At 35.0% G+C, this 57671-nt stretch carries 47 protein-coding genes, 2 tRNA genes and 3 rRNA genes; 20 read left to right on the top strand and 32 right to left on the bottom strand.

The genetic code is table 11. The annotated features are described in order from the left end of the window. Nucleotides 1-379: 379 nt before the first annotated feature. From G7A72_RS03890 to G7A72_RS03870, 5 genes are read left to right on the top strand one after another with little or no spacing between them, the layout of a single operon-like run. Nucleotides 380-3517 (top strand): PAS domain S-box protein, encoded by a 3138-nt coding sequence (locus G7A72_RS03890; protein ID WP_165151501.1) that lies wholly within the window; start codon nucleotides 380-382, stop codon nucleotides 3515-3517. A 1-nt stretch (nucleotide 3518) separates the two neighbouring features. Continuing rightward, on the top strand, nucleotides 3519-4247 hold the full coding sequence (locus G7A72_RS03885; RefSeq protein WP_165151500.1) for an ATP-binding protein: 729 nt from the start codon (nucleotides 3519-3521) through the stop codon (nucleotides 4245-4247). A 3-nt stretch (nucleotides 4248-4250) separates the two neighbouring features. Further along, nucleotides 4251-4661, top strand: a complete 411-nt coding sequence (locus G7A72_RS03880) for a response regulator (RefSeq protein ID WP_113666860.1) — start codon at nucleotides 4251-4253, stop codon at nucleotides 4659-4661. 23 nt (nucleotides 4662-4684) lie between these two features. Then, complete coding sequence (locus G7A72_RS03875; protein WP_165151499.1) at nucleotides 4685-5101, top strand: response regulator; 417 nt, start codon at nucleotides 4685-4687, stop codon at nucleotides 5099-5101. A gap of 13 nt (nucleotides 5102-5114) precedes the next feature. Beyond that, on the top strand, nucleotides 5115-7466 hold the full coding sequence (locus tag G7A72_RS03870; RefSeq protein WP_165151498.1) for a response regulator: 2352 nt from the start codon (nucleotides 5115-5117) through the stop codon (nucleotides 7464-7466). 80 nt (nucleotides 7467-7546) lie between these two features. On the opposite strand, the gene G7A72_RS03865 is transcribed toward G7A72_RS03870, so the two are convergent. The 13 genes from G7A72_RS03865 to truA all read right to left on the bottom strand — a co-directional run bounded on the left by G7A72_RS03865 (nucleotide 7547) and on the right by truA (nucleotide 19698). Next, a complete protein-coding gene (locus tag G7A72_RS03865; protein WP_165151497.1) occupies nucleotides 7547-7993 on the bottom strand; it encodes an endo-arabinase in 447 nt (148 codons plus the stop codon). Between the two features lie 170 nt (nucleotides 7994-8163). Then, on the bottom strand, nucleotides 8164-8838 hold the full coding sequence (locus tag G7A72_RS03860; protein WP_165151496.1) for a hypothetical protein: 675 nt from the start codon (nucleotides 8836-8838) through the stop codon (nucleotides 8164-8166). Nucleotides 8839-9089: 251 nt separating this feature from the next. Further along, entirely contained in the window at nucleotides 9090-9674 is a 585-nt protein-coding gene (locus G7A72_RS03855; protein WP_121364846.1) for a fasciclin domain-containing protein, read from the bottom strand. 414 nt (nucleotides 9675-10088) lie between these two features. Next, nucleotides 10089-10547 (bottom strand): SRPBCC domain-containing protein, encoded by a 459-nt coding sequence (locus tag G7A72_RS03850; RefSeq protein ID WP_165151495.1) that lies wholly within the window; start codon nucleotides 10545-10547, stop codon nucleotides 10089-10091. Nucleotides 10548-10740: 193 nt separating this feature from the next. Further along, nucleotides 10741-11076, bottom strand: coding sequence for a hypothetical protein (locus tag G7A72_RS03845; RefSeq protein ID WP_165151494.1), 336 nt, complete (start codon nucleotides 11074-11076; stop codon nucleotides 10741-10743). After that, nucleotides 11063-11383 carry a hypothetical protein gene (locus tag G7A72_RS03840; RefSeq protein WP_165151493.1) on the bottom strand — a complete coding sequence of 107 codons (321 nt, stop codon included), beginning with the start codon at nucleotides 11381-11383 and terminating at the stop codon, nucleotides 11063-11065. Before G7A72_RS03840 ends, G7A72_RS03845 begins: the two co-directional genes overlap by 14 nt. A gap of 4 nt (nucleotides 11384-11387) precedes the next feature. Further along, the gene (locus tag G7A72_RS03835) at nucleotides 11388-12131 is read right to left on the bottom strand and encodes a hypothetical protein (protein ID WP_165151492.1); all 744 of its coding nucleotides are present in this window, start codon (nucleotides 12129-12131) and stop codon (nucleotides 11388-11390) included. A 373-nt stretch (nucleotides 12132-12504) separates the two neighbouring features. Next, nucleotides 12505-13419: a cysteine synthase A gene (gene cysK, locus G7A72_RS03830; RefSeq protein WP_165151491.1), complete on the bottom strand. Its 915-nt coding sequence runs from the start codon at nucleotides 13417-13419 to the stop codon at nucleotides 12505-12507. 5 nt (nucleotides 13420-13424) lie between these two features. After that, nucleotides 13425-14261 (bottom strand): serine O-acetyltransferase, encoded by an 837-nt coding sequence (locus G7A72_RS03825; RefSeq protein ID WP_165151490.1) that lies wholly within the window; start codon nucleotides 14259-14261, stop codon nucleotides 13425-13427. A gap of 199 nt (nucleotides 14262-14460) precedes the next feature. Then, nucleotides 14461-15246 (bottom strand): hypothetical protein, encoded by a 786-nt coding sequence (locus G7A72_RS03820; RefSeq protein WP_165151489.1) that lies wholly within the window; start codon nucleotides 15244-15246, stop codon nucleotides 14461-14463. 248 nt (nucleotides 15247-15494) lie between these two features. Next, nucleotides 15495-16883 (bottom strand): dihydrolipoyl dehydrogenase, encoded by a 1389-nt coding sequence (gene lpdA / locus G7A72_RS03815; protein ID WP_113666877.1) that lies wholly within the window; start codon nucleotides 16881-16883, stop codon nucleotides 15495-15497. Between the two features lie 262 nt (nucleotides 16884-17145). Then, nucleotides 17146-18900 carry an ABC transporter ATP-binding protein gene (locus tag G7A72_RS03810; protein ID WP_113633287.1) on the bottom strand — a complete coding sequence of 585 codons (1755 nt, stop codon included), beginning with the start codon at nucleotides 18898-18900 and terminating at the stop codon, nucleotides 17146-17148. A 63-nt stretch (nucleotides 18901-18963) separates the two neighbouring features. Further along, nucleotides 18964-19698 (bottom strand): tRNA pseudouridine(38-40) synthase TruA, encoded by a 735-nt coding sequence (truA, locus tag G7A72_RS03805; protein WP_165151488.1) that lies wholly within the window; start codon nucleotides 19696-19698, stop codon nucleotides 18964-18966. Between the two features lie 246 nt (nucleotides 19699-19944). Here truA and G7A72_RS03800 point away from each other — a divergent pair, with 246 nt between their 5' ends. Beyond that, a complete protein-coding gene (locus tag G7A72_RS03800) occupies nucleotides 19945-20442 on the top strand; it encodes a metallophosphoesterase (RefSeq protein WP_165151487.1) in 498 nt (165 codons plus the stop codon). Here G7A72_RS03800 and G7A72_RS03795 read toward each other — a convergent pair. The 3 genes from G7A72_RS03795 to G7A72_RS03785 all read right to left on the bottom strand — a co-directional run bounded on the left by G7A72_RS03795 (nucleotide 20417) and on the right by G7A72_RS03785 (nucleotide 23464). Beyond that, on the bottom strand, nucleotides 20417-22144 hold the full coding sequence (locus G7A72_RS03795; RefSeq protein WP_165151486.1) for a tetratricopeptide repeat-containing sensor histidine kinase: 1728 nt from the start codon (nucleotides 22142-22144) through the stop codon (nucleotides 20417-20419). The two genes, G7A72_RS03800 and G7A72_RS03795, sit on opposite strands and share 26 nt — an antisense overlap. A 77-nt stretch (nucleotides 22145-22221) precedes the next feature. Further along, nucleotides 22222-22884: a response regulator transcription factor gene (locus tag G7A72_RS03790; RefSeq protein WP_165151485.1), complete on the bottom strand. Its 663-nt coding sequence runs from the start codon at nucleotides 22882-22884 to the stop codon at nucleotides 22222-22224. A 166-nt stretch (nucleotides 22885-23050) separates the two neighbouring features. Next, nucleotides 23051-23464 (bottom strand): DUF4293 family protein, encoded by a 414-nt coding sequence (locus tag G7A72_RS03785; RefSeq protein WP_113666882.1) that lies wholly within the window; start codon nucleotides 23462-23464, stop codon nucleotides 23051-23053. Between the two features lie 182 nt (nucleotides 23465-23646). Between G7A72_RS03785 and rho the strand changes: the two genes are divergently transcribed. Further along, the gene (gene rho / locus G7A72_RS03780; protein ID WP_165151484.1) at nucleotides 23647-25416 is read left to right on the top strand and encodes a transcription termination factor Rho; all 1770 of its coding nucleotides are present in this window, start codon (nucleotides 23647-23649) and stop codon (nucleotides 25414-25416) included. Between the two features lie 138 nt (nucleotides 25417-25554). On the opposite strand, the gene G7A72_RS03775 is transcribed toward rho, so the two are convergent. The 3 genes from G7A72_RS03775 to G7A72_RS03765 all read right to left on the bottom strand — a co-directional run bounded on the left by G7A72_RS03775 (nucleotide 25555) and on the right by G7A72_RS03765 (nucleotide 30374). Beyond that, complete coding sequence (locus tag G7A72_RS03775; protein ID WP_165151483.1) at nucleotides 25555-26811, bottom strand: RsmB/NOP family class I SAM-dependent RNA methyltransferase; 1257 nt, start codon at nucleotides 26809-26811, stop codon at nucleotides 25555-25557. A 140-nt stretch (nucleotides 26812-26951) separates the two neighbouring features. After that, nucleotides 26952-28913 (bottom strand): KUP/HAK/KT family potassium transporter, encoded by a 1962-nt coding sequence (locus G7A72_RS03770; protein ID WP_113666885.1) that lies wholly within the window; start codon nucleotides 28911-28913, stop codon nucleotides 26952-26954. 117 nt (nucleotides 28914-29030) lie between these two features. Beyond that, entirely contained in the window at nucleotides 29031-30374 is a 1344-nt protein-coding gene (locus tag G7A72_RS03765) for a hypothetical protein (RefSeq protein WP_165151482.1), read from the bottom strand. 116 nt (nucleotides 30375-30490) lie between these two features. On the opposite strand from G7A72_RS03765, the gene G7A72_RS03760 reads away from it, so the two are divergent. Both G7A72_RS03760 and G7A72_RS03755 read left to right on the top strand, forming a co-directional pair. Continuing rightward, nucleotides 30491-31555, top strand: coding sequence for an oxidoreductase (locus tag G7A72_RS03760; protein WP_165151481.1), 1065 nt, complete (start codon nucleotides 30491-30493; stop codon nucleotides 31553-31555). A gap of 180 nt (nucleotides 31556-31735) precedes the next feature. Continuing rightward, on the top strand, nucleotides 31736-33031 hold the full coding sequence (locus tag G7A72_RS03755) for a TIGR00341 family protein (RefSeq protein ID WP_165151480.1): 1296 nt from the start codon (nucleotides 31736-31738) through the stop codon (nucleotides 33029-33031). A 45-nt stretch (nucleotides 33032-33076) separates the two neighbouring features. Here G7A72_RS03755 and G7A72_RS03750 read toward each other — a convergent pair whose 3' ends face one another. From G7A72_RS03750 to G7A72_RS03715, 8 genes are all read right to left on the bottom strand, one after another. Continuing rightward, the gene (locus G7A72_RS03750; RefSeq protein WP_165151479.1) at nucleotides 33077-34135 is read right to left on the bottom strand and encodes an ArsO family NAD(P)H-dependent flavin-containing monooxygenase; all 1059 of its coding nucleotides are present in this window, start codon (nucleotides 34133-34135) and stop codon (nucleotides 33077-33079) included. A 12-nt stretch (nucleotides 34136-34147) separates the two neighbouring features. After that, nucleotides 34148-35194 carry an ACR3 family arsenite efflux transporter gene (arsB, locus tag G7A72_RS03745; RefSeq protein ID WP_165151478.1) on the bottom strand — a complete coding sequence of 349 codons (1047 nt, stop codon included), beginning with the start codon at nucleotides 35192-35194 and terminating at the stop codon, nucleotides 34148-34150. A gap of 2 nt (nucleotides 35195-35196) precedes the next feature. After that, nucleotides 35197-35829 carry a low molecular weight phosphatase family protein gene (locus tag G7A72_RS03740; RefSeq protein WP_206531532.1) on the bottom strand — a complete coding sequence of 211 codons (633 nt, stop codon included), beginning with the start codon at nucleotides 35827-35829 and terminating at the stop codon, nucleotides 35197-35199. Nucleotides 35830-35847: 18 nt separating this feature from the next. Further along, nucleotides 35848-36318, bottom strand: coding sequence for a DUF6428 family protein (locus tag G7A72_RS03735; RefSeq protein ID WP_113666891.1), 471 nt, complete (start codon nucleotides 36316-36318; stop codon nucleotides 35848-35850). Between the two features lie 18 nt (nucleotides 36319-36336). Beyond that, entirely contained in the window at nucleotides 36337-36669 is a 333-nt protein-coding gene (locus G7A72_RS03730; protein ID WP_165151477.1) for a helix-turn-helix transcriptional regulator, read from the bottom strand. A 185-nt stretch (nucleotides 36670-36854) separates the two neighbouring features. Then, nucleotides 36855-37889 (bottom strand): zinc-dependent alcohol dehydrogenase family protein, encoded by a 1035-nt coding sequence (locus G7A72_RS03725; protein ID WP_165151476.1) that lies wholly within the window; start codon nucleotides 37887-37889, stop codon nucleotides 36855-36857. A gap of 338 nt (nucleotides 37890-38227) precedes the next feature. Then, entirely contained in the window at nucleotides 38228-38611 is a 384-nt protein-coding gene (locus G7A72_RS03720; protein ID WP_113666893.1) for a hypothetical protein, read from the bottom strand. Nucleotides 38612-38846: 235 nt separating this feature from the next. Further along, a complete protein-coding gene (locus G7A72_RS03715; protein WP_165151475.1) occupies nucleotides 38847-40361 on the bottom strand; it encodes a succinate CoA transferase in 1515 nt (504 codons plus the stop codon). A gap of 157 nt (nucleotides 40362-40518) precedes the next feature. On the opposite strand from G7A72_RS03715, the gene G7A72_RS03710 reads away from it, so the two are divergent. From G7A72_RS03710 to G7A72_RS03685, 6 genes are all read left to right on the top strand, one after another. Beyond that, a complete protein-coding gene (locus G7A72_RS03710) occupies nucleotides 40519-41337 on the top strand; it encodes an AraC family transcriptional regulator (protein ID WP_165151474.1) in 819 nt (272 codons plus the stop codon). A gap of 134 nt (nucleotides 41338-41471) precedes the next feature. Then, a complete protein-coding gene (locus G7A72_RS03705) occupies nucleotides 41472-42839 on the top strand; it encodes a TolC family protein (protein WP_165151473.1) in 1368 nt (455 codons plus the stop codon). Nucleotides 42840-42879: 40 nt separating this feature from the next. After that, nucleotides 42880-43932, top strand: a complete 1053-nt coding sequence (locus G7A72_RS03700) for an HlyD family secretion protein (protein WP_165151472.1) — start codon at nucleotides 42880-42882, stop codon at nucleotides 43930-43932. A 4-nt stretch (nucleotides 43933-43936) separates the two neighbouring features. Then, nucleotides 43937-45520 carry an MFS transporter gene (locus G7A72_RS03695; protein ID WP_165151471.1) on the top strand — a complete coding sequence of 528 codons (1584 nt, stop codon included), beginning with the start codon at nucleotides 43937-43939 and terminating at the stop codon, nucleotides 45518-45520. A 206-nt stretch (nucleotides 45521-45726) separates the two neighbouring features. Next, nucleotides 45727-46086, top strand: a complete 360-nt coding sequence (locus G7A72_RS03690) for a hypothetical protein (protein WP_165151470.1) — start codon at nucleotides 45727-45729, stop codon at nucleotides 46084-46086. Nucleotides 46087-46111: 25 nt separating this feature from the next. Then, a complete protein-coding gene (locus tag G7A72_RS03685) occupies nucleotides 46112-46702 on the top strand; it encodes a DNA polymerase ligase N-terminal domain-containing protein (protein WP_241258571.1) in 591 nt (196 codons plus the stop codon). Between the two features lie 435 nt (nucleotides 46703-47137). Here the strand turns inward: G7A72_RS03685 and G7A72_RS03680 are convergent, their stop codons facing one another. Then, nucleotides 47138-47953 carry an IS3 family transposase gene (locus G7A72_RS03680; protein ID WP_241258541.1) on the bottom strand — a complete coding sequence of 272 codons (816 nt, stop codon included), beginning with the start codon at nucleotides 47951-47953 and terminating at the stop codon, nucleotides 47138-47140. A gap of 23 nt (nucleotides 47954-47976) precedes the next feature. Further along, complete coding sequence (locus G7A72_RS03675; protein ID WP_165151468.1) at nucleotides 47977-48255, bottom strand: transposase; 279 nt, start codon at nucleotides 48253-48255, stop codon at nucleotides 47977-47979. Nucleotides 48256-49092: 837 nt separating this feature from the next. Between G7A72_RS03675 and G7A72_RS03670 the strand changes: the two genes are divergently transcribed. The 5 genes from G7A72_RS03670 (at nucleotide 49093) to rrf (ending at nucleotide 54243) form a co-directional block, all read left to right on the top strand. Continuing rightward, a 16S ribosomal RNA gene (locus G7A72_RS03670) occupies nucleotides 49093-50606 on the top strand. Between the two features lie 124 nt (nucleotides 50607-50730). Next, nucleotides 50731-50804: transfer RNA gene (locus G7A72_RS03665), tRNA-Ile, on the top strand. Between the two features lie 91 nt (nucleotides 50805-50895). Continuing rightward, nucleotides 50896-50969: transfer RNA gene (locus G7A72_RS03660), tRNA-Ala, on the top strand. Between the two features lie 128 nt (nucleotides 50970-51097). Then, nucleotides 51098-53981: ribosomal RNA gene (locus tag G7A72_RS03655) — 23S ribosomal RNA — on the top strand. 152 nt (nucleotides 53982-54133) lie between these two features. Next, nucleotides 54134-54243 (top strand): 5S ribosomal RNA (gene rrf, locus G7A72_RS03650). The 16S, 23S and 5S rRNA genes sit together here with 2 tRNA genes alongside, the layout of an rRNA operon. An 817-nt stretch (nucleotides 54244-55060) precedes the next feature. Here the strand turns inward: rrf and G7A72_RS03640 are convergent. The 3 genes from G7A72_RS03640 to G7A72_RS16735 form a co-directional block, all read right to left on the bottom strand. Then, nucleotides 55061-55459: an RteC domain-containing protein gene (locus G7A72_RS03640; RefSeq protein ID WP_165151467.1), complete on the bottom strand. Its 399-nt coding sequence runs from the start codon at nucleotides 55457-55459 to the stop codon at nucleotides 55061-55063. Nucleotides 55460-55662: 203 nt separating this feature from the next. Further along, nucleotides 55663-55935, bottom strand: coding sequence for a tyrosine-type recombinase/integrase (locus G7A72_RS16740; RefSeq protein WP_371807557.1), 273 nt, complete (start codon nucleotides 55933-55935; stop codon nucleotides 55663-55665). A 305-nt stretch (nucleotides 55936-56240) separates the two neighbouring features. Then, a complete protein-coding gene (locus tag G7A72_RS16735; RefSeq protein ID WP_165151466.1) occupies nucleotides 56241-56726 on the bottom strand; it encodes a phage integrase SAM-like domain-containing protein in 486 nt (161 codons plus the stop codon). Nucleotides 56727-57671 lie beyond the last annotated feature (945 nt).

Below are 57671 nucleotides of genomic sequence, written 5' to 3'. Positions count from 1 at the left end.
TGTTAATCAGAATAATGTGTATTTTATCGAGTGTCTTTGAAATATTTTTATTTTTAGAAAAAGACAATGCTTCCGAGACGATTTTTTTAATAACAAGTTGGGTATTGTAAGTGCAATTTTTGTTTTTTAATAGTTTCTGTTTTGCTGGACAAGTAGTTGCCAGGCTTAATTATTTTGGCTTTTTTAAATGTAGATTAATCTTTCCGGAATGTCTTAATTTTAAGTTGTGAATTCCCGGTTTAATTCAAAATTAATTTTATTTTTGTAATGAAACATATTAGTATTTTAATAAAAGTACCGAAAGCTGCTTGAGGAAATTGAAATAAACAATCATTAAACTGCTAGAAATTATTAATTCTTTACCAGTACACCCATATTGATGAAAATAAATCCAAAACCGGAGAATGAATTCGACCGACTAAAAGCTCTGGAAGGTTATTCAATTATGGATACTTTGCCTGAAAAAGAGTATGACGCAATAACGCAATTAGCGTCCTATATCTGTGGTACTCCAATAGCGTTAGTCAGTTTGTTGGATAAGGATAGACAGTGGTTTAAATCATCTGTTGGACTAGGAGCGACCGAAACGCCCAGAGAGATTTCTTTTTGCCAATATTCCATTATGGGAGAGGAAGTCTATGAAGTTACAAACGCTTTAGAAAATACATTATTTGCGGATAACCCTTTGGTTACCGGAAATCCTGACATTCGCTTTTATGCCGGTGCACCTCTGAAAGATTCAGATGGTTTTAATTTAGGATCACTGTGTGTTATTGATACAGTTCCGAGGGCTTTGGATGTAAACCAAAAAAATGCTTTACAATTATTGGCAAATCAAGTTGTTTTATTATTGCAATTGCGAAAAAATAATGAAGATTTACATACTACTCAAAAAGAATTTCAGAATTTTATTGACCTATCAAAGGATTTAGTTTGTATTGCAAACGTAAATGGAATGTTTCATAAAGTGAATCCTGCTTTTACTAGGGTATTGGGATATTCAAAAGCAGAATTAGAAGGTACGCCATTTGTTAATTTTGTTCATCCGGATGATTTAGCCGCAACCTATCATGAAGTAGAAAAACTTGCAAAAGGGGAGTTGACAATTAGTTTTGAAAATAGGTACCGTTGTAAAAACGGAACATACATTCTGTTAAGCTGGAACACCTCTCCAGACCCTGTCACTGGTAATTTGTATTGTATTGCCCGAGACATGACTTTAGAAAATGATCAAAAAGAAGCGCTTGTGAAAACTAGCAGCGAATTATCGGCAATTCTAAATTCTACAGAATTTTCAGTAATTGCAACTGATCTTGAAGGAACAATTAAAGAATTTAATGATGGAGCTGAAAAAATGCTGGGATATACGGCAGCTGATGTAGTAGGGAAAACTTCTCCGGCTATTATACATGTTTTAGATGAAGTAATTAAAAGGGCAGAAGAGCTTACTTTTGAACTTGGGGAAGAAGTAGAGCCTGGATTTGATGTTTTTGTTGTTAAGGCACGAAAATTAGGGATAGCTGATTCTCGTCAGTGGACGTATGTACGAAAAGACGGCAGCACATTGCCCATACAATTATCAATAACTGCTATAAAAAATAGCCTAGATGAAATTACAGGTTATCTTGGTGTAGCAAAAGACATAACTAAAGAAAAAGAAGCAGAGTTAAATTTAATAAACAGTAATAAACTTTTAGACGAATCGCAAAGTATTGCTAAAACAGGAAGTTGGAAATTTGATTTAATTACAAAAGATTTAATCTGGTCAAAAGGACATTATAGAATTTTCGAGATTGATGAATTACCTCCAGATACCCTATATGAAGCGTATAGAAATATGCTTAAGCCACAAGACTTAATACTATTGGATAAAGAAATTGAAAAAAGCGTTGCCACAGGGCAGGATTTTGAGTTTTTCAACAGAATTGAATTTCCTGATAAAAGAGTAAAATACATTTTGACTTTAGGTAAAGTTATCAAAAATGAATCGGGGGAGATTATTGGCGCTCAGGGTAGTATTCAGGATATTACGGAAAAAACATTAGTAGAACAAAGTCTAATAAATAGTAATAAATTATTAGATGAATCGCAAAGTATCGCAAAAATTGGTAGTTGGAAATTTGATTTAGCTACAAATGATTTGGTCTGGTCTAAAGCACATTATAGTATTTTTGAACTGGAAGAGTTAAGTTCGGATAAGTTATTTGTTGCCTATAGAGAGAGGATATTTCCCGATGATTTAAAGATATTAGATAATTTAAACCTTGATAAATTAAATATCGATGAAGATTTTAAAATTAGTTATAGAATAGTTTTACCGGATAATAGCATAAAGCATATTTTAGAAATTGGGAAGCCCTTTAAAAATGACAAAGGACAAATGATTGGCTTGCAGGGTTCTATTATGGATGTTACCGAAAAAACACTTGCAGAGCAAAAAATTGCTGAAAAAGCAAAAGAAATCAATGATATCAGATCTGCATTAGATGAATCTTCAATTGTGTCTATTTCGGATAAAAATGGGGTGTTTTCATTTGTAAATGATAATTTCTGTACTATTTCTAAGTATACAAAAGAGGAGTTGGTAGGAAAAGACCAAAGAATAATTTCAGGTAACCTTTCATCGGATTTTACCAGTACGATATATAAAACAATTACCAACGGAAACATTTGGAAAGGAGAGATTAGAAATTTAGCTAAGGACGGAACGTATTATTGGGAAAAAACAACCATTGTACCATTCTTAAATGAAAAAGGAAATCCGTATCAATATATTGCTATCAGTGCGGATATTACCGACCAGAAAAGAGCCGAAGAAAACTTAAAAGTAGCATTGTTAAATCTTGGGAAAACAAATAAAGAACTAGATCAATTTGCCTATATCGTATCACATGATTTAAAGGCTCCCTTGCGAGCGATAAACAATCTTTCGGAATGGATTGTTGAAGATATGCCAGATATGCCCAAAGAGGTAAGCGCAAACTTTGATTTATTGCGAGGACGTGTGTTGCGAATGGAAAATTTAATTAATGGCGTACTGGAATATTCACGTATTGGTAGGACGAAAATAGAAAAACAAGATACCGACTTGAAAAAAATGTTATATCAGATTGTTGATTCAATTGTTCCAACGGAAGGATTTGAAATTTACATTGCTGAAAACATTCCTAAAATAAAAATTGCCAGTATATTGTTTCAACAGCTGTTCAGTAACCTGATAAGCAATAGTGTAAAGTATAATGATAAACCGATAGGAAAAATTGAATGTTTCTATGAATCGTTGCCTCATTTCCACCAGTTTACTATAAAAGATAATGGTCCCGGAATTGCAGAAGAATACCATAAAAAAGTATTCAAAGTGTTTCAGACTATTGAAGCACGTGACAAAAAAGAAAGTACCGGAATCGGTTTATCTATCGTTCAAAAAATAATTGAAGAGGCTGAAGGAACAATTCGTATCGTATCAGAAAATGATGAAGGAGCAAGTTTTATTTTTACCATTCCTAAAGAAGCCTAAAATGGAAGAATCAGTAAAAAGTTGTCAGGAAGAGTTGTCTGCACTAAAAAAAGAATATGAAGATTTTGTCTACATAGTTTCACATGACATAAAAACACCCATGAGAGCAATCTCTAATATAACTACGTGGATTGAAGATGATTTGGGTTCCGATGTAAATCCGGATATTTTAAATAATTTTGCATTATTAAAAAACAGGGTAGGACGTCTTGAAAAAATGTTGAATGCATTACTGGAACTATCAAGAATTAACAGAACCGAAATGGAACTGTATGAAGTAAATTTTCCTAAGCTGGTGGAGGAATGCATCGCAAGCTTGGATTATGAACAAAATGTTAAGTTTCAAGTGGAGTATCATTTGGACAATGAAAGCTGCATCACTGTAGGGAAAAAATTAAATAAAGTTATTTTTAATATATTAGACAATGCAGTTCGATTTCACGATAAAGAAATCAAAAATATTTATGTGGATGTCAGTGAAAATGAAAGCGAATATGAAATAAAAATAAGTGATGATGGTCCAGGTATAGCGGAAGAATTGAAAGATAAGATTTTCGCTATTTTTTACACTGTAAATTCAAAAGACGTTTTTGATTCGACAGGAGCTGGGTTAACAATTAGCAGTAAAATAGTAGAATATGTTGGTGGAAAAATTCAGTACACGCCAGGCAGAGATAAAGGTTCAATTTTTCAGATTAATTGGCCAAAAATAATAAGCTTAAAAAATTAAATTATGATACAAAAATTGGTCAATATCTTATTAGTGGAAGACGATGAGGTTGATGTGATGAATGTGAAAAGAGCCTTTTCAAAAAATAATATCAAGAACGAACTTTTTGTTGCTGGTAACGGGGTAGAGGCCCTTGATATGTTACGGACATCGATTGTTCCAGTCCCTAGGATCATTATTTTGGATATTAATATGCCAAAAATGAATGGGATTGAATTTCTTAAACACTTAAGAGATGATGAAACTCTAAAAAATATATCTGTATTTGTAATGACTACTTCTAATGAAGATAGCGATAAGATTAATGCATACAATCTTAATGTTGCCGGATATATTTTAAAACCATTATCCTTCGAAAAATTTATAACTTCAGTTGCAACACTTAAGAATTTTTGGTCTTTATGTGAGATGTGATTTTTTAACTTTATAAATAAACTATGGTAGGCGCAAACATATTATTAGTAGATAGTAATAGAGCTCATTTTGAAAATACATTAAATGTTTTTTCTCACATTGGCATACAATACAATTTATGTTTCGCTAAGGACGATATTCAAGCATGGTCGATGCTTACAGGTGATAAAAAATTATCCCCACTACCAAAAATCATGCTGATTGATATTAATGCTGAAGGAATTAATGGAATCGAATTAATAGAAAAAATTAGACTTGATATTGATTTAAAATCAACATTAATATTTGTGATCAGCGATATAAATAATGATAAAAATAAACGTGCCGCACTAAACTTGAATATTGCAGGGTATATCAATAGATCGTTTGAAATTGAAGAAATGATTAATTTTTTTTCCGTTTTGAATGATTATTGGAATAATATCGAATTCTCAAGCTAAAATAAAAATAAACATGAGTGTTACTTTAAAAATCTTAATTATTGATGATGATAAAGTCGATATGGTTACTATTCTCCGGTCAATTTCGCACTCTGGAATAATTGCTGATGTCGAAAGTGCTTTTTCAGCACGAGATGGAATAGAAAAGGTTAAAGCTGTCAATTATGATTTGATTTTTTTAGATTATATGATGCCCGATAGTGATGGGATTTCTTTTTTAAAAAAATTGAGAGACTTAGACATAGAAACGCCGGTTATTTTTGTAACCTCGCAAGGCGATGAAAAAATTGCAAGCCAAGCAATTTTAGGAGGCGCTTCAGATTATATTCCCAAAACGCTGCTGACGCCGGACGGTGTTTCACAAAGTATCAGAAACGCTCTAAAACTCAATGAGAGTTTAAAAGAGCGAAAAAAAACAGAATTAGCTTTAAAAATTAATGCCAATCGACTTTCAGAAGCACAAAAATTAGCCAAGATTGGAAGTTGGGAAATTAATTTAAGCACTAATGAGGCCTATTTCTCTGAAGGATTCTTTACTATTTTTGAAGTTGACAACGACGAGATTGTTTCCATTGATTTTTTTAAATCCTGTTTTACTGAAGCTCAAGATTTAGCTATTTTTGAAAGTAATCTGAACCATGTTATAAATACTAATGCAGAAGTCCAGTTTCAGCATAGTATCACCACTAAAAAAGGAACGGTAAAATACATCCATGAATTCATTAAATACTTGAATGACGAAAACGAAAAACCATATAAAATTCTGGGGACCATTCAAGATATCAGTGAGCAAAAACGTTCAGAAGCAGAGTTAATAAAGGCAAAAGAATTAGCAGAAAAAGCAGTTGTTATAAAAGAGCAGTTTCTTACTAATATGAGCCACGAAATTCGGACTCCTATGAATGGAATTATTGGATTTGCCAGAATTCTTGAAAGTACAAATCTTGATAGCGACCAGAAACAGAGTGTGGAAGCAATAAAAAAAGCCAGTCATAACTTAATGTTTATTATTAATGATATTCTCGACTTTTCTAAAATTGAAGCCGATAAAATGACTTTTGAAGAAGTACAATTTTCTCTATCTAAAACAGTAAGTTACGTGATTGAATTACTGTCACCCAATGCAAAAGAGAAAAAAATAAAACTGCTATACGATATTGAGCCTAAGATAAATGACGATCTAATTGGTGATCCTACAAAACTGTCTCAAATTTTAGTGAACTTGGTTGGTAATGCTCTAAAATTTACTGAAAAAGGATATGTTGAAGTGGTGATTACTGAAATGTTGGAAACTGAAACCGATTCGTTAATAAAATTTTCAGTAATCGATACCGGTATTGGTATTCCAAAAGATAAAATTGATTCTATATTTGAAAGTTTCAATCAGGCTTCTAATGAAACTACAAGGAAGTATGGGGGAACGGGCCTTGGTCTTACCATAACACGAAAATTGGTTGAGTTGCAGGGCGGAAATATTACTGTTGAAAGTGTAATTAGTGAAGGTAGTGAGTTCTCCTTTTCATTGCAGTATAAAAAGGCACAAAAAGAAATAGAGAGTAGCAATAAAATAAAAAATACGTCAATAAATCCTGATTTCCTTAAGGACTTGAAAATACTTTTGGTCGAAGATAACGAGTTGAATCAACTTCTTGCCATTAAAGTATTTGCAAAATGGGATAAAAAAATTGATATTGCTAATAACGGAAAAATAGCGATTGAAAAGATTACAAATACTGATTATGATATTATTTTGATGGACATCCAAATGCCGGAAATGGATGGAAATGAGCTTACGCATCACATTCGAACAAAAATGGGGGATAAATCTATGGTTCCTATTATCGCCTTGACAGCGCACGCTACATTAGAAGAAGAGAAAAGGTGTTTACAAAACGGAATGAACGATTATTTATCGAAACCATATGATTTCAATGTATTACTGGAAAAATTATATCAGAATTTGAATAAAAATAAAGGAAATACGATACCACCTCCTGAATTTCTAAAACAAGAAATGACAACGGAAAAACTCATTAATTTTAAATATTTAATGGATTTTGCAGAAGGAGATGATACTTTCATAAAAAACATGATTTCCGTTTTTTTAGAAAATACGCCGGAAACACTTACGAGTATTTTAAAATCTAACGAAAATAATGATATCAAAACATTGAAAGAAGAAATTCATAAGTTAAAATCTTCTTTAAGTTTATTAGGTATAAGCAAAGCGTCAGATAGCGTAGCGATTATCGAAAATGAAATCGAAACAAACCCTTTAGGACAAAAAATAAAAGATGAAGTTGTATATTTAAATGAAATTTGTCAGTTGGCTATTACTGAACTTGAGTTAGTGGAGGAATATTAAATTGTTCCTTCACCTAATTTTTTTTATAATTTAAGCTAAAAAAATCAAAATACATCTAAATTTATAATGGCTGCGGGTTGCTATTCTGGTTTGTAAATATGTATCGATTGACCCACTAATTTCCATTCCCCTTTAATTTTCTCTAAAAGTCGAATTTCATAAGAGTAACTTTTAGTTCCTTCTTTTGAGGTTGATAGTTCGTCGTGACTTACCCAAGCACTATTTTTTTGAATGCTCATTTTGTAATTTGTATTAACAGAGAAACCGCCATTTCCCATCGTTGCTGGATCCGTGTTTTTCATTGCCGCAGGTGGAATATCAAGCGCTGTTCCGTTTCCAGTTGAAATCAAAATCCGGCTGTAGTGTTGTATGTGCCAACAATCGGCATGGCCTTTTCCGTCTCCGGATCTCCATGTTGCCGATTCTTTTTCTAAAAGGCTTATTATTTTGGCAGCTTCGTCAGTTTGTTGGCTGTACGCAAAAAGTGTAAAACTGAAAAGAAGAAAAAAGGATAATTTCCATTTCATAGTATTGTTGCTGTTAATGGTTATGATTTAGGTTGATTTTTTAAATAAATGGATTTATAAAACATCACTAAATGTTTGTAAAACTTCCTGTAGCGTAAATATATTCTATTTTTGGGTACAATTTATATAATTCTAAGGTCTAAATACAACGGCCATTTTTGATTGTAGAATTATCTGAAATTACAACTAAGGCCACTCCATAAACTTGTAATTTTAGCTTCTTTATTTGATCCGTCAAAAATACCAAACAATCCGGAGGAAGTCGAAAACTCATATCCTAAACTGGTTTTGGAAACCGATAGTACATAAGCGCTTTCCATTTCGGCTCTTGTTGATCCTATCCCGATTCCAGCCATTGTTGAGATTTCTTTTGAGTTTTTGGAATTGCTTCCCACGAACCAACCCACAAATTGCCAATTGGTTTCTGGAGTTTTAGATTCCGACTCTTTTTTTTGAAATACCACTGTCAAGCCATTATTCCAAGATACCATTTTTAGAGGTCCGGCACCACATTCACTATTTATTCCAATAGTTTTTGGTTTGGATTGGAGAACATTAGTAATGATTTCAATCATTTGGTCTAATGGTTTGCCAAAAGGGATTTCTGAGGTGGAACCCGTATTTATATTTACGACTTGTAGCGCATTAGAAGTCAGAATAAGTCCGTGACTGCTTTTAGTTTCAACAGTTGCAACGCTATCTGAGATTTTTTTCGTAACATCTTCAGCATTGGCAACAGTGTCTTTTGAAGCATTATTTGTTGGAATCGGTACCGAATTATGGTCTTTCTTTTGGCAACCGATTAGGATTGCGGAAACAAGGAGTAAAAGAGTAAAGTGTTTCATAAGATGTATGTAGCTGAATTATTTTAAATGTTAGGAATTTCCGGTAATGTCAGTTAATTATTTTAGCCACAAAATACACTAATTTTCACGAATCTTTATTTAATTTCAAAAATACAGTTAAACCTTATTCTATTTCAAAGTTAATTAAAGCTGTTGTCTACGGCAAAAAATGAACTGTTATTTGTTCGTGACATCGTATAAAAAAACCGTTGTATTGCTGCAACGGTTTTTAAAATTTAAAAGTTAAAACCTTATTTAGGCATAACAACAGTATCAATTGCATGAATAACTCCATTTGAAGCCGCTACATCAGCAAGAACCACTGTTGCAGTTCCACCATTAGCATCTGTCAACATCACTTTTCCGTCTTTCAAGCTTAAAACAATAGTACCACCTTGAACAGTTGTAACAGTGTATTTTCCGTTGTTTTTGTTGATTGCATCAATTACAGTTGCAGCATCAAATTTTCCTGAAACTACGTGATACGTCAAAACAGCTTTCAATTTGTCAAGACTTTCTGGTTTCAACAACCCGTCTACAGTTCCTGCAGGAAGTTTGTCAAACGCTGCGTTATTTGGTGCGAAAACTGTAAAAGGTCCATCACCGCTTAATGTTTCTACTAATCCTGCTGCTTTAACAGCTGTAACCAATGTTGAGAAATCTGCATTTCCTGAAGCTACACCTACAATGTTTGGTGTTTCAGCAACAGCCATTGTGTCTACTACTACAGTTGTTGTGTCAGCCATATCTGTTGATTCAGCTGTTTTTTTCTCTCCACAAGAAGTAGCAATTACTCCTAACAATGCAAATGCACCAATTGTTTTTACTAATTTCATAGTCAATATTTTTAAGTTTAAATTAAATTAAGATACTCAAAGATAGCTATTTATTTGTTTTGTTTAATTAATTTAACAAATAATTAAACAAATAGTAAAGTAAACATTGATTTGTAAAACTGTATGTATTTATGTTAAGGATTTGGAAACGGCGTAGAATGATTTGAAGTAAATGAAAATATGAAAAATCCAAGCTTAAAACTAATCCCAAAAAAAGAGGACACTAAATCCTCTTGACATTCTCTCTCAAAATTTTACGATAACTCCATAGTTCCTGTTACTGACCGATTCTCCCGTAAAATCGGGACAAGCTGTTCAACCCGAGTACCATTGTTCTTGCTGCGCACGAAACGAAACTCTAACTGTTGTAGGCAGTGCTTTATTTCTTTATCTTTTAAGATATTCTTGAAATTATTATTTTTCACAAAGTTCTCTCAACTTCTCGAGTGCTTTTGGGTAAGTCTGGTTCATATAATCTAAAAAATCTTCTGTGGTATCTAAGTCAACAATAACGGTTGTTATCTCGTTGTTTTCTTCGAAAGTATGGTTTTCGAATCCGTTTGCCCATTTTTCTACTTCTGGTCCCTCTGTAATTTCCTTATCAGCTTTTATAAGACCATAATGTTGAATAGAAACAAAGCGGTTGAGAATGTTTTCAGCTATCTTGGAAACCATCCCGCCCTTTTCTCCTTTCTCATCTATTCCAATAAATAGAATTTTATTACCCTTGTCCCAACTGCCTTCATAGGTAGATGTCGGGTTAAACAAAGAAGTCCATTGCTCATATGTTGACTTACTGTTAATACCAAGCATAAAATCATATACCTTAGTTAAAGATGCATTGATGCTTACTTTGAATTGTAACTTTTTCATAGTATTAAATATTTGTTTAGATTAATCTTTCGAATTGTATTTCATGTGATATTTAGCAGTCGTTTAATATATCCTATAGCGGGTTTGGTATTAGATTAAGTCCTGTTTTCGGATTTGCCAAAACTCCCAAAAACAAAACTAACTTTCCATTAAGCCTAATGCCCAAATTGCTTGTAGCGTGTGTTGGCAGTAGTTATTTTATGTTCAATTCGTTAATTATTAATATTTTTTGCCTTTCTAAAGTTATTTTTATAAAACTTAATTCTTCGTTAAATTCGTCTTTTGAAAGTAATTGAATTGATAATTCTAAATCGAAACATTCGAAAAAATTATTTTTTAAATTCTCATTTTCTAACCTCATAGTTTTCCATAAATCTGAATTTGTTTTATGTTTAGTGACCAAAAATAAATCACAGTCATTTGGTTTTTCAACATTTCTGGCTACTGAACCAAAAATAAATGCTAAAAAAAAATGTTCAGTATTTATATTTTTAGAAATCCACTGATGATATTTTTCAGAGTTCTTCATTACTCATAATCTTTCTTATAAATGTTCCCAATGGATAGACACTTATTTTATGTCCATTTTCAGCTGTTTTATATCCTTCGCCTGTTATTTGACACCAAGGTTCACAAATAACTAAGTTTGCTCCTTTTTCAATAGCTTTTGTCACGACATCTGAAGAAACAAGATATTCACTACTTGTTGGTGTGTAAACAATATAATTTTTAGATGAAGATTTAAGTGAAAAACTAAGCATAAATTCACTCAGTATTTTTACTTCTGAAATAACTGGTTTTTCGATTAGTATATTTTTTATATATTTTGCTGGCATTTTTTTAGTTTTTAAGGTCGTCTAAAATAGTTTTTACATTACTTTCAATGGAGTGTATTTCGTTTATAATTTCTTCGCGTCTTTTTGTAGTTGTTTCCAAAATATTAGAAGGATAAGGAAATTCTGAATGTCTTTCACTTGGGTTTTTAATAAAATGTTCATACGATGTTGTATGTTTTATAAAATTAAGATATATGTTCAAGTCATCGTTTGAAGAAATAAGGTGTGAAAAACTTTTAATTATTTCAGATATTTTAGAATTGTTCTCAACAATTATTGATTCTCTCATTCCAAGCCAAAGATTTGCAGAAACTTCTTTTTTAATATCGTCATCTGGAAAAGATTTTGGGCCAAATGAATTAAAAATACTTTCATTAATAGATAAATATGCAATTATTGGGTCATAATATTTTTCTAATTGCTCTTTTTTGTTTTTAATTAAAGTAAGAATTAACTCTTTTCTAATTGATTCTTTAGTTTCTTTTCTTATTTTTCCAAGTGTGACTAAGTTCGTTATAAAAAGAACAAATAAAGGAATAAAAACTACTGAAAAAGTTTTCCATTCTTCTAAATTGTAACCCATATATTTTTCTGGAACTTTAGAATTCTCAACTATTTTGGGCTGTTCTATTTTAATTACAATTGTATCATTTTTGATTTGTTTTGTAATAATAGTTGGCTTCTCCTTTCCAAATGAAAAAGAAACATACATTAAAATTGATAAAATAAATAGTCTTTTTTTTAGCATTCTGATGGATAATTACTGCCAACTTATATATAGGTCTGACAGTGGTCAGACTTTATTTCTTTCAAATATATTAAAATTTTCTTACAAACCAGTAAGGGAAATTTTTATTAGCTGGATACTTTTTGCATATTAATGGTAAAATTCTAGTTGTTGTTGCTTCTATTTTGCGTGAAGGATGGCAGTGGAGCTCTTTATTGTTTTATCCCGAAGGGTAAAGCAATAAAAGCGGGAACAAACAGCCTGACCTTGTTGCGGCACTAAATAAAGTAATCTATGCAATAGTACTGCAACAAGGACACGCCCAAAAAAAGAAACGCCATAAAAAAACCGACTTGTTTTCACAAATCGGTTCAAATTTAAAGTGGATTTTCGTTTATACAAATAAGCCTTCTATGCTTAAGTAATGTTCACCGGTGTCGTAGCAAAAAGTCAGCACTGTAGCATTTTCAGGGATTTTAGATAGTTTTTTGGCCACGGCAGCGAGTGACGCTCCAGAGGATATTCCTATGAACATACCTTCTTCTTTGGCTGCTCTTTGGGCGTATGCAAATGCTTCGTCTTTGCTCACTTGGATGGTTCCGTCCAATAGCTCCGTGTGCAAATTGGTGGGGATAAATCCTGCTCCAATTCCCTGAATAGGGTGGGGAGCCGGTGCGCCGCCGCTGATAACGGGTGAAGCTTCTGGCTCTACAGCGTATACTTTCAGGTTAGGGAAATGTTGTTTCAATATCTCGGCACAACCCGTGATGTGACCACCGGTTCCTACGCCGGTAATCAAATAATCCAGTCCGTCAGGGAATGCATTTATGATTTCCTGTGCGGTGGTTGTTTTATGAATTTCGATATTGGCAGGATTTTCAAATTGAAGAGGTGACCAGGCATTAGGCATTTCGGAGACTAATTCTTGTGCTTTTTCCAGTGCGCCTTTCATTCCTTTTTCGCGGGGCGTCAAGACAAATTCGGCACCATAAAGGCTCATGAGTCGGCGTCTTTCTATCGACATCGATTCTGGCATCACCAATATTAATTTATAGCCTTTTACGGCCGCGACCATTGCAAGTCCAATTCCTGTATTCCCGGAAGTGGCTTCAATAATAGTACCTCCAGCTTTTAATAGTCCTTTAGTTTCGGCATCTTTAATCATCGCAAGAGCGATTCTGTCTTTGATACTGGCTCCGGGATTAGCACGTTCTAGTTTGATCCAAACATTGTGGTTGGCACCAAATAAGCGATTGATTTTTACGTGTGGCGTATTGCCTATTGTTTCGAGTATGTTGTTGTATTTCATAATATTTATATGGAGAAAAAATTAATATCTTTTATTTCCTGTTGATTCAAAACTGTATTTTTATTGGATTGCATGACAAATGAATACGGATTCATACTCTTGGTAATAAAGGTATTTCCGCCCACAATGCTGTGGTTACCTATAATGGTGCTTCCGCCTAAAATGGTGGCATTGGCATAAATAATCACATGGTCTTCCACAGTAGGATGGCGTTTTTTTTCCTGCATGCTTTTCTCAACTTGCAACGCTCCCAATGTCACTCCTTGATAAATGCTGACATATTTTCCTATAATTGTGGTCTCGCCAATAACAATTCCGGTTCCATGATCAATCATAAACGGAACGTCAATGGTAGCACTCGGGTGAATGTCGATTCCGGTTTTGCTATGTGCATATTCGGTTAGAATTCGCGGCAACAAGCACGTAGTTCGGGAAGCAATTGCATTGGCAATACGATAGACTTCTATGGCAAAAAAACCGGGATAGGAATTGATAATTTCCTGAATGCAATCAGCTGCAGGATCTGTATCCAGAATAGCCTGAGCGTCTTTTTGCATCGAGTTATATAGTTCCGGAAGCGCGGTGTAAAATGATTCAGCGTCATCCAGAATTTCATTCGCTGTTTTGTCTTTTACAATCTCCGAGAGAATGGCGATGAAGTTGGCTTTGTTTTGGTCCAAAAGCAATTCGATTTGAATGGTTTCCAAAGCTTTTTCGGGGAATAATATTTTGAATAAATCATCAATCCAATTGATAATTTTAGAAGAATCAATGGCTCTTACCCAATTTTTATTTTGGTTTTCATGTAGTGTATTCGAAAAACGGTTGGTTTCAGTATTCATTTATAATGGAATAAAATCAGATTTAAACGAGAAAAAAGACTCGAAATACAAATATAGAGCAGAATTGAATAGGTTCATAACCCTGCTTTGTAAATAAATGTTAATATGTTAAATTCCCACATAATGGATCCTTTGTTTCGCAAATGCTAGTATAAAAAAAAACTAGTGGCGAAATTCAATAATAAGATTTCGCTGATGATTACTTAATGAAAATCCTGTTTTTTGAATTAATAACTTTACTATACATCGCATCAAATGTATACTGTTTTATAAAACCGGATATCTTTTTTAATTCATTGATTTGATGTAAAGTTGAACGTTTGATGGCGCGTGACATTCTAATTAGATTGTCAGTATTGTCATCAATTTCCAGGGCTATTATGGATTGAATAATGTCTTTTTTCTTGATATGTCCGACCATTCCTTGCTCCGTAACGTCATTAAACTGTTGGAGTTTTTCTGCGATTCTCAAATTTTGAATGCCTTGATACGTATAATTTGGTTGTTTGTCTAAAAAGTTTTTCTTCAAATTCGGGATTAAAGAATCATTTATCCCATTAGATAAGCTAGCGGTTTCCACTTTTATAATCGAAAATTGAATAGCTGTATCTTTTTTGAAATGTAATATAGTATTTATACTTCTTCCACTGGTTACAACAGTTGAAAGGTGTTTTCTAAGCGTTAATTGGTGACCAGATATACCAAAGCTATGTTTGAATGTTCCCTCAGTGCAATACGCAAATACAATTGACGAGGCGCTGAAAGATTCCATACTTAGCGTTACATCATCTGCAAATGTCATGTTAACCTGAATAGAAGTAAAACCATTTATGAAGGTTACCGCGTCAATATTTCCCTTAATCAAATCAGTATCCAGTGCTAATTTAAATTCGTTATTGGTTGAATTTAAAACGCCTTTAAAAGAAGTTTCAAGGTCACTAAAAACTTCATTTATTGTTCCGGCATTCAGATAAATATTTTTCATAAGACATCTATTTAAATAATTATTAAGAAAATGGATTTCGTTTACTTTACTATTTTAATTTATTCAAATTTCAGAATAAGTAATGCAATTTTTGTTATGTAATTCTGTGTAAAACTTTCATAATTCTTATGCCTAATTTATCTGTTAGTGAATGTATTAAGGGCATAAAAAAATCCGATTTGCTTTCACAAATCGGATTACTATTATTTTGTAAAGACGCACTGCAGTGCGTCTTTACAATCTGAAATCTATAAGTGGATTACCTCACCATATGCATCAGCAACCGCTTCCATAACCGCTTCACTCATGGTTGGGTGCGGGTGAATTGATTTTAGAATTTCGTGTCCTGTAGTTTCCAGTTTACGCGCTACAACTGCCTCAGCAATCATATCTGTAACTCCGGCACCAATCATGTGACATCCTAACCATTCGCCGTATTTAGCATCAAAAATTACTTTTACAAAACCATCTGGAGTTCCAGACGCTTTTGCTTTTCCTGAAGCTGAGAACGGGAATTTACCAATTTTCAATTCGTATCCTTTTTCTTTAGCTTGTTTTTCAGTCAAACCTACAGAAGCAATTTCTGGAGTCGCATACGTACAACCCGGAACGTTTCCATAATCGATAGGTTCTACGTGTAGTCCTGCAATTTTCTCTACACAATTGATTCCTTCAGCAGAAGCTACGTGTGCTAATGCTTGTCCTGGCGTTACATCACCAATAGCGTAATATCCTGGAATGTTCGTTTGGTTGTAAGCGTTTACCAAAATTTTATCTTTGTCAGTAGCGATTCCTACTTCTTCTAATCCGATGTTTTCAATATTGGTTTTGATTCCAACAGCCGAAAGTAAAATCTCCGCTTCCAAAACTTCTTCTCCTTTTGCCGTTTTCACAAATGCTTTAACACCTGCTCCAGTTGTATCAATTCTCTCAACAGATGAGTTTGTCATGATTTTGATACCTGCTTTTTTCAAAGAACGCTCCATTTGTTTCGAAATATCCTCGTCTTCAACAGGAACTACATTTGGCATAAATTCTACGATAGTTACCTCAGTTCCCATAGAGTTGTAGAAATGTGCAAATTCAACTCCAATCGCTCCAGAACCCACGATAATCATCGATTTTGGTTGTGTAGATAATGTCATTGCTTGTCTGTAACCAATTACTTTTACACCATCTTGAGGTAAGTTTGGCAACTCACGAGAACGTGCTCCAGTTGCGATAATGATATGATCCGCACTATATTCCGTAACTTTATTGTCTTTGTCCGTAACATCAATTTTCTTTCCTGGTTTTAGTTTTCCAAAACCATCAATCACATCGATTTTATTTTTTTTCATCAGGAATTGAACACCTTTGCTCATTCCGTCAGCTACTGAACGGCTGCGTTGTACAACAGCAGGGAAGTCTTTATCAAAGGATGAAACAGTCAATCCGTAGTCAGAAGCGTGTTTTAGATAATCAAAAACCTGAGCTGATTTTAGTAACGCTTTTGTTGGGATACAACCCCAGTTCAAGCATACACCACCTAAGTTTTCTTTTTCTATTACGGCTACTTTAAAGCCTAATTGTGATGCTCTAATAGCTGTAACATAACCACCTGGACCACTTCCTAAAACTATAATATCGTATTTCATTTTGTGCTTGTTTATTTGTTATTTGTACAAAATGCAGTCGGCAATGCCTCGTGTCATTTCAAAGTTTTTTATTGGTAAAATGAATTCGTAAAAATTCATTTCATTTTGTGTGTTTTTATTTTTTTTTATTGATTGGGCGAATTTAAGGATTTATTCTGTTTTGAGAAAGTTTCAAAGTAATAAAGTGGCAAACTAACCAATTTTCAGAAATTTACGATCCTCAAACTCTTTAATAAATCTTTGTGCCCTTCGCAGTTAAAAACTAATTCGCTACTGAAAACTGTGAATCGTACAAATTCTTGTAATAGCCACTTTCACGGTTAATTAATTCCTGATGTGTTCCTTGCTCTACGATTAAACCTTTATCCATTACCACAATTTTATCAGCATTGACAATCGTTGCCAAGCGGTGCGCAATAACAATTGATGTTCTCCCTTTAGTAATCGTTTCCGTAGCGCGCTGAATCAATTCTTCGGAATACGTGTCTATTGATGAAGTGGCTTCGTCCAAAATCAAAATACTTGGATTACTCACATACGCTCTCAAGAAAGCAATCAATTGGCGTTGACCGGAAGAAAGCATAACGCCACGTTCCTTAACATCAAAATCATAATTATCCGGTAAACTCATGATGAATTCATGGACACCAATTTTTTTGGCTGCAGCCAAAACCTGTTCGCGACTAATTTCAGAATTATTTAAGGTGATGTTGTTGAAAATAGTATCTGCAAAAAGGAAAACATCCTGTAAAACAACCGCAATTTGTTTGCGTAAAGAATCCAAAGTGTAGTTCTCAATATTGTGATTGTCAATATAAATAGAACCGCTGTTGATTTCGTAAAAACGATTAAGCAAATTGATAATCGTAGATTTTCCGGCACCTGTAGAGCCTACAATGGCAATGGTTTGACCGGCACTCACCTCTAAATCGATTCCTTTTATCACTTCTTCATCCGGAATATATCCAAAACGAACTTTTTTGAACTTGATATCTCCTTTAAAAATCGGAGCTTCGATAGTTCCGGTATCCTGAATTTGATCTTCGGTATCCAAAATATCAAAAACACGGTTCGCAGCAATCATTCCCAGTTGCATCTCGTTGAATTTATCCGCAATTTGACGCAACGGATTGAACAACATTCCGATGAACATGGTGTACGAAAATAAATCTCCAAAAGTGGTAAAATTATCGCCGTTTAATATCTTGATTCCTCCATATAACACAATAAAACCCAGCGTTAAAGACGAAATAATATCCGCAATAGGGAAGAAGATGGAGTTGTAAAGAATGGTTTTTATCCACGCTTTTTTATGCTTGTCGTTGATACTTTTGAATTTTTCGTACTCAATTTTTTCACGGTTAAAAAGTTGGACAATCTTCATTCCTGTTACCCGTTCCTGCACAAAGGAGTTCATATTAGCTATTTGGGTTCGCACTTCTTCGAAAGCCACTTGCATTTTCTTTTGGAAAATTCGGGTGAAGAAAACCAGAATTGGCATTGCCACAATCACAATCCAAGTCAAGGTCCAGTTCATGTAAAACATAAAAGCCAATACGACAACCATTTTCATTAAGTCACTAATAATCATGAATAATCCCTGACTGAAAATTCGGGCAATGGATTCAATATCTGAAACCGAACGCGTTACGAGTTGACCCACAGGAACGTGATCAAAATATTTCATTCGGAAACTTAGAATATGTTGAAACAGTTTTGTCCGAATGTCTTTTACAATGTCTTGACCGAGCCAGTTCGCCCAATAGACAAAGTAAAACTGAGAGAATACCTCCAGCAAAAGCACAATTCCCATCAGGATGACATACATTAATAATCCCTGTTGATCTTGGGTTGCAATATAACCATCTACGGTTTGTTTCAATAAATACGGACGTAACGCCGCAAAAATTGATAGTGAAATGGCGAAAATAATTACACCATTAAAACGCCATTGATAGGGTTTTGTGAATTTTAATATTCGTTTGAATAATCGGGTATCAAATGCTTTTGCTTTCATATTTTTTCTTTAAGCCTTATGCTTTAGGCTTTAGGCATAATGCGTAAAGCTTACAGCCTGAAGCTATAAATAATCGTATTCTATTTTGGTTAAATACAAACCATGCGCCGGAACCGAAAAACCAGCTTTATCTCGGTTTTTACTTTCTATAATGGCATTAAAATCAGCTAATGTAATTTTGTGTAATCCTATGTTTACCAATGTTCCCACAATGGCCCGTACCATATTGCGTAAGAAACGATTGGCCGAAATGGTGAAAATTAGGTTGCCGTTTTCTTGCTTCCAATAGGCTTCAAAAATCGTGCAGTCAAAAGTATTTACATCCGTATTTACTTTTGAAAAACACTGAAAATCAGTATGATTGAAAAGGAGTTTCGCTGCTTCATTCATCAAATCGACATCCAATTTTTGATGGAAATACCAACTTTGCTCTTGCGAAAAAACATCTTTGAACGTGTTGATGTGGTATTCATAGGTTCTTTTTGTAGCATCAAAACGAGTGTGCGCTTCATTGTGAACCGTTATAATGTCATAAATAACAATGTCTTTGGGTAAATAAGAGTTGAGTTTGTGCACTAAACTGGGAATATCCAACGGGTTTTCAAAATCGAAATGAGCATACATCTCTTTCGCATGAACTCCGGTATCTGTTCTTCCGGCTCCCATAAGATTGATGGTTGTATTCAATAGCACAGAAAACGCTTTGTTCATTGTTTCCTGGACAGAAGCAGCATTGGGTTGGTATTGCCAGCCGTGATAATGGGTTCCGTTGTATGCTAATTTGATGAAATACCTCAAGTGAATTTTTTTGAAGCCACAAAGATACTTATTAATTTTTTTGCCACGAACTCGCCAAGGCGCAAAGTTTGTTAAGTTTCAATTTGATTTTTTATTTGGAATCCGAATGTTTAATTTTACCACAAAATCCTAGCCCTGATTGTAACGGAAATCCTTTTTAATCGCCTTTTCGGCGAATAAAAAGATTGAAGTGGAAAGCAGGAAATAGCTCCAGATTGCCTCAAGCCTTGCAATGATAACATAAATATGAAAAAAATACTTCTGCTTTCCGATACACACAGTCACATTGATGATACTATTTTGAAATATGTCGTGCAGGCTGACGAGGTTTGGCATGCCGGAGATATTGGTGATTTGGCCGTGACCGATGCAATAAAAAAGCTAAAACCGTTGCGTTGCGTGTATGGGAATATTGACGATGCCACAGCCAGAATGGAATTTCCGTTGCACAATCGTTTTATGTGTGAAGGAGTTGATGTTTGGATTACGCATATTGGTGGGTATCCAGGAAAATACAATCCGAATATTAAAGCAGAGATGGAATTAAATCCTCCAAAATTATTTATTTGCGGACATTCTCATATCCTGAAAGTCATTTTTGATAAAAAACATAATTTATTGCACATGAATCCCGGAGCGGCAGGGAAAAGTGGTTTTCACCAAGTGCGCACCATGTTGCGATTTGTCATTGAAGGTGATAAAATTAAGGATATGGAAATTATTGAGATGGAAAAACGGGTGTAGTTGCCTTTTTTGGATACGTTATTGGGACTTCAATTGTAATGATTGTTCCAGCGTTTACTTTTGAGTTCAAGTGAATATTTCCTTTTAAATTATTGATCCGAGCTTTTATTTGGTTTAAACCAAAACCTTCCAGAACATGAAATCTACTGGAATCAAAACCTTTTCCATTATCCCTAAGGATGATTTTCAGCAGTCCGTTATTTTCATTTATACTTAATTTAGATTGACTTGCATCACTATGTTTTATGATGTTGTTGAGAAGTTCCATGATGATAAAATAAATTTTCATTTCAAAATCTTCATCATAACGCGTTTTTCTGTTTATAGAACTGGCGTATTCAAAGTGCAGAATCGAATTGGAATTTTTTTCACACAAATCATCCAAAGCATCAAATAATCCAAATCGTGCCAAAAGTGAAGGCATCAGTTCGTGTGACAAATCCCGAACCTGATCGTGCGCTTCTTCCAGTATTGCTTTGGTTTTCATTATTTCTTGCGAATAAGTCTGGTTTTGTGACGTGTATGCATGTAAATGTAATCCTGCCGATGACAGTAAAGCGCTGATATTATCATGTAAAAAAGCTGCTATTTTTTTGCGTTCTAATTCTTGCCCGTTTATAGACGCATTAATCATGTTTTCCTGGGCTTTACTGCGCAAATCTTTTAGTTTATTTTTTTGTTTTAGTTGCGCATTTTGGGAATAAAGGTAAAAAAGCAGGAACAATAGTAATAGGATTGCGCTTAATATAACAACAATTTTCTTATTTCTGGATTGCTCTTGTAACAATACATATTCTTTGCTTTTAAACTCACTTTCTATTTTGTCAATTTCTCGTTTGTATTCGTCTATTTCAAGATTTATACCGGCAATATTGGCTTTGTTGAGTTTTTCTTCATTGTTTAATTCATCCGTTATAGCATTAAAAAGAGCGAGATTTTTATAAGCATTTTTATAATCTCCATTTTTTAGTAAAAACTTGGAAAACTCATGATGTGAATATGACAAATCCGATTTTTCGTTTCCTTCATTTCCAAGTTTTATTGCATTTTCAAAAAAGAAGGTTGCTTTTTCAGGCTCATTTTTATAATTATAATACATTCCATTGAGCATGTTTAGTGCAACAATAGTAGAAGTGTCGCCATGTTTTTTATGATGTTCATTGATATATTTCAGATAGGGAAGTCCTTCGTCATAACGGCCAATATCAAAATATGCCCATGTCAAATTGAGTTTTGTGAAAACTATTTGCGCAGAGTCCTTGATTCTGGTGCTGTATTCTAACGATTTTTTATAGTAATAAATTCCTTTTTCATATTGCTTTTTGTCAAAGCAGTAAATATTACCTAAATTATTGTTGAGCCAGTTTTTTAAGACATCATTATTGGTTTTGTTGGCATAGTCCAAACCTTTATGATAATAATAAAATGCTTTGTCAAATTCAGATAACTGATCAAAATTTGCAGCAATAGTGTTGTACGAACCTGCAATCAGATTGTTGTCTTTTAGGCGAATAGCTTGACTTAAAGCAAGTCTTGATTTTATTAGTGATTTTTCGTAACTACCATCTTTCATTAGTAGAATTGCCTCGTTAGAAAGTTTGGTGACTTCTTCTTTTGTAGGCTTTTTTTTGTGTGCAAATACTGTGTTAATGGAACAGCTAAGTAATACAAGCAATACGATAATAATTTGTCTGTATGACATAGATGCGTTGATTTTTAATGAGTTTTATTGCTTTGTTGAAGGTGTTTTGTAAAATGAATTGCATTTAAAGGATCAACTCAGGATTTAATTAACTGATGTTTAATGGCGTATTTTACAAGACTTATGGAGTTTTTTGCATCCAATTTCTTCATTATGTTTTTTCGATGTGTTTCCACTGTATTTACGCTAATGAATAACTGATCGCTAATTTCTTTTCCACTGAATTCAAGTGAGATCAAAGTGATGATTTCTAGTTCTCTGTCGGTTAAAGCCAAGTTTCCTTTTAAATCGGGTTTGTTTAAGTTTGGATTATTCTTAGTTGCGGTATTGAATATTTTTTCCCGAACCGATTTGCAAAAATATTCTTCACCATTGTAAACAGCCTGAATGGCTTCGACGATATTTTCACCGGCACATTTTTTTGTCAAATAACCGCTGCTACCTAATTTCATTACTTCTTTTATTATTCTCAAGTCGTCGTGGCTTGATAAAATAATAATTTTACAGGGAAATCCTTTTTCAGCAAACTCTTTAATGACTTCAATTCCATCTTTTTCTGGCATGTTAATGTCCAGAATAAGAATATCTGATTTGTTCTCAATAACTTCATCGTATAAATTGGTACCATTAATGGAAAATCCCACCACCTCAAATCTAGGATTGGTATGTAATATAGTTTTGATTCCATCAATAAGAATTTGATGGTCATCAGCAAGATGAATTCGTATTTTGTTTAACATATCAGGATTATTATTGCCAAATTTATAAAAAAAACAACAGATTGTTAGTTTGTTAGGTTTTTATTATTGTTTTTTACTGTTAAAATAAATAATGCCAAAATCCACAAAAAAACCCGAATTGTTACATTCGGGTTTCCTTCGCACTAATAAACTAAAGTTTATAGGTTTACCTCAATCTGTCCACAGATTTTACAAGATCCTCATCCTTTTTGATAGCCTTATTAGCCAAGACTAATAATACGATAGCAACTACAGGTAGAAACATCCCAATACCTTTCTCAGAAACAGCAGGTGTTTCTCCAGATAGATTTAGTGAACGATAAACAAACAATCCTAATAAAATCAAATTTAATATGATATTCAATCTGCCAATAACAAATTGATTTTGTCTTTTTTTATAGGAAACAACACTTAATAAAGTCAGCGTAGTACTCAATCCCAATAGTATGGTATACACTTGGCTTTGCATGAAATAAAATGCTTTACCATCGCTCATAGTCCATAAAGGAATAAAAAACAGTAAAATTCCGGTAACTACAAAAGCAAGTAGTAAATAAATGGTCTGAATTCTTTGTATCATTTTTTAAATATGTTTTACAAAAATATATTTTCTTTTTTAAAAATACTATTGTCTGATTAAATTTTATTCGTATTATTGCATCATAATTCCGTAAGCACTTCATACTGCGGTTGATTCAATTTAAAGTTCACTACCTATCTTTTACATTATTTCCAAAAATTAATTAAACTCATAGAACATTCATGTTTGATATTTCTGCATTAAAAGAAATGAAGCTTTCTGAGCTTCAAGAAATAGCTAAAACAGCTAAAACCATAAAATTTAACGGTGTAAAAAAAGAGACTTTAATCGGTCAGATTTTGGATCATCAATTGGCTACTGCGGAAGCTACATTAGATACAAAGACAGAAAGTAATCTTGAAGAGGATAAACCGAAAAGAGAAAGAGCTAGAATACTTCCTGTGAAAAAAGTAGCTATTCAGAAAACAACAAAAAACACGCTGTTTGAAACGGAAGATAGTAATGTAGAAGAAAATGTTCCCGTTGAAAATAGGTCTTCTTCGGACTTAATGCCAAAAGAACAAGAAGCAGTTTCAGTTCAAGAGCCTGTGATTATTGAGAAAAAAGCAGATAAGGTGATTAAGTTTAATAAATCAGCTTACGAGAAAAAAATAGCCTTGAAAAAGGACAAAGAAGAAGTAAAAGAGACTGCAAAAGAAAATGAGGCAACAGCAGAAACTTCCACTGAAGAAAAAGGTGAGGTTATTGTTCCTGTCAAAAAAATAAATCCAAACCAATTACATAAGCTGAATCCAAATCCTAACGGAAATGGGAATGGAAATCAAAATCCAAATTTCAAAAATAAGAAAAGTAACTTCGCTGCTTCGGATTTTGAATTTGACGGAATTATAGAAAGTGAAGGAGTTCTGGAAATGATGCCTGATGGATATGGTTTCTTGCGTTCTTCAGATTACAACTATTTGGCTTCGCCAGATGATATTTATTTGTCAACTTCTCAAATCAGATTGTTCGGTCTTAAAACTGGAGATACGGTAAAAGGGGTGGTTCGTCCACCAAAAGAAGGAGAGAAATTTTTCCCATTAGTTAGAGTTTTAAAAATAAACGGACACGATCCTCAAGTGGTTCGTGACCGAGTTTCATTCGAACATTTAACACCTGTTTTTCCATCGGAAAAGTTCAAATTGGCCGAAAAACAAAGCACGATTTCAACCAGAATTATCGATTTATTTTCACCAATAGGAAAAGGACAACGTGGAATGATTGTGGCGCAACCTAAAACCGGTAAAACGATGTTGCTGAAGGAAATTGCCAATGCAATTGCCGCAAATCATCCTGAAGTATATTTGATTGTTTTGCTGATAGATGAGCGTCCGGAAGAGGTCACAGACATGCAACGTAGTGTGCGTGGTGAAGTAATCGCTTCAACATTTGACAGAGAACCGCAAGAGCATGTTAAAATTGCAAATATCGTTCTTGAAAAAGCAAAACGATTGGTAGAATGTGGTCATGATGTAGTGATTTTATTGGATTCGATTACGCGTTTGGCGAGAGCGTATAATACAGTACAACCTGCTTCGGGTAAAGTATTAAGTGGAGGTGTGGATGCGAATGCATTGCAAAAACCAAAACGTTTCTTTGGAGCGGCACGTAATGTAGAAAATGGCGGTTCATTAAGTATTATTGCTACTGCATTAACTGAAACCGGATCGAAAATGGACGAAGTTATCTTTGAAGAATTTAAAGGTACTGGTAATATGGAATTACAATTGGATAGAAAAATTGCCAACAAACGTATATTCCCGGCTATCGATTTGACTTCTTCAAGTACAAGACGCGACGACATGTTATTAGATCAAAAAACATTGCAACGCATGTGGATCATGAGAAAATACCTTTCGGATATGAATCCGGTGGAAGCAATGGATTTTATTAATGATCGTTTCAAGAAAACGAAAAATAATGAAGAGTTTTTAATCTCAATGAATGATTAATTATAAAAGTTCAAAGTTTTTTTAGTTTAATGTTTAAAGTAAGAAAAAGATTAAACTAAAAAAAAATAATTACATAAAAAAAGTCCTCGAAATTTCGAGGACTTTTTTTATGTAATTATAGAGTGTAAAATCTAAGTTTTATTCTATTTCTTTTTGTACTCTTTTTTCTTTCTGTTCTACACTTTCTTTACGTTCTAATAAAGCCATGTAAAATCCGTCAAAACCTGACTCGGAAGCCAATATTTTTTGGTCTTTTATAAAATTGAATTGTTTACCAATGTCAGTTGTCAAAAAGCGTTGTACCTGTTCTTGGTTCTCTGATGGTAATATAGAACAAGTGGCGTACACTAATTTTCCTCCTGGTTTTACAATTTTAGAATAACTTTCTAAAACTTCCGATTGTACTTTTCGGATGTTATCAATAAATTCCGGTTTCAATTTCCATTTTGCATCTGGGTTTCTTTTTAAAACTCCTAAACCGCTACAAGGTGCGTCAATCAAAACACGGTCTGCTTTTTCGTGTAATTTTTTGATGATTTTTGTCGAGTCTATAATTCGGTATTCAATATTGAAAGCACCGTCTCTTTTGGCTCTGATTTTTAATTGCTTCAGTTTGCTTTCATACAAATCCATAGCGATTAATTGTCCTTTGTTTTCCATCAAAGAAGCGATATGTAATGTTTTTCCACCAGCACCAGCACATGTATCCACAACACGCATTCCTGGCTTTACATCAAGGAAAGCGGCTACTAATTGTGAATTAGCATCCTGAACTTCAAAGAAACCTTGTTTGAAAGCGTCAGTCAGGAAAACATTGGCTCTTTCTTTTAGTACCAAAGCATCTGGTTGATTTTTCAACGTTTCCGTTTCAATGTTTAAATCCATCAAAATAGCACGTAGCCCTTCTCTTGTCGTCTTAAGTGTATTTACTCTTAAGATAACTTTAGCGGGTTGGTTTTGAGCTGCTATTTCAGTTGCCCAAACTTTCTCCCCTAGTTCTTTAACGCCTAATTCATCCATCCAGTCCGGAATAGATTCTTTCAATGCTCTCACTTTTGAAAGTTCGTCAAAACGTCCTTTTATTTTTCGTTCCGGAGTTCCTTCCAGTTGACGCCAATCCGGAATAGGATATCCTCTTAGTACTGCCCAAACAGAAAACATTCTCCAAAGATTGTCTCTGTCAAAAGGTTCTTTTACTTCGGCTATTTCTGCGTATAATCTTTTCCAACGTACAATTTCGTAGATGGTTTCGGCAACAAACTTTCTGTCAGAGCTTCCCCAACGTTTGTCTTTTTTTAAAGATCTGGCAACTACTTTATCCGCATATTCACCTTCGTTAAAAATGGCGTTTAAAGCATCTATTGTTGTGTAAACTAAATTTCTGTGTAATCTCATTTTAAATTATTGAGGTGCAAAGGTACTATTAATTGATTGAATGTTATATTTTTAATAATGAATGTTGTTTTTAAATTTTTCGATAAAAAAAAACACTGTACTACTACAGTGTTTTATGGGGCATTTTAAAAGCAAAAAAATTATTTTACTCTTGTCAATCCTATATTTTCAGGAGCATGAAGTACCATTGGAAATTTTTCCACTTTTACGGAACTGCTGTCTAAACCAAAGGCTCTTTCTTCAGATAAACTTAGTTTTTTAATGAAGAAATAGGAATTCATAATTATTTTTTCATGCCATCTTAAGTCGCTATCATTAGAAAGGAATTTTTCAGATAAGACAAATTTGAAATCACCTATGATATTGTTTTTGTTCAAAGATTCATATCTGCTGGTTATATCTACCTCTCCTTTTTTTACCATGTCTCTGATTACTTCTCTAAACATCAGGTTTATTTTGGTAGGTTCTCTAAAACCAAGATTAAAGTCTACACGATACAAATCATCTTTGACAATTTCAGTTACTTTATATTCGGTTTTGTAAGGTTCTGTTAGTATATTCACGTGAACAAACCAGTAAATATCGGCTCTTTTGGGTCTTTTTTGCAAAATAGAATACATTACTTTTTCTTCTATTTCATCTGTTCTTCCAGCATTGGTCATGTAAACTAAATGCGTGGCATATTTAGGTATCGATAAATCGGCACTTAATTCAACAAGCACTTTTTTGTAATCCTCAATTTTAACGATTTTGGTGTAGCTTTTATTAATTTTCTTCGCTAAATACCAAATGGTCATTATACTGATTAAAGTAATTGCTATGAAAAGCGTTACATAACCACCGTCAGCGAACTTAGTTATGTTAGCAGCGAGAAAACTAAATTCTATCGCTAAATAAATGGTAATTAACGGTATGATAAAATATAATTTCACTCTTTTCATGATTAAATAAAAATTAAGTAAAATAGTGGTCATAATCATGCATAAGATAATGGCCAGACCGTACGCGTGTTCCATATTACTGGATTCTTCAAAATGCAATACGATTCCAACACAACCGAAAAACAGTAACCAGTTGATTGATGGAATATACAACTGTCCTTTTAATTCAGTAGGATATTTGATTTTTACTTTTGGCCAAAAATTTAATCTCATCGCTTCATTTATCAAGGTAAATGAGCCACTAATTAAGGCTTGCGAAGCAATTACAGCGGCAAGGGTTGCTATTACAATTCCTATAGGTTGAAACCAGTCTGGCATAATCAGGTAAAATGGATTTCCATTTTTTCCACCCAAACTTTGCAATGTTTCTCCTTCATGCTGAATTAAATAAGCGGCCTGTCCAAAATAATTAAGGACTAAAGCAGTTTTTACAAAAACCCAGCTAATTCTGATGTTTTTTCGTCCGCAATGTCCCATGTCGGAGTACAATGCTTCTGCACCTGTTGTACAAAGGAATACAAATCCCAAAACAAAAAATCCTTCAGGATGAATGGTCAATAAATGATAGGCATAATAAGGGTTGATGGCTCTAAAAACATCAGTATGTTGTGCGATTTGGATGCATCCCAAAATAGCAAGCATTCCAAACCAAATCATCATCATAGGAGCGAAAAACTTACCGACTAATTTAGTTCCAAATTGCTGTATGGCAAATAGTATGAATAAAATACCTATAACAATTGGAATTGTATTTATTTCGGGATAATAAGTTCTTATCCCTTCTACAGCTGATGATACAGATATGGGAGGTGTAATGATTCCGTCCGCTAATAAAGCACTTCCTCCTATTATTGCAGGGACTATCAGCCATTGAATTTTTGTTTTTTTGACCAAAGCATACAATGCAAAAATACCTCCTTCACCGTGATTATCAGCACTTAAAGTTATGAGTACATATTTGATAGTGGTTTGAAGGGTAAGTGTCCAAAATACACATGATATGCCACCTAAAACAACATCCGCGTTTATGATATGCTCGCCTAATATGGCTTTCATTACATATAGTGGTGATGTTCCTATATCACCATAAATTATTCCCAATGAAATTAATAAACCACCTAATGTCCATTTACTATGCAAGTCTTTGTGCGATGCGCTCATGTAATATTTTTAAAAAACTTGTCAAAAATACACTTTTAAAATAAATTAGAGCTTTTTATCTAATAAAAAAACACGGCTATCAAAGCCGTGTTTTTTAGTTTCTTTTTTAATATATTTTTAGGATCTTCTATTGTCGTTTCTGGAAGAATTACTTCTTTGACTTTCTGACCTTTGTGGCGCTGATTCTCTCGAAGAATTCCCTCTGTTTTGAGGCTCTGCTCTTTGTGGAGGATCTTGTCTGGAAGGACTAGTTCTATTTTGAGAATAGTCTCTCTGAGAATTTCCTCTTTGAGGTGCTGCCTGTTCAGAAGGACTTGTTCTGTTTTGAGAATACTCTCTCTGCGAATTTCCTCTTTGAGGCGTTGCCTGGGTGGAAGGACTAGTTCTGTTTTGAGAATACTCTCTTTGCGAATTTCCTCTTTGAGGCGTTGCCTGAGTGGAAGGACTAGTTCTGTTTTGAGAATACTCTCTTTGCGAATTTCCTCTTTGAGGCGTTGCCTGAGTGGAAGGACTAGTTCTGTTTTGAGAATAATCTCTCTGTGAATTTCCTCTTTGTGGCGTTGCCTGAGTAGAACGATCAGTTCTGTTTTGAGAATAATCTCTTGAAGAACCTGCTCTTTGCGGAGTAACTCCTCCTCTGGAAGGACTAGTTCTATTTTGAGAATTGTCTCTAGAAGTCACGCCTCTTCTGTTAGAATATCCATTATTATTTCTTGAAACTCTTCTTTGATCTAATTCATATCGGTTCGCAACAGTAGCGTTTCTTCGTGAGAATGAATAGTTCGGATTTTGTCTTTCGTATCCATTGGAACGTCTTGAATTGTATAAAACTACTGCTCGATTACTTCTTCTATTAGTAACATAATTATAGTTGTTGTTAATATTCAAATTAATATTTATGTTGTTTCTGTAACGAAATACCGGAAATGGATTCCAAGCGTAATAATAGGAAGGATAATAGCCCCAGTTCCAAGTGGAATAATATGGCCGATAATTAGGTGACCAGAATGAAGCATAAATTACAGGAGTACTGTAATAAACGGGCTCATAAATATAATTTTCACCATACATGAAAACATCTCCTACTACTTGAACATGAATTTTATTGTTTCTGTCTTTTTCAACATCAATTGTAGCCACATCTTGGTAGACATCTTCATCAATTACGGATTGAACAATGATTAAGTGCGTTCTATTTTCGACGGTTTCAATTACCCGTAAATAATCAACTTCATTATCATTATTCAAATCTAAATTTGATATTTGAAGTTCAGGATCATTCAGGCGTCTTTCAAAATCCTGGAGGTCTCTAGATTCGCCAAAAATAGAAGCAACAGCTCTCAAATCAAGATTATCGCTTATTTCAGCATTCATAGCATTTACTGATGTTCTATCTTGCGCTTGTATTTGTGTTGCGAAAACAGAAGTCAATAGACTCAATAATAGTAGTTTCGTTTTCATAATAAATTGGATTAAGTTTTCCCTTTTTTTCAACTTTCAATTACTGTGCCAATTAATTTTGGTCTCTATTTGTATTTGTATTATTAATTGTAAATTAGCCCTAAAATGTACAAAAAATGAAAAATATTTTTTTAATTCTATTAGTTTTAATTGTGATTGTGTCTTGTAAAACAGGCGTTTATAAGTCAGAAAATTTAAATAAAGTTAGTTTTCAATCCGTTACAATTGATACACTATTCCAAGATAAAATAAGTATCAGAGCGATTCAAGTGGATAAAAATAAAATTTGGTATGCTGCTGATAAAGGAAGATATGGTTTTTATAATTTGGATACCAATCAAAAAATGGAGAATAGAATTACCAAGGATTCTTTAAAATTTGAATTCAGAAGCATTGCTCAAACAGCGAAGCATATTTTTATTCTGAATGTTGCAAATCCTGCATTGTTGCACCGAATTTCAAAAGACGGAAAGGAAACAAAAATAGTGTACCAAGAAAATCATGAGAAAGTCTTTTACGACAGTATGCAATTTTGGGATAATAAAGAAGGTATTGCAATGGGAGATCCAATTGCTGATTGTCTGAACATCATTAAAACCCTTGACGGAGGGAATACCTGGAATAAAATCCCGTGTGATAAATTACCAAAAGTGATGGAAGGCGAAGCTGCTTTTGCGGCCAGCAACACAAATATTGTCATCAAAGGAAACCATACGTGGATTGTTTCCGGTGGAAAAAAATCAAGGATTTTTTATTCCTCTGATAGAGGAAATAGCTGGTCAGTGCATGAAACTCCAATTGTACAAGGAAAAACGATGACCGGAATTTTTACAGCTGATTTTTATGACGCAAATAACGGATTTATAGCCGGAGGCGATTATGAAATCAAGAATCAGAACTTCTCCAATAAAGCCATTACTACGGATGGTGGAAAAACATGGAAGCTTACGGCTGAAAATCAAGGTTTCGGATATGCTTCCTGTGTGCAATATATTCCTAAAAGCAACGGCAAAGGAATTGTAACTGTGGGGACTTCAGGAATATATTATTCTTCGGATAGTGGGGCTTCGTGGAAACAATTGGCATCTGATTCCACATTGAATACAATTCGCTTTATAGATGAAAATACCGCAATCGCAGCAGGGCAAAATAAAATGATTCGAATCAATTTTAAATTCTGATTAAAATAGCATAAACTTCAATTAGATTTGTATTTAAAAAATTATTTAGGGAATTGGTTTTTTGAAAATATACCAGTATTACTATTTTAAAATTAATTATCTTACTTACTTTATTAGGAAGAGGACCAATTAAGATTTTGTTTTTGAAAGTAATTTTAAACAAGGAATAAACAAAGAAGCATGAATAAAGTAGTAAATTTTATTGACTTACATAGCGGAGAAGAAGACAAAAAGAAAGTCTTGGATAATGTCAAGTCTAACATCTCTTTCCGAGGATCAAATTTATGGATTTTGGCTTGTGCAATTGTAGTGGCTTCTGTGGGACTGAATGTGAATTCCACTGCGGTAATTATTGGAGCAATGCTAATTTCACCTTTGATGGGACCAATTGTTGGCGCTGGTTTTGGTTTGGGAATTTATGATTTTAATTTGCTTAAACGATCACTTAAAAACTTGCTTATTGCCACAGTGGTGAGTTTGGTGGTTTCCACTGTTTACTTTTATTTAAGCCCTTTCAAAGATACACAGTCGGAACTTTTGGCTAGAACAGCACCTAATATTTACGATATTTTCATCGCTTTTTTTGGAGGATTAGTTGGAGTAATAGCTATTACAAGGGTAGAAAAAGGAAATCCTATTCCTGGGGTTGCCATTGCAACGGCGTTAATGCCACCTTTGTGTACGGCGGGTTACGGATTAGCCTTGGGGAATTTTAAATTCTTTTTTGGTGCTATGTATTTATACACTATTAATTGTGTTTTTATCTGTATTGTAACCTTTATAATTGTCAAATATTTAAAATATCCAATTGTTAAACAAACCAATTTAAAGACAGAAAAGCGAGTAAAGTATATGATTTCTTTTTTGACTTTAGCTTTGATTGTCCCGAGTGTTTTCTTTGCATATCAGCTTTTTCAAGAAAAAAAATACAAACAAAAGGTAGAACAATTTTTAAAAGTAGAGTTTATTGATAAGGGATTTACTGTTCTGTATAAAAAAACGCAGTTTACTTCAAACCCAAAAAAAATAGATATTGCTTTTTTAAGAAAAAGGTTGGATAAGGACCAAATAAAAGAACTTAACGAAAAATTGAAAACGTATGAATTAAACAATACGGTATTAAATATTATTCAAGATACAACTGATTTAAAGCAGGATATTTTGAATGAAATCACTTTTAACAATAAAACGATGAGTGAAAAAGATTTGATTATTGCCAAACTTCAAAGTCAAATTACTTCTTTAAAATTTGATAACAATGCTATTCTTAATGAAACTAAAATATTGTTTCCTGATATTGAAAATATAGCCATTGCGAATCATGTCTTTAATGAAAATGAAACAACCAAAAAAGTGATTACCGTAGTGCTTTATGAAAGTAAAAAAGATATAAATGCTGCCGACAAACAAAAATTGATTGCATGGCTCAAAAACAAATTCAAAACGGATGTCGTTGAAATTTATAAAAGGCAATAAATTTGTTTAAACCATTGTACAGAATTGATTTTAGAATTTAGAGATTTAGTTTTTCTGTAGATATTCTATGATTTCGTTGCAGGTTTGTTTGGCATTTCTGTTTATTCCAATGAGTGTTGCTGATGCATAACCAGTCCAACTGCCGTAACCTGCCAACCACAATCCGGTAACTTCAATTGCTTTGCTTTCTTCAGTTTTTACAATACCACGTTCGTCTGCTGAAACAATATTTTTCAAAAAAGAGGTTGCATAACTAAAACCTGTACACCAGATAATTACATCAAAATCTTCTTGGGTTCCGTCAGACCAAAGTACACCGTTTTCATATATGCTTTCAAAACTTCCGCTTGAAATTAGAACTCCTCTGGATCTAGCTTCTTTTACTGGTGGCACCATTACAATATTTCCCAAATCATAATTGGCAGCATTAAATGGTTTTCCTTCTTTTTCAGCATTGTATTTGGCGGTTGCCACGTTGAAAAGATAAAATCCGTCTACTTCATCCGGTAAATAGTGTGGTGGTTTTCGCGTAGACCATTTCACTGTGGTTACTTTAGAAACTTCGGCTACAATTTGTGCACCTGAATTTCCTTCACCAACAACCAGAACTTTTAAATTTCTAAACTGTTCTGCATTTTTGTAATGTGCGGAATGGATTTGAATTCCTTTGAAAGTTTCTATTCCTTTGATCTTTGGAATAAAAGGATTGTTCCAAGTTCCTGCCGCAGCAATTATTGCTTTTGAAAAATAGATTCCTTTATTGGTGTAAACTTTGAATATTTTATTTTCAGAAGTTATGTTTTCTACAGTAACTGAGCGCTCTATTGGCAATTCATAACGCTTTTCATATTGGCACAAATAATCAATTACTTCTTGCTTTAAAGGAAACAGATTTTCAGATTTTGGCATCAGCCAACCCGGAAGGGAACTGTGTTGTGCAGGAGAAAAAAGAGTCAAACTATCCCAAGCATGAAGCCAAGCGCCACCGCACTTTTCTTCTTTATCCAAGATTAGAAAGTTGAGTTTGTGACGTCGTAAATAATACCCGCAAGCCAATCCGCTTTGTCCGCCACCAATAACTATAACATCCAGAATTTCGTGCATTGGAATTTTACTTTAAGTTGTTTTAGTATAATATTTTTTTCTTAGCCAAAAAGCCACATTTACCAAAATTATCAAAGCAGGAACTTCTACTAATGGCCCAATAACTCCCGCAAATGCCTGTCCGCTATTGATACCGAAAACGCCAATGGAAACAGCAATTGCCAATTCAAAATTGTTTCCCGATGCGGTGAATGAAAGCGCAACGGCATCTCTATAATTAGCCCCGATTTTTTTAGAAACAAAAAACATCAGGAAAAACATAATGGTGAAGAAAATGACAAGTGGAATTGCAATTCGAATTACATCCATTGGTAGATCAACAATCATTTCACCTTTTAAACTGAACATCACTACAATTGTAAAAAGTAACGCAATCAGAGTAATGGGAGAAACAAACGGAATGAACTTTTGATTGAACCATTTGTCACCAATGAATTTCTTAATGGCATAACGGCTAATTACTGCTAATGCAAATGGAATCCCTAAATAAATTCCGACTGTTGCAGCAATTTCAGCAATAGTAATGTTTAATTCCAAGCCTTTTATTCCAAACAAAGGTAGCATGATTTCCAAATAGAAATAAGCATATAAACTAAAGAAGAACACTTGAAGCAAACTATTAATCCCGATTAAACCCGCTGTTAATTCCCTATTTCCCTCGGCTAGTTCGTTCCAGACAATTACCATTGCAATGCAAGGCGCAATACCAATTATAATTAAACCCATCATGTATTCTGGGTAATCTTTCAAAAAGAATGTTGCCAGTGAAAACATTAAAAATGGACCAACAATCCAGGTGATAAAGAAAGAAGCGGTCAGTAATTTTGGCTTTTCAAACATTAAAGGAATTTTTGAAAAATCAATTTTAGTCAAAGGCGGATACATCATTAATATTAATCCAATTGCCAAAGGAACATTGGTCGTTCCGCTCGAAAAGGAATTGATAAAACCGCCGCTGGAAGGGATAAAATAACCAATGGAAACGCCAATTGCCATTGCCAAAAATATCCAAAGGGTAAGGTAACTGTCGAGGAAATTTAATCTTTTTTTAGCGGCCATTATTATAATTTTATTTGGGAGAATACATAAAACATTTCGGTTGCAATTTGCAAACTGCGTTCCTGATATTTTTCTGCTTTTTGCGGTGTGTTGTCAAAAGCTTTTGGATCTTCAAATGTGATTGGGATGCGCTTTTCAGCTCCTGCAATAAATGGACAACCGCCATCCGCTTGAGAACACGTCATAATCGCGGCAAATTCACTCTGTGGATTAAAATCGTCATCATACGTTTTTGAAAAACCTATAATTGGATGTTCATTATCCGCATATTTTATGGCATAAATAGGATTAGTTCCTGCCGCGATGGTTTTGATTTTAAATCCTGACTGTTCTAATGTTTTAGCTGCCATTGGAAATAAAGCTGTTGCTTCGGTCCCGCCAGAATAGCAAAATACATTTTTTATATTGAAATGTGCCGCTGCAGTTTGTGCCCAAACTTGGGATAAATGGCTTCTTCTGGAATTGTGAGTACAAATCAAGTTTAACCTAATTTGTTGTTGATTCGATGCTTTTGCTTGAATAAAATCAATAAGCGGTTGCAAAATGATTTTACGTTCTGCCGAAATCCTTTCGAAATTAAAAGAAGAAATTGTTTTTGCAATTTCTGGAAATAGGATGGTTTTGGTTAGTTCCATTTTACAGTTTTAAAAAAATTAGCAACAACCTCCACCTGGAGTGCAGCTATTGGTTTGACTTGGGATTTCGGATAATTTTACTTTTTGTTTTTCTGCTGGAATTCCACATTGATCTTCAGCCAAACAGGCCGTTTGTTTATTAAGTAGCGTAAATGCTGTTCCGTTAAAACCAATGTCGTATTTGCCAATAGTTTCTGCTTGAAATTCAACTTCTACTTCATAATCTTCAATACCCAACACTTTTTCAGATAATTCAATGATATCCAATAATTTTTTTGGTTTCAGACGGTGTTCAAAGTCATTGGCATCCCATAACTGAAAGTTTACCACAGTTTCTTTTCGAACTTTTCCACCACAATCAATGAAGTTTTTGGTGATTAAACCTACTTCAGTTACGTGGAAATGTTCTGGAACATAGGTTCCATTTGGCAATACAAAAGCAACGTTGTCCAACGTGCTCAACTGTTTTTTAATTTCTGATAGTTTCATTTTTTTATAATTTAAAAATTAACAACATTGATTTTTCTTATTTTCTAAATAGGTATTGATGTGTTCAAAAAAGCCTTTTATTTTATTAAAACCTTCTTCATTGAGGCAATAGCAAATGGAAGCCCCTTCAAAATTGCCTTTTATAAGTCCGGCATTTTTCAGTTCCTTCAAGTGTTGCGAAACGGTAGGTTGTGCCAAAGGCAATTCGTTTACAATATCGCCGCATACGCAACTGTTTACTTTTAGGAGGTGTTGAATAATGGCAATTCGTGCTGGATGACCTATGGCTTTCGCCAAAGTTGCCAATTCGTTTTGCTCGTCTGTGAAATGTTCTGATTTAGTAATACCCATCGTCTTGTATCTTTATATTGCAATATTACGATATTAGAAAGTAACAACAAAATATTTTGTATTAATTTATAATTAAAAAGCAACACAATATAGTAGGAGTGAACAGAATTCTACCATGATCGTATTGCTTTTTCTTTGAATATTTTTCAAATAATAATGCAGATTGCTTAAGCTATAGTCAGATTTTAAGCTTCAATAATTACTTTCATCGCTTTTTCTTTTGCTGCGTTGCCAAAAACTTCATAAGCTTTTAGTATTTCACTTAATTTAAAATGATGCGTAATTAGCTTAGAAGGTTTCAATTTTCCGGAAGAAACAGTTTTCAATAGCATAGGAGTAGTATTTGTATTTACCAATCCCATTGTTATTGTAATATTTTGAATCCACAAATCTTGAATTTGCAGTTCTACTGGTTTTCCATGCACACCAATATTTGCAATACTACCGCCTGGACGAACAATTTTTTGACAGATATCAAAGGTAGCCGGAACCCCAACGGCTTCAATAGCCACATCAACTCCGTCTTTCGTTTCGGCTAGTATTCTTTTCTGCACATCTTCTTTGGCTGAGTTTATCGTATCTGTTGCGCCAAATTTTTCAGCCATCTTCAAACGATTTTCATCCATATCAATCATGTAAATTTTAGAAGGAGAATAGAACTGTGCGGTAAGCAAAGCAGACATTCCTATAGGTCCGGCTCCAACAATCGCAATGGTGTCTCCTGGTTTTACACCACCGTTAATCACGCCAATTTCATGTCCAGTAGGCAAAATATCGCTTAGCATTACTAAAGCTTCTTCATCAGCACCGTCAGGAATAAGATAAAGACTGTTATCGGCATGCGGAATACGAACATATTCTGCCTGAGTACCGTTTATAAGATTTCCTAAAATCCACCCGCCATCCTCACAATGCGCGTACATTTGTTTTTTACAATATTCGCAGGAACCATCTGAAGTGATGCAGGAAATAATTACATGATCTCCTTTTTTGAAATTCCTAACGGAGGTTCCAATTTCTTCAATTATACCAACTCCTTCATGACCCAGAGTCGTTCCTGGTTTTACCGATGGCGTTTTTCCGTGTAAAATTCCTAAGTCGGTTCCGCAGATGGTGGTTTTTAATATTTTTACTAATACATCCGTTGTTTTTTCGATTTTAGGCAACGGAACGTCTTTTAATTGTATTTTTCCAGGACCGTCATAAACTAGTGCCTTCATTGTTTTAGTCTGAACCATTTTACTTTTATTTAAGTGTTATTTATCCATTATTGAACCAGTAATATTATTAGGTCTTCCTATTTAATCAATCTCCTTGTCTCCAGAAAGATCAGAATTAATTAGAAATACTGTTTAATAATCTCTTAATCAAGATGATTACTTTTCAAAGTTCGTTTGTTTACTGCTTAAATTCTATGATATAAATCACTTAATGGATAAATATTGAGATCCTTTAGATAAATAAAAATTTAAAATTTCTTCATTATGAAAATCTCTTACGAAATAATGTAGAAACTTTTTAAAAAAAACACGTTCTAAATTTTTGAAAATCATTCAACTCACATCCATTTTGAGAGAAAATCAATAAGCTCTTCTCTCAATTCTTTAAATAGTTTTTCAAATGTTGTTATACTTTGTCTATGTTTTTTATGGTCTGAAAATTTTTCATGATCAATGGCATGCGGATTATCAACCACTGCAGCCTCAAGGAACAATTCGTGACTTTTAATATCGTGAGTTAATATATCAATCTGTTCCTTTTGAATAATCAGCTGATTACTAAAATGATCTGCTAAGGCACGAACCTCTTTAGAAGTATTTTTTTCTGCCACTTCCAAAATTCGTTTATCCATAATTTTAAGTTCATCTTTATAAAACAAAATTTTGTTTAACCATGTTTTATGTTCTTCATGTAAGTCATAAATTGTTTTTTTAGTTTCCATTTTTAGTCTTTTTTAAATAGTTTGAAATTAATTTTATTTCGATTATTTTATATAAATTATAAAAGGTAGGTGATTTGATAAAATCATTAAGTTGCTTAAAGTTAGTGATTTATGTTATATTAAATAAAAAAAAATGCAAATTTTAAGCTGCAAAAAATGAATTGATTGCAAAAAAAAAATATCCCCAAACAATGAAGTGTGTTTGGGGATATTAAAAAGAATAAAAATAGGAATACTAGCCTATTTCGACTAGACAATTTTGCTTCATACTGCCGGTTTCAATATATCTGGAGTGCAGTTTGAATGCTTCTTCTAAAATGTGCGGCGTATGGCCTCCTCGCAAACAAGCCCGATTAAAATAATCGGATAATTCTTCTTTGTAATCCGGATGGGTGCAGTTTTCAATGATAACTTTGGCGCGTTCTCTGGGAGCAAGCCCTCTCAAATCGGCAATTCCTTGTTCAGTGATCAAGATATCAACATCATGTTCCGTATGGTCTACATGCGAAACCATTGGTAAAACATGAGAAATAGCATTACATTCTTTTGAAGATGATTGGGTAACAAAAATGCTCAAATACGCATTTCTAGCAAAATCACCCGAACCACCAATACCATTCATCATTTTGGTTCCAGAAATATGGGTAGAATTGACATTGCCATAAATATCAAATTCAATGGCTGTGTTAATTGCTATAACTCCTAATCTTCGGATCACTTCGGCTGAATTACTGATGGTTTGTGGTCGAAGTAGAATTTTGTCTTTGTACTTTTCGAAGTTATCAAGAATGTGTTTGTAGCAATTTTCAGAAACCGTTATGGAAGAAGCCGATGCAAAATCTAATTTTCCGCTGTCAATGAGTTCAAAAGTGCTATCCTGCAAGACTTCGGAATACATTACTAAATTTTCAAAATTTCCTTTTGCAAAGCCAGACATTACCGCATTAGCTACTTTTCCTATTCCCGCTTGCAACGGCATCAATGATTTGGTTAAGCGTCCTTCTTTAATTTCATTTTCAAAAAAAGCCAGTAAATGATTGGCAATAGCAGCCGTTTTGGGATCTATTGCAGTTACTTGTGCCGGACTATCGGGAATTTCTGTGAAAACAATTCCAATGACTTTGTTAGGATCAATGGTGATATAATCGGTCCCAATTCTTTCATCTGCAGCTGTAATGTTTAAAACTTCTCGATTGGGATAACTTTTTGAAATATAAATATCATGAATCCCTTTGAATTCAAGCGGTATGGAAGTATTTATTTCGATGATGATTTTATCGGCAGCATGCGCAAAAGTAGCTGAATTTCCAACTGAGGTTGTGGGAATTACATTTCCATTCTCATCAATATAGGTAGCTTCAATTACAGCAATGTCAATTTTTGGAAGGTGTTTGTTTTCTAATAATTCGGCCGTTTCACTTAAATGTTGGTCTATAAAAAGTACTTTTCCTTCGTTTATTTTTTTTCGTAAAGTGGCATCTACCTGAAAAGGCATTCTTTTGTACAAAGCGTTATTGTTAGCCAAGTCCGCATCTGTGGTATGCCCTAAAGAAGCACCGGTAATTAATGTGATTCCAATAGTTTCTGATTTTGCTCTTGCGGCAAAAGCGGGTAAAACAGCTTTACTGTCACCAGCTTTTGTAAATCCACTGGTTCCGATAGTCATTTTATCTTTGAAAAATAAAGCGGCTTCTTGTGCAGAAATAACTTTGTCTTTGTAACTTTGAAATCTAATTCTATCCGACTGCATAATTATGTGTTTTTAATAAAAAAATAACCAAAAATTAATGTTTTGATAATGAATTAAATCAATTTTTAGATTTTAATTTATATCCTATACAATTTTAGTGAAATTAAGAATTGGATAAATATCGTAATAAGTCATAAAAATATTCATTTCAGTCACAATGAGTCCATTCGAAACTTTAGAAGAGAAATATTATATTAAAGAGGTTGATACCGATAAAAAAAGTATTTATTGCCACCATGATTTGATGGGTGAATTGTTAATTCCAACTCACAAGCATGAAAAAGCCCAAATGCTCTATTCAGAAGGTGGTATTGTTCATGTTACTACTGAAACCAAAACTTATTTTCTTCCCGCCCGTCATTTTATCTGGATTCCGGGTGGCGTAAAACATAGTATTCATCCCAATTCGGAGCGTGTCATGATGCGGAATTTGTATTTTCCGGTAGATTTGAATGAAGATTCATTTTACGAAAAAGAAGGAATTTATCCCATTAATGATTTATTACTGCAAATGATGCTTTTCACGAATCGATGGAATGGAAACTTTAAAAAAGGAACCAGGAATTTTAGTATTGCCAATGCAATAAAAGCCATTTTACCGGAAATTTGTCTGACTAATTTGCCGTTATCGTTGCCTTTACCAAAGGATATTCGTCTGAATAAGATTATTAGTTTTTTAGATAAAAACTTAGGAGAAACTATTTTGTTCTCTGATTTGGCCAATCGTTTTGGGTTCAGTGAGCGCTCTTTGTATCGTTTGTTCCAAAAAGATTTAGGCATGTCATTCATTCAATATTTTACCATTCGGAGAATTTTAAAAGCAATAGAATTGTTACTTGAAAAAAAACTTTCTGTTAGCGAAGTTGCTCAAGCTGTGGGATACAGTAGTGTTCCAACTTTTAGCAACACATTTTTCAAGATTTTAGGACAACGCCCTTCTGATTATTTGAAGGGCATTGAAATATTAAAAAAGTGATTTTTTTGCACTACTTATTTTCTGCAATCGTTATAGTTTTCTATTTGTCCTAAATGAATAAATAGTTGGCTTTAGTTGATTTTACGACGTAGATTAAATTAGGGAACTTTGCATCACATTCCTTTATCTACATTATGTTTCTTAAAAAACAGGTTCCTTGGAGCCAATCGAAAATTAATTTTTCAAAAAATGCATTTGTATTATTCCTCTTCTTTCAAGGAATCAATTCAGCACAAGCACAGCAAGCTACAGCACTTTCTTTAAATGATGCTTTAAAAATCGCTAAAGAAAATAATAAGACCATTCAGAAATCTCATATCGAACAGCGTATTTCAGAAAAAGAGATCGCCGTGACAAAAAATCTTCGTTTACCAGAGGTTAATTTTAATGCAATGTATTCCCGATTATCAGATTTGACGGAATATGAAGGCGGTTTTTTCTCAGACAAACATACGTATACTCCAGAACCTGGAACCATACTATATGATGTGGTTACAAAATTTGATGTACCGCTTTATGCAGGCAACAAAATCAATAATGCGATTAAAAAGTCGAAAGAGGAAAACGAAATTGCCAAAATCAAGGTAGAGAAGACACAGAATGATATTCAATTACAGGTGACAGCTACTTTTTTGGGTATTTATAAAATGATGGAACTCCAGAAAATCATTGGCGAAAGCATTAAAGAAGAACAGGAACGATTGAAAGAAGTGAAAGCTTTCAAAACCTTTGGAACGGTTACTAAAAACGAAGTGTTACGCTCTGAACTGCAACTTTCAGACCGGGAACTCCATTCGTTGACCAATAAAAAAAACATCAAAATTGCACTTCAAGAGTTAAAAACACTATTGCAGTTGCCCGAAGAAGCAGAAATTGCTATTGATACAACAAGCTTACTCGATATTGCTCCGTTGAAAGACTATGATTTCTATTTTAAAGAAACTCTTCAAAACGAAGAAATGCGTATTGCAAATAGGGAAGTAGCCATCAAAAAAACGGAGTTGAAGATGGTGAAAGGGAATTATTATCCGAAGGTCAGCTTATTTGGAAATTATAATCTAAAATATCCTGACTATATGTTGTTTACGCTGAATCGTCCGTATCTCTATACCATAGGACAAATAGGAGTTGAGGCTACTTATAATTTGTCGGGTTTATATAAAAATAAAACCAAAGTTCAGGTTGCCAATTTAAAAGTGGATTTGCAAGAAAATGAATCTGAGCTTGTAAAAAATGAAATGACTGATAAAGTATTTAGAAATCATACTCAATATCAGGAAATATTGGACAAGTTACCGGTTACAGATAAAGCATTGGATTTAGCCAATGAAAATTATCGCATTGTAAAAGTAAAATACCTGAACCAACTGGTATTAATAACTGAAATGGTGGATGCGGATAATGCGTTGCTACAGGCCAAATTCAACAAAGTTTCCACTAGAATAGATGTCGTTATGAAACAGTATGAATTGCTCCATACGGCAGGATTACTCAATAAATAATAATTCAATTTAATTTAATATAATTTAGTTTCAAACTTATATGGTAAAAGTTCATAATTCGTCAAGAGCGCATCGATCATTTCATAGATTAATTACCGTGATTTCCGGTATGCTGGTTCTAGGTGGAATTGTTTTAGGGATTTGGTTTTATATTTTTAATAAAAATCACGAAGAAACTAATGACGCCCAGGTGGATCAATATGTAACGCCAATTATGGCCCGAATTACGGGCTATGTTAACGAAGTGCATTACAATGAAAATCAATTTGTTCACAAAGGCGATACCTTGATTATAATTGATAATAGAGAATACAAAGCACATTTAGATATGGCATTAGCCGATGTTGAAAATGCAAAAAGCAATAGTATTGTGATTGAAAAAAATGTCGCAACAACTTCTAACGTAACTTCCATTAGACAATCGCAGTTACAAGCTGCCAAAACAGAAGTTTGGAAAACCAAACTGGAATACAATCGCTATAAAGGATTAGTAAGTCAGGAAGCGGCAACCGAACAACAGCTTGAAAAAGTAAAAGCCGATTATGAATTGGCACAGGCGCATTATCAGGAAATAGCTAACACGATTCAATCGGCGACATTGAACACCTCAGAAGCTTCGGCTAAAATCCCAACGGCTCAGACGGTAATTCAGTCCAAACAAGCAGTTGCAGACAATGCCACTTTGTTTCTTTCTTATACCGTAATTACAGCGCCTTATGATGGCTGGGTGGGTAAAAAAATGATTCAACCGGGACAAATGATAAAAGAAGGACAAACCTTAGTTTCCATCGTTAGTAAGGAAAAGTGGATTACAGCTAATTTTAAAGAGACACAACTGCAATATTTATCCATTGGACAGGAAGTGGAGCTAAAGGCAGATGCAATAAGTGGAAGAGATTTTGTGGGAATAATTGAATCTTTGTCGCCAGCTAGTGGTGCGCGTTTTTCATTACTCCCGCCTGATAACGCTACGGGTAACTTTATAAAAATAGAACAACGAATTCCAGTTAGAATAAAACTTCAGGATAATAATGCACAAACAGACTTTCTTAGAGCCGGTATGAATGTCACCGTTATCGCTGAACACAAATAATCAGATGTCAGAAGTACGTGTTTTTAAATCTTGGGTTCCCAATTGGGCTATTATTGCGATTATCTTTTTCTGCATGCTGCATTCTATGGTTTTATTGGGAGTATATACTTCAAATGTGACATATGCAGCGAGTTTTTTGGATGTAGAAGTTGAAGATTTGCAGTTCTCGATGTGTGTTACTTATGGGACTTTTTTAGCTACAATTCTCATCGAAAGTCGGTTTTTTAAGTTTTTTCCAACCAAGAAATATTTTCTGGTTATTTATAGCTTAGCTGCTCTAACATTCATACTGACGGCGTACACCGAAAATTTTTCTTTGTTTATTATGTTAAGAATGGCCGAAGGTGTCTTGATGGCATTGCCAGTTTTACCCTTACGACAATTTTTGATAGCACGATTTAAGTCTAAAAATGCTGTGATTATTGCTTTTACAATTAATTATGGAGCCTTGATGTTGGCTTCTCCTTTTATAATGAATATTGCGGTTTGGCTACTGGAGAATTACGATTGGAACTATATGGCGTATGGTTCGGCTTTCTTCCAAATTGTGTGCGTGGCTTTAGTCATGATTACCTTCAATAATAATCGCTTTCACAAAAAAAATCCTTTGTATCAAATCGATTGGGCCAGTTTTATTCTTGTGCTTACGGCTATTTTGTGCGGTAGTTATTTTATGGTTTATGGCCAAAAAAAATATTGGTTTGAATCCCCTCAAATTGTTGCAGCACTTATTGTTGCGTTAGTAACAGGAGGGTTTTTTATCGCCCGACAAATGCTGGTGAAGAGACCTACTTTTGACATGCGAGTTTTTCGGTATGCGAATCTACGAACTGGATTATTATTATCCGTGGTTTTTTATATTGCCCGATCAACGTTAAATATTTGTCACAGTACGATGGCTGTTGTTTGGAATTGGGAGCCTTCAAGAGTGGCGCATGTACAATATTTGAATTTAACAGGAAATATAATTGGAATGATTTTGACTGGATTCTTTTTGGCCAGATCAGTTTCTTCCAGGTATATCTTTATAATAGGATTTTCACTTTTAGCACTATTTCATTTCTGGTTTACGTTCCTTTTCTTGCCGGATGCCTCCTTGTCGGATATTGCGATTCCGTATATGTTACAAGGTGTGGCTGTCGGAGTAATATTTGTTCCGCTGGTCTTATTCACCGTATCTGCTGTTCCTACACATTTTGCTCCGTTTGCCGGAATTGTTGGCGTTGCTGGGCGTTTTTGGGGAAGTATAATGGGTTTTGCGATGATTCAAAATGCAGGTTTGTTTTTACAAAGTACCCATTTTACAAAATTCAGACAATTTGTTCTTCCCGAAAGTCCGGAAACACAAATGCGCATCGAGCAAATTACCAGAAGTTTTATGTCTAAAGGGTATTCGATGGATGATTCCAATAAATTAGCGATGAAACAAATTATCAGTTCGCTTTCAAAACAATCGGTTTTATTGTCCAATATGGAAATCTTTACCGTTATTGGTTATCTTATGCTTATTGTGGTTATTTTTCTATTGCTTAATCAACATTTAAGACAAACTTTTGATGTTTTCAAAAATAGAATTTGGTGGAATTAAAGTGCTATAATTTACAGAAACCTTTAAAAGTAAATATCCTATTCTAACTAAGTTAAGAATAGGATATTTACTTTTTGTATTCTAAATCTCCTTTTCTTACCCTAAAATACTAGAATGACGGGGCTTTTTTTAATACTTATAAAAGATGTTTTTGTTTAAAAATGATTAACTTAGTATATTGTAAATCAATTAAATAATGTCGTAAAATGAAAAATAAAGAGGATAAGTTGAATGCGGATAAAATGGATCAGGATAAGAAAAATAAAGTACCGGATTCTCTTTTATACCCGCCAAGTGAAGATATTTATAACCAATTTCAAAAAGAGATGGAAATAGATCCTGAGGACATTTCTAAAAATAAGGCAGCTGTTGAAATAAATAATGTCAGAGAATTGAATGAGAAAGATTTTGAAGACGATGTTTCTGGGGCCGACTTAGATATTCCTGGTTCAGAATTAGATGATGAATTGGAAAATTCCGGAAGTGAAGATGAAGAAAATAACCCTTATAGTATAGGTGGTGATAATCATAGTAATTTAGATGAGAATGCTGGAGATAAAATTTAGTTTAAGATTTTGTCGTAAATTTTAAATGCCAATCGAATTAATCATGTCTTTAACGGAATACAATCAAAAGCGTAATTTTAATTCCACAGTCGAACCAGAAGGTGAAATTAAGAAATCAACATCCGAATTAATTTTCGTGGTGCAAAAACATGCGGCTTCACATTTGCATTATGATTTCCGATTGGAAATGGATGGTGTATTAAAAAGCTGGGCCGTTCCCAAAGGACCATCTATGAATCCGGCTGATAAAAGATTGGCTATTATGGTTGAAGATCATCCTTATACTTACAAAGATTTTGAAGGCACTATTCCAGAGGGGAATTATGGCGCGGGAACTGTTATTGTTTGGGATAATGGAACTTATACTTTAGCGGATTATAAAAATGCAGGCGATCTGGAAACTAAATTGAAATCTGATTTACAAAAAGGACATCTTAGTTTTATTCTTAATGGGAAAAAACTCAAAGGCGAATTCGCATTGGTGAAACTAAAAACGAAACAGGAAAACACTTGGCTTTTGATAAAGTCAAAAGATCAATATGCTGGCCATAAAGATATCTTGCTTCAAGATAAATCCGTAATCTCTAATAGGATAATAGAAAGTCTAAAGAAATAAAATTCATCAGTGCGTTCCTCATTATATAAAGAAAGGCGGTTATCCAAAAAAGATAGTCGCCTTTCTTTATATAATGAGTCGGGCTATTCGCTTCAAGTCCTCGTCTCGTCCGAAAAGACGAGACTGTGGGCTATTCGCTGCTATCCTTAACGCGAGCCCGGGAAAATTAAGATATCCAGTTCAATCAAGAGGATAAGAACTAACGCCAACACAAAATCCGTTACCTTATATATGAGGAATTAGAAAAGCTATGTCCTATATAAGGTAAAGGATAAAGTCATTTTACTGCTTCAGCTTTGTTTTATGCTGTACCCATTTTTCAGACAGAAATCTCAACGATTTAAGATAGGTTTTTAGTTTTATATTCTATTATCTTGGTTAAAATCGGAGATAACTTTTGGCTGTTTTAAGAAGCCAAAAAAAGTTATTCTGATTTTATGCCACTTCTTTTTTGTAATAATTATTATAAGGCGTTCCATAATCTAGTGACTGATGAATTCGCCGTGTATTATAAAATTCAAAATAATCTTTGAGTCCTCTATAAAGGCTGATTCCATCAGTATATGCTTGTAAATATACATTCTCGTATTTGACTGTCCTCCATAATCTTTCTATAAAAATGTTGTCAATAGCTCTTCCTTTACCGTCCATAGAAATTTTTATTTCATTGTTTAATAGTACATTGGTGTGAACCTCACTGGTGTATTGACTTCCTTGATCTGTATTGAAAATTTCAGGCACACCATACTTTTGTATAGTTTCTTGCAAAATATCGGCACACCAATCGGCACTCATTGTATTGCTTACACTCCAGTTCAAAACAAATCTTGTATGCAAATCAATAATCGCAGTCAAATACATAAATCCTTTTGCCATAGGAATATAGGTGATATCTGTTGCCCAAACCTGATTTTTATGGGTAATCTTCAAACCTTTGAGTAAATAAGGATATTTCTTATGTTCTTTATTACTCACTGTTGTTTTAGGTTCTCTATAAATGGTTTGCCAATTGATGATTTGCATCAATCGTTTTACCCGTTTGCGATTCACTTTAAAACCTAAATCCTTGAGCCAAAACGTCAGTTTCCTGCAGCCATAAAATGGAGTATTAAAATACTGTTGGTCTAATAATTGCATTATTTTTAAGTTCTCTAAACTTTCCTGTTTTGCTTTATAATAAAGACCGCCACGATGAATTTCTAATAAGCGACATTGTTTGACAATGCTCAATTTATTTTGGGTATCGACCATTTTCACTCGCTCACTGATCGATACTAACCCAGACTTTTTTTTAAAAAGTCATTCTCCAAAGTCAGCTGACCTATTCGAGCATAGAGTTTCTCTGTTGGAATTTCATCTTTGGCAACGAGCGTTTTTTCTGCAGAAAAAACCGCAGAAAGATTCCGTATCGCTTCGGACTTCCACATTGAAATTTGGTTGGGCAGCAACTCGTATTTTTTTGCTAATACCTCGATGGTATCTTTCTCTTTTAAGGCTTCCAAAACAACTTTGGCTTTGAAGTCTTTTCCGAAGGTTCTTCTTGTTCTTGACATATTAGTGCTAATTTAAGCTTTTTATTCCTATCTAAATTAGTCGGGATATATTGTCCGAATTTTGGGGGTCAGCATAGTTTCTCCATAGAAAATAGCCAAGATAAGCTGTTTTTTAGGATTAGATGTGTAGTGCTGAAGCAGGAAACAGGGAACAAATGATGAATTGAACAAGATTGTTTGGGTAAGGCAAGACCGTTGTTAAACGGTTTAAGGCTATAGAAACGCTCATTTATGTTCGATAAAGCCAACCTTTGCTTTGGAGAGGGGCGGGGAGAGTAAAATAATTTAATTTCAAAATTCACTGTTTCAGCAGTTTAAAGATAAAGTTAAGAAAAGGGTAAAAAAAAGGTTTAAAAAAGCTTGAATAACGCAATAAAGGTGCTAGTTTTGCACCCGCAATGACGCAGAGGTTCTTTTAAATACTGGCAAGTAAAGTTAATCAAAGCAGAAAATTTATTTTCAAAAAAAGATTAAAAAAGCTTGTGAGATTAGAAAACGGATGTTACCTTTGCACCCCGCAAAACGCGCAAAGTTCCTTGACAGATTGATAAGAAAAGAGAAGTAAACGAGATAAAATTTATCTTAAAAAAAACTTCAAATTTTTCTTGTCAGTTAAAAAGAAAGTTGTACTTTTGCACCCGCTTCGAGAAACACTTTAACAAGTGTTAAAAGGAGTTAAAAAACAAGATAAGAACACGTTCCTAGACATATTGAATTGACAGCCGTTTTAAGAGAGATCTTAGAACAAAAGAATAAGAGTAATAGAATCGGAAGATTTGAAAAAACCACTAGAATTTAGTCGAATAACAATAGCTTGAGTAATCAAGCAAACAATATACGATGAAGAGTTTGATCCTGGCTCAGGATGAACGCTAGCGGCAGGCTTAACACATGCAAGTCGAGGGGTATAGTTCTTCGGAATTAGAGACCGGCGCACGGGTGCGTAACGCGTATGCAATCTACCTTTCACAGAGGGATAGCCCAGAGAAATTTGGATTAATACCTCATAGTATATCGAGTTGGCATCAACATGATATTAAAGTCACAACGGTGAAAGATGAGCATGCGTCCCATTAGCTAGTTGGTAAGGTAACGGCTTACCAAGGCAACGATGGGTAGGGGTCCTGAGAGGGAGATCCCCCACACTGGTACTGAGACACGGACCAGACTCCTACGGGAGGCAGCAGTGAGGAATATTGGACAATGGGCGCAAGCCTGATCCAGCCATGCCGCGTGCAGGATGACGGTCCTATGGATTGTAAACTGCTTTTATACGAGAAGAAACAACTCTACGTGTAGAGTCTTGACGGTATCGTAAGAATAAGGATCGGCTAACTCCGTGCCAGCAGCCGCGGTAATACGGAGGATCCAAGCGTTATCCGGAATCATTGGGTTTAAAGGGTCCGTAGGCGGTCAGGTAAGTCAGTGGTGAAAGCCCATCGCTCAACGGTGGAACGGCCATTGATACTGTCTGACTTGAATTATTAGGAAGTAACTAGAATATGTAGTGTAGCGGTGAAATGCTTAGAGATTACATGGAATACCAATTGCGAAGGCAGGTTACTACTAATGGATTGACGCTGATGGACGAAAGCGTGGGTAGCGAACAGGATTAGATACCCTGGTAGTCCACGCCGTAAACGATGGATACTAGCTGTTGGGAGCAATCTCAGTGGCTAAGCGAAAGTGATAAGTATCCCACCTGGGGAGTACGTTCGCAAGAATGAAACTCAAAGGAATTGACGGGGGCCCGCACAAGCGGTGGAGCATGTGGTTTAATTCGATGATACGCGAGGAACCTTACCAAGGCTTAAATGTAGATTGACCGGTTTGGAAACAGACTTTTCGCAAGACAATTTACAAGGTGCTGCATGGTTGTCGTCAGCTCGTGCCGTGAGGTGTCAGGTTAAGTCCTATAACGAGCGCAACCCCTGTTGTTAGTTGCCAGCGAGTCATGTCGGGAACTCTAACAAGACTGCCAGTGCAAACTGTGAGGAAGGTGGGGATGACGTCAAATCATCACGGCCCTTACGCCTTGGGCTACACACGTGCTACAATGGCCGGTACAGAGAGCAGCCACTGGGCGACCAGGAGCGAATCTATAAAACCGGTCACAGTTCGGATCGGAGTCTGCAACTCGACTCCGTGAAGCTGGAATCGCTAGTAATCGGATATCAGCCATGATCCGGTGAATACGTTCCCGGGCCTTGTACACACCGCCCGTCAAGCCATGGAAGCTGGGGGTGCCTGAAGTCGGTGACCGCAAGGAGCTGCCTAGGGTAAAACTGGTAACTAGGGCTAAGTCGTAACAAGGTAGCCGTACCGGAAGGTGCGGCTGGAACACCTCCTTTCTAGAGCCTTAGTGTTAGTAGCAATACACGCTAGGGAAAGAAGACGAAAGTTCAAGTTGGAAACAGATACCAACATTTTATTACTCTTGCTGTTAGTTCAAATAATACCATTTAAGAATAAGAGTGTCTCGTAGCTCAGCTGGTTAGAGTACTACACTGATAATGTAGGGGTCGACAGTTCGAGTCTGTCCGAGACAACAATTTACACTTAAAAGAAAAGAAGAAATTCTAGAGTTGAGGAGTTATGAAAATATTTCATAATTCATAATTCACAATTCATAATTAGATTGGGGGATTAGCTCAGCTGGCTAGAGCGCCTGCCTTGCACGCAGGAGGTCAACGGTTCGACTCCGTTATTCTCCACAGATCCGAAAGGATAAAAGTTCATTGACATATTGAGATAAGAAAATAATAAAAAGTAGAAAGCATTTTTTGCTTGTTTATCATTAGACAAGTAAAAGAAACGGTCTTAATTAATTTTAAGATTGGTACAATAAGCAAAATAAGGGCGTATGGGGGATGCCTTGGCTCTCAGAGGCGATGAAAGGCGTGATAAGCTGCGAAAAGCTACGGGGATTGGCACACACGATATGATCCGTAGATACCTGAATGGGGCAACCCACTATGTTGAAGACATAGTACACCGATAGGTGGGCAAACCCGCTGAACTGAAACATCTAAGTAGGCGGAGGAGAAGAAAACAAAAGTGATTCCGTAAGTAGTGGCGAGCGAACGCGGATTAGCCCAAACCAATGTTGTTACGGCAATATTGGGGTTGTAGGACCACGACATTTGTTGCGGATTGAATTAGAATCTACTGGAAAGTAGAGCCAAAGAAGGTGATAGCCCTGTATAAGTAAAAGAAGATAACGATAGTGGTATCCTGAGTAGGGCGGGACACGAGAAATCCTGTCTGAATTTGGCGGGACCATCCGCTAAGGCTAAATACTCCTGAGAGACCGATAGTGAACCAGTACCGTGAGGGAAAGGTGAAAAGAACCGTGAATAACGGAGTGAAATAGATCCTGAAACCATACGCTTACAAGCGGTCGGAGCCCTTTCGTGGGGTGACGGCGTGCCTTTTGCATAATGAGCCTACGAGTTAACGTTGCTGGCAAGGATAAGTGGTTAAGCCACGGATCCGTAGCGAAAGCGAGTCTGAATAGGGCGCTTTAGTCAGTAGTGTTAGACGCGAAACCGTGTGATCTACCCATGGGCAGGATGAAGCGCTGGTAACACAGTGTGGAGGTCCGAACCGGTTGACGTTGAAAAGTCTTCGGATGACCTGTGGGTAGGGGTGAAAGGCCAATCAAACTCGGAAATAGCTCGTACTCCCCGAAATGCATTTAGGTGCAGCGTTATGCGTAAAGTTATATAGAGGTAGAGCTACTGATTGGATGCGGGGGCTTCACCGCCTACCAATTCCTGACAAACTCCGAATGCTATATAATGTTTCATAACAGTGAGGGCTTGGGTGCTAAGGTCCAAGTCCGAGAGGGAAAGAACCCAGACCATCAGCTAAGGTCCCCAAATATATACTAAGTTGAAAGAACGAGGTTTGTCTGCATAGACAGCTAGGATGTTGGCTTGGAAGCAGCCATTCATTTAAAGAGTGCGTAACAGCTCACTAGTCGAGCGGACGAGCATGGATAATAATCGGGCATAAGTATATTACCGAAGCTATGGATTTAGAGTTTACTCTAAGTGGTAGGGGAGCATTCTAACAGGGTAGAAGGTGTGTCGTAAGGCATGCTGGACTGGTTAGAAAAGAAAATGTAGGCATAAGTAACGATAATGCGGGCGAGAAACCCGCACACCGAAAGACTAAGGTTTCCACAGCTATGCTAATCAGCTGTGGGTTAGTCGGGACCTAAGGCGAACCCGAAAGGGACAGTCGATGGACAACGGGTTAATATTCCCGTACTAGTTATTACTGTGATGGGGTGACGGAGTGATGAAAGCGCCGCGAACTGACGGAATAGTTCGTTGAAGTACCTACCTATAAGACCCGCAGGCAAATCCACGGGTTTTGGGGAAATACGATAGTACTCGGAGTCTTCGGACAAAGAGATAGTGCGCCTAAGGGCTTCCAAGAAAAACCTCTAAACTTCAGGTAATAAGTACCCGTACCGCAAACCGACACAGGTAGTCGAGGAGAGAATCCTAAGGTGCTCGAGAGATTCATGGCTAAGGAATTAGGCAAAATAGACCCGTAACTTCGGGAGAAGGGTCGCCAGCAGCAATGCTGGCCGCAGTGAAGAGGTCCAGGCGACTGTTTATCAAAAACACAGGGCTCTGCAAAATCGTAAGATGAAGTATAGGGCCTGACACCTGCCCGGTGCTGGAAGGTTAAGTGGAGATGTTATCTTCGGAGAAGCATTGAAATGAAGCCCCAGTAAACGGCGGCCGTAACTATAACGGTCCTAAGGTAGCGAAATTCCTTGTCGGGTAAGTTCCGACCTGCACGAATGGTGTAACGATCTGGACACTGTCTCAGCCATGAGCTCGGTGAAATTGTAGTAGCGGTGAAGATGCCGCTTACCCGCAGTGGGACGAAAAGACCCTGTGCACCTTTACTATAGCTTAGTATTGACCTTGGATAAATGATGTGTAGGATAGGTTGGAGACTGTGAAGTGGCGTCGCTAGGCGTTGTGGAGTCATTGTTGAAATACAACCCTTTGTTTATCTGAGGCCTAACCCCGTAATGCGGGGGACATTGCTTGGTGGGTAGTTTGACTGGGGTGGTCGCCTCCAAAAGAGTAACGGAGGCTTCTAAAGGTTCCCTCAGTACGCTTGGTAACCGTGCGTAGAGTGCAATGGCATAAGGGAGCTTGACTGAGAGACATACAGGTCGATCAGGTACGAAAGTAGAGCATAGTGATCCGGTGGTTCCGCATGGAAGGGCCATCGCTCAAAGGATAAAAGGTACGCCGGGGATAACAGGCTGATCTCCCCCAAGAGCTCATATCGACGGGGGGGTTTGGCACCTCGATGTCGGCTCGTCACATCCTGGGGCTGGAGAAGGTCCCAAGGGTTGGGCTGTTCGCCCATTAAAGTGGCACGCGAGCTGGGTTCAGAACGTCGTGAGACAGTTCGGTCTCTATCTACTGTGGGCGCAAGAAATTTGAGTGGATCTGATTCTAGTACGAGAGGACCGAATTGGACAAACCTCTAGTGTATCTGTTGTCACGCCAGTGGCATCGCAGAGTAGCTACGTTTGGAAGGGATAAGCGCTGAAAGCATATAAGCGCGAAACCCACCACAAGATGAGATTTCTTTTAAGGGTCGTGGGAGATGACCACGTTGATAGGCTATAGATGTAAAGGCAGTAATGTCATAGTCGAGTAGTACTAATAACCCGTAAGCTTATGTACGCTTTTCTCTCCCGTCCAAAAGACGGGAGAGAAGAAACTTTCTAATAAAAAAACTTTTTCTTTATCTCAGTATGTTAAGATATTATGTGATTGATGTTTATAATACAATGTAAACAACATTACAGTAATTGCCCAAAGCAATTATAACCTCTTAAGGTGGTTATTGCGGCGGGGCTCACCTCTTCCCATCCCGAACAGAGTAGTTAAGCCCGCCTGCGCAGATGGTACTGCAGTTATGTGGGAGAGTATGTCGTCGCCTTTCTTTGAAGAATCCTCATCATTCAATTGATGAGGATTTTTTTTTGTTTTAATGGTAAGAAGTGTCTGGGTATTGCCGGATCAATCCCAAAACCTGTAGAGTAGATAAATTAAGAACATAAATTAGTGAGTCTAAATAGGAAGAATTCTATATTTCTTACGCCTCTAAATTTACCTCTGAACGTATTTATTTGCGCATTGAATGATTCAACAGATGCGATATGTGCTCGTATTATCAAAATAAAATATTGCAAATTTTTTTGTAATGATTGGTTATGGTTCTTGAGATAGTATTGAAAGCCTTAAATACTGATTGACTTACTTTTTCGGGTCTTAATTATCCAAAAATGTTATATAATCTGAATAAGAACAAACAATTTTTCGTATCGCTCTAAATTACGATTTAAAAGCTTTAATTTTTGTATTGAAATACTCCGCTGAAGCACTTGTATTTCTATTTTGAAGTAGTTTAATGTTGGTTGGTAATTAACCGTTATTCTTTTGAGGACTATATTGAAGTTCTTAAACATAGACTCCTCTATATTTCTCTAGCATTGTGCTAATTAAGTATAGCTATTTTTTTATTATTATATGATTTGTAAATACTTATTAATTGCTATAATCATTGATAGACATCTTTTATATTAGGATATAACTCAAATAAAACATGATAACTGTTTCTTGTAGGCTATCGGCCCATTTTTCTCTAGATTTATAAATCTAGCTAATAATCGTTTTACAGTATTGTAATTAATAAAAACTGGAGCATTATGTATCTTATTTTTAGATTTGGCTAATAATATAGATTTCAAAGCTGTTTCTTATAAAAATTTGTTGTCAAGGGATTGGCCCCCTAATCGGTAGTAATTATAAAACTCAGTGTTTTCTCCAAAACAAATATTAAGTTTATTCAATTCATTTTCTAAATAATCTCTCTGTATTCTTTTACTCCCAAGAGGCTTGTACGATTCGAATTTTCGAATTTTGTTGAAGTAAATTAATTTAGAAGAAAATTTGGGTTTAATATTTTTGAAAAAATAAATTTCATTCTCCTTGGTTTGAAATTCATTATCCAACATGTAATTTTTAAGAATCTGTAAATACGTGACCGAAGTTTCGATTGACTTATCACTCATGCTTATTGTGTTATCATAATCAAATGATATGGCATGCAATTCTTCGTCGAGTTCACATAATAATGTGCGACTGAATGTGATCATAAAATATTTTAGGTTTGGTTAGTTTTTATTTAGTTTTAGTAATAAAAATCATCTAAAATAGTTTAATAAATGGCCCGTAAACAAATTTAAGAGGGACTATTATTTATCTCTTTTATTTTCAATGACTTATAGCTAGTTTGTATTTTTCTTTTGTCGAGAAGTCACTGCAGCAAATTTGTCGGTAAGTAATTTCATATCCTCACTTACTTTTTTGTCCATGACCTTAGCATAATGCTGGGTGGTTCGTAAGTTTTATGGCCAAGCATTTTACTGACACTTTCAATAGGGACGACATTTGTAAGCGTTACTGTCGTTGCAAAAGTGTTTCGGGCAATGTGGAATGTCAATTCTTTTTCGATCTCACAAATACCTGCTATTTCTTTTAAATAGGCATTCATTTTTTGATTGCTCAAAATGGGAAGCAGTTTATTCTGATTGTTGCATTCCGGATAATCTTCATATTTGTCAAGAATCATTTGTGTTAGGGGAAGTGTCGGAATTTTGAGGCTGTTTCCGTTTTATGACGGTGAGTGAATATCCATTTCTCTCCGTCGATTCCAAGGCTTACATGCGACTTTGTTTAGTTTTGGACATCAATATACGCTAAGCCGGTAAAGCAGCTGAATAGGAAAATATCGCGTACTAAGGACAATCTTTCTGTCTTGAAATCTTTGTTGATTATGTTTTGCATTTCGCCTTCTGATAAGTATACGCGCTCCATTTCTTTGACTTTAGATTTATAATTAGCAAATGGATTCCGGTGAATCCAATGATTGGCCAATCAAATCTTAATTATCTTGCTAAAGTTCTTGATGTATTTAACAGCGGTATTGTTGGCACAATTGCGAACGCTTCTCAAATAGAACTCATACTCAGTAATAAACGCATGGTCGATTTTAGAGATTTCGATATCAGATATTTTGTATTTCCACTCTAGGAATTCTGTGGTGTGCTTTAAAGAGGTATTGTAGCGCTCTAGTGTTCCCGGCGCATATTCTTTACCCACTAATTCTTTGATTTTATTGTTGTGATCTTTGAAAATTGGGATAAGGGTTCTCTGGCGTTCTTGGGTTCCGAGCAGTCTGTTTTTAAGTACCTCAAAAGTTATATTGATGTTTTTATGGATAAGTTCCATTTGTACATCAATAATCTTGATTTTGAACATGTCTAGATGAGTATTTATTGAACGGGCTTCTTGTGAACTGCCCTTCATTTTACCAGTTTCCGTGGACCATTTTGAAATTTCGACAAATCTATTTGTGCTCAATTCAATTCTTTAGCCATTAACAGTAATTCGAGTGTAGATAGGTGCTAAACCGTTTACACTGGCTTTTGCTCTCTTTGCGTAAAAGAGAATAGATACTTTTGTTTTCATTGCGGTAACCTTTTTAGTTAAACTTAAATTTAATTCTAAAAAGACTTCTATACAAGATGTTTGAATAGTAAACAGGTGATTAAACATGTAGCTATTCAACAAATGAACATGTTATGAAATATGTTCATAAGCCTTGTGTTTTCTAGCTTAAGATAAAAATCGGTTACCCAAATGTTTTGAGTATTCGGGTACCAGAATTTATCCCTTTAAGGACACGCATTAATGAATATTTTGGAGGGGGTATAAAATAAAAAACCCTCTAAATCATACGATTTAAAGGGTTTTAATTCAATTTGTATTTCTACTGGCGGAGAAAGAGGGATTGATTACTCTTCGTTATGTGGTTGATATATAGCTTTCTATATATGTTTTTATTTCAAGTGCCCCTATTAGTGCCCCTTCAAATTAATGCAGTTTTTCATCTGAATTGATACTCCAAATTTACAAAAAAAACTTCAAGAAATCATACTTAAATTACTAAAATTTGTACGGGTAGCATACTATTTATTGAACTGGTTAGCTTCAAATTTCAAACACCTTAAACATAATTTTTATCCAATTATCAAAGGTTCAACCTGTTCAATTTTTAAGCTTGTGTATTGGCAAAATTCCTCGATGGATACAAACTCATTTACGTGCTTATTAAGCTCGGTTCTTATCTTTAGCATTAATCTCACACTTTGGCGATAACTCTTCCCGGTAATGCGCTGTATGTCCTTTGGGTAGATACACAACCTCTTGTTTTCGATTTTCATACACTATCTATAGCTTTGACTAGGCTTTGAGATACATTAAAGTACTGTTGGCCAAAGTTTCTTGGAGTAAAATTAATCAAAA

The sequence above is a fragment of the Flavobacterium sp. Sr18 genome, assembly GCF_011064265.1.
Lineage (GTDB): Bacteria > Bacteroidota > Bacteroidia > Flavobacteriales > Flavobacteriaceae > Flavobacterium > Flavobacterium petrolei.
The sequence above is the reverse complement of the archived record's forward strand: the minus strand, read 5'-3'. Positions and strand labels throughout refer to the sequence as shown.

Coding starts and splice junctions, on each gene's coding strand:
- G7A72_RS03865 (WP_165151497.1), bottom strand. CDS start 7,993: ATGAAATGGAAATTATCCTTTTTTCTTCTTTTCAGTTTTACACTTTTT.
- G7A72_RS03640 (WP_165151467.1), bottom strand. CDS start 55,459: ATGATCACATTCAGTCGCACATTATTATGTGAACTCGACGAAGAATTG.
- G7A72_RS03870 (WP_165151498.1), top strand. CDS start 5,115: ATGAGTGTTACTTTAAAAATCTTAATTATTGATGATGATAAAGTCGAT.
- arsB (WP_165151478.1), bottom strand. CDS start 35,194: ATGGCCGCTAAAAAAAGATTAAATTTCCTCGACAGTTACCTTACCCTT.
- G7A72_RS03850 (WP_165151495.1), bottom strand. CDS start 10,547: ATGAAAAAGTTACAATTCAAAGTAAGCATCAATGCATCTTTAACTAAG.
- G7A72_RS03710 (WP_165151474.1), top strand. CDS start 40,519: ATGAGTCCATTCGAAACTTTAGAAGAGAAATATTATATTAAAGAGGTT.
- G7A72_RS03720 (WP_113666893.1), bottom strand. CDS start 38,611: ATGGAAACTAAAAAAACAATTTATGACTTACATGAAGAACATAAAACA.
- G7A72_RS03810 (WP_113633287.1), bottom strand. CDS start 18,900: ATGAAAGCAAAAGCATTTGATACCCGATTATTCAAACGAATATTAAAA.
- G7A72_RS03890 (WP_165151501.1), top strand. CDS start 380: ATGAAAATAAATCCAAAACCGGAGAATGAATTCGACCGACTAAAAGCT.
- G7A72_RS03735 (WP_113666891.1), bottom strand. CDS start 36,318: ATGAAACTATCAGAAATTAAAAAACAGTTGAGCACGTTGGACAACGTT.
- G7A72_RS03820 (WP_165151489.1), bottom strand. CDS start 15,246: ATGAAAAATATTTATCTGAATGCCGGAACAATAAATGAAGTTTTTAGT.
- G7A72_RS03740 (WP_206531532.1), bottom strand. CDS start 35,829: ATGGAACTAACCAAAACCATCCTATTTCCAGAAATTGCAAAAACAATT.
- G7A72_RS03845 (WP_165151494.1), bottom strand. CDS start 11,076: ATGAAGAACTCTGAAAAATATCATCAGTGGATTTCTAAAAATATAAAT.
- G7A72_RS03695 (WP_165151471.1), top strand. CDS start 43,937: ATGTCAGAAGTACGTGTTTTTAAATCTTGGGTTCCCAATTGGGCTATT.
- cysK (WP_165151491.1), bottom strand. CDS start 13,419: ATGAAATACAACAACATACTCGAAACAATAGGCAATACGCCACACGTA.
- G7A72_RS03885 (WP_165151500.1), top strand. CDS start 3,519: ATGGAAGAATCAGTAAAAAGTTGTCAGGAAGAGTTGTCTGCACTAAAA.
- G7A72_RS03800 (WP_165151487.1), top strand. CDS start 19,945: ATGAAAAAAATACTTCTGCTTTCCGATACACACAGTCACATTGATGAT.
- G7A72_RS03795 (WP_165151486.1), bottom strand. CDS start 22,144: ATGTCATACAGACAAATTATTATCGTATTGCTTGTATTACTTAGCTGT.
- G7A72_RS03675 (WP_165151468.1), bottom strand. CDS start 48,255: ATGTCAAGAACAAGAAGAACCTTCGGAAAAGACTTCAAAGCCAAAGTT.
- G7A72_RS03855 (WP_121364846.1), bottom strand. CDS start 9,674: ATGAAATTAGTAAAAACAATTGGTGCATTTGCATTGTTAGGAGTAATT.
- rho (WP_165151484.1), top strand. CDS start 23,647: ATGTTTGATATTTCTGCATTAAAAGAAATGAAGCTTTCTGAGCTTCAA.
- G7A72_RS03880 (WP_113666860.1), top strand. CDS start 4,251: ATGATACAAAAATTGGTCAATATCTTATTAGTGGAAGACGATGAGGTT.
- G7A72_RS03790 (WP_165151485.1), bottom strand. CDS start 22,884: ATGTTAAACAAAATACGAATTCATCTTGCTGATGACCATCAAATTCTT.
- G7A72_RS03715 (WP_165151475.1), bottom strand. CDS start 40,361: ATGCAGTCGGATAGAATTAGATTTCAAAGTTACAAAGACAAAGTTATT.
- G7A72_RS16740 (WP_371807557.1), bottom strand. CDS start 55,935: ATGATTCTTGACAAATATGAAGATTATCCGGAATGCAACAATCAGAAT.
- lpdA (WP_113666877.1), bottom strand. CDS start 16,883: ATGAAATACGATATTATAGTTTTAGGAAGTGGTCCAGGTGGTTATGTT.
- G7A72_RS03875 (WP_165151499.1), top strand. CDS start 4,685: ATGGTAGGCGCAAACATATTATTAGTAGATAGTAATAGAGCTCATTTT.
- G7A72_RS03825 (WP_165151490.1), bottom strand. CDS start 14,261: ATGAATACTGAAACCAACCGTTTTTCGAATACACTACATGAAAACCAA.
- G7A72_RS03750 (WP_165151479.1), bottom strand. CDS start 34,135: ATGCACGAAATTCTGGATGTTATAGTTATTGGTGGCGGACAAAGCGGA.
- G7A72_RS03685 (WP_241258571.1), top strand. CDS start 46,112: ATGCCAATCGAATTAATCATGTCTTTAACGGAATACAATCAAAAGCGT.
- G7A72_RS03860 (WP_165151496.1), bottom strand. CDS start 8,838: ATGAAACACTTTACTCTTTTACTCCTTGTTTCCGCAATCCTAATCGGT.
- G7A72_RS03765 (WP_165151482.1), bottom strand. CDS start 30,374: ATGAAAACGAAACTACTATTATTGAGTCTATTGACTTCTGTTTTCGCA.
- G7A72_RS03705 (WP_165151473.1), top strand. CDS start 41,472: ATGTTTCTTAAAAAACAGGTTCCTTGGAGCCAATCGAAAATTAATTTT.
- G7A72_RS03680 (WP_241258541.1), bottom strand. CDS start 47,953: ATGGTCGATACCCAAAATAAATTGAGCATTGTCAAACAATGTCGCTTA.
- G7A72_RS03730 (WP_165151477.1), bottom strand. CDS start 36,669: ATGGGTATTACTAAATCAGAACATTTCACAGACGAGCAAAACGAATTG.
- G7A72_RS03840 (WP_165151493.1), bottom strand. CDS start 11,383: ATGCCAGCAAAATATATAAAAAATATACTAATCGAAAAACCAGTTATT.
- G7A72_RS03760 (WP_165151481.1), top strand. CDS start 30,491: ATGAAAAATATTTTTTTAATTCTATTAGTTTTAATTGTGATTGTGTCT.
- G7A72_RS03775 (WP_165151483.1), bottom strand. CDS start 26,811: ATGAGATTACACAGAAATTTAGTTTACACAACAATAGATGCTTTAAAC.
- G7A72_RS03725 (WP_165151476.1), bottom strand. CDS start 37,889: ATGAAGGCACTAGTTTATGACGGTCCTGGAAAAATACAATTAAAAGAC.
- G7A72_RS03835 (WP_165151492.1), bottom strand. CDS start 12,131: ATGCTAAAAAAAAGACTATTTATTTTATCAATTTTAATGTATGTTTCT.
- G7A72_RS03785 (WP_113666882.1), bottom strand. CDS start 23,464: ATGATACAAAGAATTCAGACCATTTATTTACTACTTGCTTTTGTAGTT.
- G7A72_RS03690 (WP_165151470.1), top strand. CDS start 45,727: ATGAAAAATAAAGAGGATAAGTTGAATGCGGATAAAATGGATCAGGAT.
- G7A72_RS03770 (WP_113666885.1), bottom strand. CDS start 28,913: ATGAGCGCATCGCACAAAGACTTGCATAGTAAATGGACATTAGGTGGT.
- G7A72_RS03700 (WP_165151472.1), top strand. CDS start 42,880: ATGGTAAAAGTTCATAATTCGTCAAGAGCGCATCGATCATTTCATAGA.
- G7A72_RS03755 (WP_165151480.1), top strand. CDS start 31,736: ATGAATAAAGTAGTAAATTTTATTGACTTACATAGCGGAGAAGAAGAC.